Origin of the sequence: Sulfurimonas sp. HSL3-7, assembly GCF_039645985.1 — a bacterium.
Lineage (GTDB): Bacteria > Campylobacterota > Campylobacteria > Campylobacterales > Sulfurimonadaceae > Sulfonitrofixus > Sulfonitrofixus jiaomeiensis.
This window is the reverse complement of record NZ_CP147919.1, coordinates 2,748,817-2,806,224: the sequence shown is the minus strand read 5'-3', so window position 1 is coordinate 2,806,224 and position 57,408 is coordinate 2,748,817. Positions and strand designations below refer to the sequence as shown.

Below are 57,408 nucleotides of genomic sequence, written 5' to 3'. Positions count from 1 at the left end.
CGGCGAAGTTCCTGCACCGAATGTTGCGTCGGTTTGGACTTGTATTCACCGGCTGCCTTAATAAAAGGGATAAGCGTCACGTGGATAAAGAAGGTGCCTGCGACCTCCTCATCATGTTTCATCTGACGGATCGCTTCCATATACGGAAGCCCTTCGATATCGCCGACGGTACCGCCAAGCTCCACAACAAGAATGTCATGCCCTTCACCCGCTTTTTTAATACGGTCTACGATCTCGCCGACGATATGGGGGACAACCTGTATGGTCTGGCCTAGATAACCGCCTGAACGTTCTCTCTCAATGACGGAAGAGTAGACCTGCCCTGTCGTAAAGTTGCTGGTCTTTAGATAGGAGGTATCGAGAAAACGTTCATAGTTCCCGATGTCGAGGTCGGTTTCAGCACCGTCTTTTGTCACAAAGACTTCCCCGTGCTCGAGAGGGCTCATGGTGCCGGGATCGACATTGATATAGGGATCGATTTTGAGCATGCCTACATCTTTGCCCGCGTGTTTGAGGAGTGTACCGACACTGGCTGCCGTGATCCCCTTACCTAATGAACTAAGTACCCCACCGGTTACAAAGATATATTTTGTCATTATTTAGCCCCTTTATAGAATTCGCGATTATAGCAAAGGTGCCCTTATGTGCATCTCAAAATTGTGCACAACTAATCTCGGAATAAGTCAGTATAATATGAAAAAGCCGAAAGAAAAATATATGGATAATGTGCTTAATTATGTCATCGTGGCTCTGGCCATTTCGGTGGTTGCGAATCTGATTTTAAAACGCTTAGGGATTTCGCAGATCATCGGCTATATTATGACCGGAACGATTATCGTCTACCTCTTTGATCTTCACGATATGAAAGATTCACATACACTGGAGATGGTCGGTGAGTTCGGAATCGTCTTTTTGATGTTTACCATCGGATTGGAAATGTCGCTGGGAACGCTTCGGTCGATGAAGAAGCTTGTTTTTCTGAACGGGGCGCTTCAGGTTGGATTGAGTGCCCTGCTCTTCTATCTGGCGGCCTACTACATTTTCGGCATCGGGGTAAAGTCATCGCTCATTATCGGCTCCGCATTGGCGCTGTCATCGACGGCGGTCGTGTTGACTTATTTGAAGCAGAACAAAGGGATCTATGCACCTTACGGACGCCGCGCTACCGGTATCTTGATCTTTCAGGACATCGCGGTGATTCCGATTTTGATCATGATCGGTTTTCTTGCCAACGACGGGGATAATCTCAAAATGGTTCTTGCGCAGACAGTTGCCAGTGCTGTTGCTGTGATCGGGCTGCTTTTTTTTGTCGGGAAACGGGTGATGAACTGGCTGCTGCACTTTTCGGCGGACAGCAAACTTGAGGAACTTTTTTTGGGATCGGTGCTGGTCATCGTTGTAGGCGCATCGCTGTTTGCGCATTATGCCGGGTTCACCTATTCGCTCGGGGCCTTTGTCGCAGGGATGATCATTGCGGAGACGCGGTATCTGCATAAGGTGGAAGCCGACATCGCCCCCTTTAAGGACCTTTTGCTGGGCGTCTTTTTCGTCACCGTCGGGATGAAGATCGATCTGGCTTTTTTCGCAGCACATTTCATGGAGATATTCGGGCTGTTTGTCGCTATCCTATTCTTCAAAGGAGCCGTGATTCACGGTGTCATCCTGCTCGGCTCCAAATCGGTAACGGGTTTTAAGACAGCCGTGACGCTGGCGCAGGTGGGGGAGTTCTCCTTTGCAATCTTCGCCTTGGCCTCAGCCAACCATCTGCTGGATCCTGAACTTTCGCAACTGCTTGTACTGGTCGTCGTACTTTCGATGATCGCTACGCCGTTCATGCTGTCAAACCGCCGCAGGTTTCAGCAGATGCTCTATAAAGAGGGTGAAATTGATGAGGGTGATCTCAGCGCACTGCAGGGGCGAAAGAACCATATCATTGTCTGCGGTTACGGCAAGGTGGGTCAGAAAGTTGCCCGGCAGTTGCAGAAAAAGGGGATCGAGCATGTTGTGGTCGACTACAACTATTCGCGGGTACGAAAAGCGCATAAAGTGGGTGAGGAGATCTATTACGGGGACATGTCCAAGCCGGCTATTCTGCACTCTCTTAACATTGAAGAGGCCTCTGCTGTCATTGTGACACTGGATGACCCGGAGAAGAAACAGCTTATTTGTGAAGCGCTCTCTCCCTACGGAAAATCGGTCAATATCATTGTGAAAGTGGTCTCATCCGAAGAGAAGCGAATGTTACGGGGCATGCCGATCAGTGTCATGATCAACGGGAAAGAAGAGGTCGCCAGGATCCTGGTTGAAAAGACAATGTACTGCGCCCTCTGAGCGGGCGTGTTAAAAGCGTTGCTGCCTTTGACCCGGCAGTAATATAAGGTAGGGTTTATTTGCCCTCTTTGTTTTCAGAAACAAGCCATTGAAGATAGTTGATGCTCCATGTGAGGTCAGTGATGGCAAGATTGATGGCCGGCTGAGGCGTTTCCAGATGGACGGAGACCTCTTTCAGGCGCTGTTTCAAATAGTTGGCCATATTGTAATAGAGGTTAAGAGACTCATCGTCCTGGGCTTTCGTGACCTGCTCTTCAAGCGTTGCGACAAGCTCTTTTTCATTAGGGAAGATATTCCCCGCTTTACGGATGGTGCGCTGGACCTTTTGAAGGTGCGCCATATCAAGTTTAAAACTGCTTGTATTGATATTTTCCGTATCAATGGCATCAATCTGTTGTTCTAAATCGCTCATAATGAATTTCCTTTTCGTCTAAAAATATTCTGCATGTTTAATAGTTGATTTAAGCGCACCAAAGGTGCACAACTTGCTGTGAACGCAAGCCTGGCGTTGGCATCATCAAATGAGCACAAGCTCCTTTGGCGACGGTATGGATTAATTCCCGCGTGATCCGGGTTTGATCGCTTCACTTTTACCCTCTTTACAGAGCGGGCAATCTTCTGGATTGTACATCTCAAAAGTAAAGTCCTCAAGCGCAAAGAAAGGGCTGTTCTGAGGCAGTTTACAATTGCTTTTACGCGCCACATCACTGTTCTGACGATGGCAGAAACCGCGGTTTGCCAGGGCTGCAAAACCGACCACTTCACCGCCAAGTGCTTCGATGGCTGCTGCCGCTTCCATAGCCGATCCGCCGGTTGTGATGATATCTTCGCAGATGATCACTTTTTCGCCTTTGGCGACTTCAAAACCGCGACGGATCGTCATTTTGCCATCGACGCGCTCAGCAAAAATAGAACGTTTGTCGAGGGCAGTGGCAAGTGCAAAGCCGGCGATCAGGCCACCCAGTGCAGGCGCACAGACCGTGTCGACTTCCAGACCGCTCTCTTTGATCTGTTCGGCAACAGCTTCGGCTAACAGTTTGGCATTTTTAGGGTCCTCCAAGACCTTTGCAGATTGAAGATAAAACTGCGAGTGGTTGCCTGAAGAGAGTTTAAAGTGCCCCTCCAGCAGTGCGTTAGCGTCCATATATATTTTTTTAACGTCCATTTGTTTTCCTTTGGAAAAAGTGAAGTGAAAAGGGTGAAGGATGACAGAGAAGCATCTCGCTTGACTCCTGAACGATTCACTCTTTTCGTTTTTAGGCAGCGCCTTAAACTTTAAGGATTTCCGCTTCTTTCTCTTTTATAATTGTGTCGATCTGTGCGATGTATTTGTCCGTTACCTTCTGAATAGCATCTTGTCCTGCTTTTGACTCGTCTGCCGTGATCTCTTTGTCTTTTTCAAGCTTTTTGATCGCATCGTTGGCTTTTCTGCGGTCATTGCGGACAGAGACTTTGGCATCTTCGCCCATCCCTTTCATCTTCTTGACAGATTCCTGGCGCTGTTCGACCGTCATTGGTGGAAAGTTAAGGATGATCTTCTCACCATCGCTGTTTGGGTTGACACCGATGTTTGCTTTTGCGATCGCTGCTTCAATATCTGCTACAAGCGGTTTTTCCCATGGTGTGACGACAATCGTCGTCGCATCCGTTGCGATGACAGACCCTACCTGGTCAAGTGCTGTCGGCGTACCGTAGTAATCGACTTTGATACCGTCAAGTACCGATACCATTACCTTGCCTGTACGTAGTGTCTTAAAGCTATTGCGCATGTGCCCAATAGATCTTTCCATATTTGCTTCGCATTCTGTCTGAATTTCGTTTATCACTGTTTTCTCCTTATGGTTTTACTAAGATGATGCTGCTTTGGCGGTTGCCGTTTTTTAAAAAGATGCGCGTGCGCCGCATCTTTAACTTTTTGTCTATCCGGGCGGCCAGTTTGCCCTCTTGAACAGGGAGGGCCTCCCAACCGTAGCCAGAGACGTAGTACTCTATTTTCTTTACCTCTACAGGGAGCGTAGCTTCCAAAGTCGAAATTTTACCATCTTTTGGCCATGCTTTGGGAAATATCCACTCTGTCGGCAGTGTTCGGGTGCGAAGTTTGGCTTTGAGGGTGTTGGCACCGGTGAGTGCCGTCCGGTCAAGATCATGCGGATCACTTTGGCGGTCAACGGCGCCGGCGTTTTGGTTGATGATCAGATCAAAATCGAAGCGTTTCAGGTTTTGGCGTACACGATCATCATATTCCCCATAAGGGTAGGCATAGTATTTTGGTTTATACCCAAGCTTCTTCTGCATAATCGCAAGCCCTTTTTCGGTGTCCTGTCTGATCTCCTGATCGCTGAGAGAAACAAGGTGGGGGTGGCCATAGGAGTGAAATCCGATCTCCCCGTATTTGGCGCTCTCTTTGATCTCGTCCCAGGACATAAAATCACCGTAATGTCCCACCGTACCCTGAACATAGACAAAAAGTGTAAACGGATAGTTGTACTCTTTGAAAAGAGGAAGACCATTCTCATAAAAGCTTTTAAAACTGTCATCGACGGTCAGGACGACCCATCTGTCGCTGATCTCTTCGCCTTTTTGCAAGGCATTGTGGAGGCGTTTGAGCGTGATGACTTCGTAATTGTTCTGTTTCAGATACTCGAATTCAGCGCGAAGTGTCTCAATAGAGGTGTTTGTAGAGAGGTGTCTGTCATCGCCGAAACGGTGAAAGACAAAAAGGTGGGCGTCAGCCCAAAGATAGAGGGGTAAAAGCGTAAGTAAAAAAAGCTTACGCATTACTCTATTTTGAAGTGTTTGATTCTGCTGGGGCAGTGGCTTTCGGTGCCGCAGGTGCTGCAACGTCTGTCGTCTCAACAACGCTGTCTACAACCGAAGCAGTGCTCTCTTGCGCATAAAAGTAGCCAAGTGTTACCGTATTGACAACAAATAGGAAACCGAAGAAGAAAGTCATTTTAGCTAAAAAGCTGCCTGGCCCTTTTGCCCCGAAAACTGATTCATTTGAGCCGCTGTAAGCGCCAAGTCCGATGCTGGAACTTTTCTGTAGTAAAACTGCAATCGTAATAATCACAACTAAAACGATTTGAGATATAAGCAAAATGCCTGTCATGGATAGACCTTCTAAAAGAATAATTGGCGAATTATAGCGAAAAAAATTGAAAACAGTTTTTAGAGCGGCGCTATATCACAGGGTGCTAGGGTATAATTAGACATCAATAAAGCTCTTGAGGGCTTTTATATGGGAAAATATGTGAAAAAAGTTGCTTTTTTAGTGCTTGTTCTGTCGCTGTTTGTAGCGGTGCTTTTTTTGGTGCAAAAAGAGAAGAACCCGGCTTCACATCTGCCTAAGATCACTGTGAGTACTTTCGCCCTTTATGACATCGTAAAGCATATCGGCGGCAATAATATAAAGGTGGAGATGGTCATTCCTTTCGGTGTGGAAGTGCACAGTTTCGAGCCCACCCCTAAAACGATCATCGAAATCCAAAAAAGCAGGCTTTTCCTCTACAGCGGTGCGGATCTAGAACCATGGGTATCCAATCTGGCGCAAGGTGAAAACCTGCGTGATATGAGCCGTTATGTCCATCTGATAGAGCCTGAAGAAGCTTCGGATGACGAAGAACATCATCACCATCACCACAACGCGGTCGATCCCCATTATTGGCTGGATGTCGATAATATGATACTTCTTGCTAAAAAGGTCATGTCGGAGTTAATGGTGATCGATCCGCAAAACAGTGCCCTGTATCAAAAAAGAGCAGAGAGCTATATTCAGGGGTTGACAGATCTGGATGCAGCCTATACAAAGCGGCTTCAGCAGTGCAAGGTGCGTTCGGTGATCCTTCATCATAATATCCTTGGGTATGTCGCGGCAAGATACGGTTTTGCTGTCGAACCGCTTACGGGTCTTTCACCGGACGCTTTGGCGGATGCACAGACGATGGCAGATCTTTCCAAAAGCATTAAAGAGAAGGGGATCAAAGTGTTGTTTTTCGAAGCTTTTGTCAGCGACAGGATGATGCACAGTCTGGCCAGCGAAAACGGCATTGAGATCGACTACCTTGAGCCTCTGGCCAACATCACCGCATCGCAGGCAAAAGCGCAGATGAGCTATGTTGAAGGGATGCAGAGCAACCTTGAGAAGCTTGCCCGTGCAATGGAATGTGAATGAAGTTTACGCCGCCGGTCTTTGAGGTAAAAAACCTTTTTTATCAAGCGAATGGACAGAAGATCCTGCAAAATATTGCGTTAAGTGTGCTGCCCGGAGATTATTGTGCGATCATCGGACCAAACGGCGGCGGAAAAACGACCCTGATCCGTCTGCTACTCGGGCTGGAGACGCCTACGCAAGGTGAGATTAAACTGTTCGGACAAGACTTGGGGCGCTTTAAGCGTTGGGACAAAATAGGTTATGTCCCGCAGCGTGCTGCGCAACTGGACCAAAACTTTCCGGCAACGGTGTTGGAAGTGGTTAAGATGGGCTGTATTTCGAAGCAGGGTCTCTTTAAGCGTATGCGTCCGGAAGATAAAGTAGCGGTTCACGAGGCCATGGTCAAGATGGATGTCCTTGACATTCAAGACAAGCTCATCGGCGAGCTCTCCGGCGGTCAGCGACAAAGGGTTATGATCGCCAGAGCCCTTGCTTCAAAACCGGAAGTTCTGATCCTAGACGAACCGAACACCGGCGTTGACGTGGTGTCACAGCAGCGTTTCTATAAACTTCTTCGCGAGTTGAACCGGCAGGAAAACATGACGATCATATTCATCACGCACGATATCGGTGTTATCGTTGATGATATCGGACGTCTCTTTACCATCAATCAGACGCTGTTGACGTGTAATAATCCCAAAGAGGCGATCAGCTGTGAAGATATGAGCAAACTCTACGGTATCGATGCCCATCTGATCCATAACCACCATCATCACTAAAAAGAGTGCTGAACGCACGCTGTTCACAGAGTAAAATTGATAGGTAGGAAATGGAAGGAATGCAATGACTGAAATGATATCTCAAGAAGAGGGTGCTGAACGCACGCTGTTCGCAGAGTAAAATTGATAGGTAGAAAATGGAAGGAATGCAATGACTGAAATGATATCTCAAGAAGAGGGTGCTGAACGCACGCTGTTCGCAGAGTAAAATTGATAGGTAGAAAATGGAAGGAATGCAATGACTGAAATGATATCTCAAGAAGAGGGTGCTGAACGCACGCTGTTCGCAGAGTAAAATTGATAGGTAGAAAATGGAAGGAATGCAATGACTGAAATGCTCTCTTACGACTTTATGATCCGTGCATTTCTGGCGGGGATCATTATCGCTGTTCTTGCGGCTATCAGTGGATCGTTTATTGTATTGCGCCGATACTCGATGATTACCGAGACACTCGCCCATTCGGCGCTTGTCGGGGTGGCTGTCGGTGTGATCGCGGGGACAAGTCCGCTTTGGATCGCTGTTGCGGCAGCGTTATTGAGCGCATGGGCCATCGAGTACCTGCGAAGCCATTTTCATCTCTACTCCGACTCGGTTCTGGCCATCATGCTCTCGGGCTCTCTGGCCCTGGCTGTGATCATCGTCTCCCTGGCAGGGGCTTTTAACAGTTCCCTTTTTTCCTATCTTTTCGGTTCCATCCTCTCTGTTACGAAGGAGGATCTGATCATTATGGCCCTTTTCGGTGTCGCAGCGCTGACCTTGCTGGGCTTTTTTTATAAAGAGCTCTATTTTATCGCTTATGACGAAGAGGTGGCACGAACCAGCGGCATCAAAGTAGAACTGTTGAACTTCCTGCTGGTCTCTATTGTGGCGATCATCATCGCACTATCGATCCGGATTGTCGGCACATTGCTGATCGGTGCCATGATGGTTATTCCGACGGTGGCCGCGCTTCGTTTCAGGCAGGGATTTGCGCAGACAATGGCCTTGGCGCTGCTTTTTTCCCTGTTGGCTGTGATCGTAGGGATGAGCAGCTCCTACTTCTTTTCGCTCCCGAGCGGTGCGACCATCGTCCTGACGCTCCTCTTTATCTTTATCTTCTCCCTGGTCGTTAATCGCCGATGAAAGTGCAGAACGAGTTCTCCAGATATGCTGATCAGTATGGAAACTACAACATCATTCAGGAGAAGGTTGTCCGAAAACTTCTTGCTGATTTGAAAGAGAAGCCAAAAAAGATACTGGATCTCGGCTGCGGCAAAGGGGCGCTCTTCAATGCGATCGATTGGAAGGTGGAGCACTTTGTCGGCGTGGATTTTGCTCCGAGAATGCTTGAACTGCATCCGAAAGAGGGCGATAATGTCGGTCAGCTCGAGTGCATTTACGGCGATTTCAATGATGATGACCTGTTTGAACACCTCTCACATATCGATTTTGACCGTATCTTCTCCGCTTCGGCGCTGCAGTGGGCAGCGGATCTGGAGAGGGTCTTCAGGCATATCGCATCCCTGAAAAAACCTGTCTCCCTGGCGATCTTCAGCGGCAGTACCTTTAAAACGCTTTTTGAGGCAGCAGGTGTAGCCCCGCTGCTGCGAAGCAGTGAAGAGGTGGAGTCACTGGCTAAACGCTATTTTAACGGTGATATAGAGATCGTGCGTTACCAGCTTGCATTCGATTCGGTTCGCGAGATGTTCCGTTACATCAAACGCAGCGGCGTCAGCGGCAACAGAAACCTGCTTGGGTACAAAGAGATGAAAAAACTGATGGAGGAGTACCCGCTTGATTATCTGGAGTTTGAAGTGGTCTTCATTCAGACATAACGGGGTGGTCAGCTGTCGGACGTGGTAAGATTCTCTTTTTCGAGCTGGTAGAGGGCGTAGCGAAGTGATTTGAAGTTTTCGGAGAGCTCAGGCTCAATGATCTTGTACATCTCCTCCAGCACTCTTGACGACTCCTGTGCCCGTTTATAGTTGGCGATGATGATGCTCTCAAGAGAGTCTCGGTTCATTTCGCTCGAAACGGTCGGGCGCAGGACATCGTTGACGCTGTCGCGGGAGTTCAATAGATTCTGAAGATCATCGATCCGACTCCGGTGGCGAAGCTCTTTTAGTTTCGATGCCAGTTCTTTGTCATTATATACGTATCGGGCAATATCCTCAATGACACGGATCCCCTCTTTGAGGCGGTTGAGATTGGCGTCGATGACGCGGTAGAGTGAAGGATCAAAAGAGCCGGACATCTTATTTGTTTTTGCGTCTGGATTTTTTGGCCATTTTGGCTTTGGCTTTTGCCTTCGCTTTTTGTTTGGCATCGGCCTCTTTACGCTTGCCGGCCTCTTTCGATAGATTTAATTCGACGGCAGTGCCGAAATTGTTCTTTTTGGTACGGGCTTTAAACGCGATCTTGAGACCGTTGTCCATTTCGACGCTGGAGTTATTGGCACGGGACATATTGTTCCTTTAGAAGTTTGTATTGAAATTTTAACATAAACTGAACGGTTAAGGGGAAAGTGGTCGTAATGAGAGAAAGAGAGCGGAAAGCTCTCTTGAAAGAAGTTAGTCTTCGTTTCCAAAAATACCCAGCAGCTGTAGAAGCGCCGTGAAGATATTTAAAAAATCAAGATAAAGAGCGATAGCACCATCGATCGGTGTCTCATAAGCACCGTTCATAATGTTCTGCGTGTCATAAACGACCAAAATGCTGAACAGGAAAACGACGGCGGCAGAGATGATCACGCTCAGCATCGGATTGCCGAGGAAAATGTTGACGATAGAGAAGCCGATGACAACAAAAAGAGCGATCATCAGCGGTTTGCCGTAGCTTGTGACGTCCGCTTTCGTCTTGATGGCAAAAAAGCTCATCGCTGCAACAATGACAGAGGTCATTGCAAAAGCATTACCTACAATACTCGCACCACCGGAGAGGCCGAGTGTATAGGAAAGTAGCGGAGCAAGCATAAGGCCTGTCATGAAGACGAAACTGAACATAACGGCAAGGTTGATCCCTGGTTTGCGTTTAACGGCAAAAAGACCAAAGAGAAGTGCGAACTCAAGGATCATCAGTGGAATAAACCAGGAGTGGATAGCACCCGCCATAGGGATACCGACATAAGCACCAACAGCACCCGCCATTAGCGAGGCAGCAAAAAGTTTGTATGTCTCTTTAACAAAAGAGACGATCTTTGCTTCAGAACGCTGAGAATAACTGCTTAAGTCTTCTCTAGCATAATCACGATCATATAGACCCATTTAATTATCCTTATATATAGAACCTGTAATACAGGCCTTGATTTCATTCAGCACTATACAGCATTTTTTACAATAAATGGTAAATATAATGGCTTGGTGTTTCATAATAGATCTGATTATTTACAAGTAATGTATATAAGAGGATTTAACCGGCGCATTAATTCCAACATAAAGAAACACAGTATTACGATAAAACGCACATATTTTACAAATTTCAAGAAATTTGACAATTCGCGCGAAAAGCTCTTGACATAGGGTTTTGATTTGTCTATAATTCCCGTCCACAAACGATGAGTCGCTTGAAAGAGAGACGAGAAAGACTTCGAGTTGAAGCTTTTTAAAAGTTTGAGATCATTGAAAACTAAGTAAGTTTGACACTGACCTTTCGGGGTTGGAAGTTAACTTTATAAGACACAAAAACACAACCGTCTATTTCAGTTGAAGTTTAAATACTTAGATTGAAATTGACACTATTTTTTATAGCCAATGATTTTAAAATCTTGGGCATAAGATCAGTAATCTGCTTAGGCAGTCTTTACATAATTAATTATGGAGAGTTTGATCCTGGCTCAGAATGAACGCTGGCGGCGTGCTTAACACATGCAAGTCGAACGGTAACAGGAGAAGCTTGCTTCTTGCTGACGAGTGGCGCACGGGTGAGTAATATATAGGTAATGTGCCCCTTAGTCTGGGATAGCCACTGGAAACGGTGATTAATACCGGATACTCCTTCTTGTTTAATGCAAGTCGGGAAAGGTTTTTCGCTAAGGGATCGGCCTATATTGTATCAGCTAGTTGGTGAGGTAATGGCTCACCAAGGCGATGACACATAGCGGGTTTGAGAGGATGATCCGCCACACTGGTACTGAGACACGGACCAGACTCCTACGGGAGGCAGCAGTGAGGAATATTGCACAATGGGGGAAACCCTGATGCAGCAACGCCGCGTGGAGGATGACGCATTTCGGTGTGTAAACTCCTTTTATCAGAGAAGAAAATGACGGTATCTGATGAATAAGCTCCGGCTAACTCCGTGCCAGCAGCCGCGGTAATACGGAGGGAGCAAGCGTTATTCGGAATCACTGGGCGTAAAGGACGCGTAGGCGGGTTTTTAAGTCAGGTGTGAAATCCTATGGCTCAACCATAGAACTGCACTTGAAACTGGGAACCTAGAGTATGGAAGGGGCAGGTGGAATTAGTGGTGTAGGGGTAAAATCCTAGTAGATATCACTAGGAATACCGAAAGCGAAGGCGACCTGCTGGGACATTACTGACGCTGAGGCGTGAAAGCGTGGGGAGCAAACAGGATTAGATACCCTGGTAGTCCACGCCCTAAACGATGAATGCTAGTCGTCGGGGAGCTTGTCTCTTCGGTGATGCACTTAACAGATTAAGCATTCCGCCTGGGGAGTACGGTCGCAAGATTAAAACTCAAAGGAATAGACGGGGACCCGCACAAGTGGTGGAGCATGTGGTTTAATTCGAAGATACGCGAAGAACCTTACCTAGCCTTGACATTGATAGAATCTTTCAGAGATGAGAGAGTGCCCTTCGGGGAGCTTGAAAACAGGTGCTGCACGGCTGTCGTCAGCTCGTGTCGTGAGATGTTGGGTTAAGTCCCGCAACGAGCGCAACCCTCGTCGTTAGTTGCTAACAGTTCGGCTGAGCACTCTAGCGAGACTGCCTTCGCAAGGAGGAGGAAGGTGAGGACGACGTCAAGTCATCATGGCCCTTATGGCTAGGGCTACACACGTGCTACAATGGGGCGTACAGAGAGTTGCGATACCGCGAGGTGGAGCCAATCTCACAAAGCGTCTCTCAGTTCGGATTGTTCTCTGCAACTCGAGAACATGAAGCTGGAATCACTAGTAATCGTAGATCAGCAATGCTACGGTGAATACGTTCCCGGGTCTTGTACTCACCGCCCGTCACACCATGGGAGTTGATTTCGCCCGAAGCGGGGATGCTAAAGTAGCTACCCTCTACGGCGGAATTAGCGACTGGGGTGAAGTCGTAACAAGGTAACCGTAGGAGAACCTGCGGTTGGATCACCTCCTTTCTAGAGTAACGAGTTCGCATTCGATTGACGAACTCAAGAGAAAATCTCACGTCTTAGAAGAGTTAACGTGTCTACTTACTTAGTTTTCAGTGATCTATGTTATTTGAACATATTAATTAGGGCCTATAGCTCAGCTGGTTAGAGTGCACCCCTGATAAGGGTGAGGTCGGAGGTTCAAGTCCTCCTAGGCCCACCATGTAAAGATCACGAAGACCGGATGGGGAATTAGCTCAGCTGGGAGAGCGCCTGCCTTGCACGCAGGAGGTCAGCGGTTCGATCCCGCTATTCTCCACCATTAGAGGTTAGAAGTTTAATTCAAGTACTAAACGAAGTATTTGAATTAGACTTTTAGAAGTCTAGATGTTATTTAACTTATTATTGTCAAAGTCAACAAAATTGTAACTACAATTAATTCATTGACTGCTTTATTTGATGTATATTGAATAAGGTAGTGAATACGCAAATTAGAATAAAGATATTAAGGGCCATAGGTGGATGCCTTGGCTGGTAGAGGCGATGAAGGACGTACTAGGCTGCGAAAAGCCTCGGGGAGCTGCCAAGAAGCTTTGATCCGGGGATTTCCGAATGGGGCAACCCAGCATGGAGCGATTCATGTTACCCTACGGGGGGCGAACTCAGGGAAGTGAAACATCTCAGTACCTGAAGGAAGAGAAATCAAACGAGATTCCCATAGTAGCGGCGAGCGAAATGGGATTAGGACAAACCAGGCACTTGTGCTTGGGGTTGCGGACTGCGATATGTAGTTTGGATGATAGACGAACCGTCTGGAAAGTCGGGCCATAGCGAGTGATAGCCTCGTAGTCGAAATCAGAAGAACGCTAGCAGGATCCAGAGTAGGTCGGGACACGTGTTATCTTGACTGAAGCCGGGGGGACCACCCTCCAATCCTAAATACTACTACCAGACCGATAGTGAACCAGTACCGTGAGGGAAAGGTGAAAAGAACTGCGGTGAGCAGAGTGAAATAGAACCTGAAACCTATGGCTTACAATCATTCGGAGCACGATTATATATACGTGTGACGGACTGCCTTTTGCATAATGAGCCTGCGAGTTGTGGTATCTGGCAAGGTTAATCAAACGAGAAGCCGTAGCGAAAGCGAGTCTTAATAGGGCGAATTAGTCAGATGCTGCAGACCCGAAACTAAGTGATCTATCCATGAGCAGGTTGAAGCCGGTGTAAGAGCCGGTGGAGGACCGAACCGGTAGGCGTTGAAAAGTCTTCGGATGACTTGTGGATAGGGGTGAAAGGCCAATCAAACTTAGTGATAGCTGGTTCTCTCCGAAATATATTTAGGTATAGCCTCGAGCAGTAGCATGAAGGGGTAGAGCACTGACAGGGCTAGGGCTGCATACAGCGGTACCAAACCCTATCAAACTCCGAATACTTCATGTGTAACCTCGGGAGTCAGGCGTAGGGTGATAAAATCCTATGTCGAGAGGGGAACAACCCAGACTAGCAGCTAAGGTCCCTAAGTACTGTCTAAGTGGAAAAGGATGTGGAGTTGCTGTGACAACCAGGAGGTTGGCTTAGAAGCAGCCATCCTTTAAAGAAAGCGTAACAGCTCACTGGTCTAGCGATTCTGCGCCGAAAATATAACGGGGCTAAGACAGTCACCGAAGCTCTAGATTCGTACTTGTACGAGTGGTAGGAGAGCGTTCCAAACAGCGTTGAAGGTATACCGGTAAGGAGTGCTGGAGCGTTTGGAAGTGAGCATGCAGGCATGAGTAGCGATAAAAGAGGTGAGAATCCTCTTCGCCGTAAACCCAAGGTTTCCTACGCGATGCTCGTCATCGTAGGGTTAGTCGGGACCTAAGTCGAGTCCGAAAGGGGTAGACGATGGCAAATCGGTTAATATTCCGATACCGACGGTTGTTTGTTTGAATGATGGGGGGACGCATAGGGCTAATCGAGCTCACTGATGGAATAGTGGGTCGAAGGACGTAGGTTGTACAGTAGGAAAATCCGCTGTACATTAGACCGAGATCTTACAGGCTCTTCAATAGCTTCGGCTAGCGAGGAGAATCGATGATGCCGTCGTGCCGAGAAAAGCCTCTAAATGAGAACAACCGTTGCCCGTACCGTAAACCGACACAGGTGGGTGAGATGAGTATTCTAAGGCGCGTGGAAGAATTACTGTTAAGGAACTCTGCAAACTAGCACCGTAACTTCGGAATAAGGTGTGCCATAAATGTTTAGGGACTTGCTCCCGAAAGCATTACATGGTCGCAGCAAAGAGTCCCTCCCGACTGTTTACCAAAAACACAGCACTCTGCTAACTCGTAAGAGGATGTATAGGGTGTGACGCCTGCCCGGTGCTTGAATGTTAAAAGGATCCGTTAGCTTTGCGAAGCGGTGAATTGAAGCACAAGTAAACGGCGGCCGTAACTATAACGGTCCTAAGGTAGCGAAATTCCTTGTCGGTTAAATACCGACCTGCATGAATGGCGTAACGAGATGGGAGCTGTCTCAACAGTAAATCCAGTGAAATTGTAGTGGAGGTGAAAATTCCTCCTACCCGCGGAAAGACGGAAAGACCCCGTGCACCTTTACTATAGCTTGACACTGCTATTGGGATATTCATGTGCAGGATAGGTGGGAGCCTTTGATTCATGGACGCCAGTTCATGATGAGGCATCCTTGAGATACCACCCTTGAATATTCTGATAGCTAACTTGGTACGATTATCTCGTGCGAGGACAATGTCTGGTGGGTAGTTTGACTGGGGCGGTCGCCTCCTAAAAAGTAACGGAGGCTTACAAAGGTTAGCTCAGATGGGTTGGAAATCCATCGTAGAGTATAATGGCATAAGCTAGCCTGACTGTGAGACATACACGTCGAGCAGAGACGAAAGTCGGTCATAGTGATCCGGTGGTTCTGTGTGGAAGGGCCATCGCTCAAAGGATAAAAGGTACGCCGGGGATAACCAGGCTGATCTCCCAAGAGCTCACATCGACGGGAGGTTTGCACCTCGATGTCGGCTCATCGCATCCTGGGGCTGGAGCAGGTCCCAAGGGTATGGCTGTTCGCCATTTAAAGCGGTACGCGAGCTGGGTTCAGAACGTCGTGAGACAGTTCGGTCCCTATCTTCCGTGGGCGTAGGAAAGTTGAGGAGAGTTGCCCCTAGTACGAGAGGACCGGGGTGAACGTGCCACTGGTGCACCAGTTGTTCTGCCAAGAGCATCGCTGGGTAGCTACGCACGGATGTGATAACCGCTGAAAGCATCTAAGCGGGAAGCCAACTCCAAGATGAACTTTCCCTGAAGGACGCTTGAAGACTACAAGCTTGATAGGCTGGGTGTGTACGCATAGCAATATGTTTAGCTGACCAGTACTAATAGTCCGTTCGTCTTTTTCTTTCATAATTGCGTAATCACTGCCTTATTCAGTATATATCGAATGAGCAGCATGAATCGATTATAGTTACAAAACCTGTTGACTGACAATAATTAACTACTCCAATATATCCAAGCAGTTGGAAGTAAGATCATCTCGATGCTTTTACTTCCGATTGTCTAGGTGGCTATAGAGAGAGGGAAACGCCTGGCTCCATTCCGAACCCAGAAGCTAAGCCTCCCTTCGCTGATGATACTGCACCTTTCAGGTGTGGAAACGTAGGTCGCCGCCTAGTTCTCGGATTTACTTCAATTTTTAAACTTCAATCATTTACAATTATTATAAACTTTTTCACATCCATATCGGCGGCTATTGTCTGCGTATTCACTTCGTTCATTTGCTCCATCTTATGCGACTTTACTCAGATAAAACCTGACATTTAGTCAGCTTTTCTATGAGATATCCTAGTTCTCGGATTATACAAACTCCCATAAACTACATTTACTCTTAACAATCATAACTTTTATCATATACAAATCGCCGGCTATTGATCGTTACACTCTCTATTTATTGCTACTTTACTCATACAAAACATGCCTTTGGGCATCTTTTCTATGAGATATCCCAGTTCTCGGATTTTTATTCTTCATACTATATCCGCACATAACATGCCTCTGGGACCATATCTGTTTATATTGCAGGCCGTAGCGGGTCTTGTCCTATTATATTGTTTCACTTCGACTTCGCTCTTTATTACATCAATTCTTAATCTACGAGATAGCCTGTTTATTTGAACACGTGCATGAATTATTGGATGTTGTGGGAATAAGCTTATACCTGCTTTACGGTGTGTTTAAGACTTGATGCATACTCGGTGATGGGACGGAATGAAAGAGATGATTAAGAAGCTTTATAGAGTATATTCTGCTTAATGAAAGAAGTGCAAAGATAAAACCTCTTTGCACACGGATGATCTAGAGATCGAAAGTGATATTTTTGAGCATATTATCGACGATGTGCTGATAATACTCTTTTTGCGCGTCGGAGCCCAAAGCTACAGGGGGCTTGCCCATGTCGGAACCTTCTCGTATCTCCATATCCAAAGGAATCTGTCCTAGAAGCGGCACGCCGTACTTTTCTGCAACCTTTTGGCCACCGCCCTTGCCGAAGATGTCATAGCGTTTACCGGTGTCAGGTGCTACGAAGAAACTCATATTCTCGACGATACCGGCCATCGGGACGTTGATGTCTTTGAACATCATAATGGCACGGCTGACGTCATCTGTCGAGATCAGTTGCGGTGTTGTGACAAGGACACTGGCTTTGATCGGTAATTCCTGCGCCATAGTAAGCTGGATATCACCCGTTCCAGGCGGCATGTCGATCACCATAAAGTCAAGTTCGCCCCACGCGACATCTTCCAAGAACTGCATCAGTGCAGAGACAGCGACAGACGAACGCCAGACCAGAGGCGTATCCATTGTCGGTGTCGTGTGTGCGACACTCATGATCTTCAGACCGTAGTTCTCTGACGGAATGATCTTGTCATCGTCATTCCACTTAATTCGCTCCAGATCGGTACCTGTCAGACGAGCAATATTCGGCCCGTATACATCAGCATCCAAAAGACCGACTTTGTACCCTTTTTGCGCAAGTGCAATAGCTATGTTGACCGATACAGTACTTTTTCCGACACCACCTTTTCCACTGGTTACCGCTATCACATTTTTAGCGTAAGGTGCACGGTTGTTCGGCGCAGCCGTATCACCGTAGTTCATATCTTTTTGCGTTTGAAGCTTTTTACGGATGTCCAGGGTTTTGAATTTCCCTGCAAGGGTCTGTTCAATTGCTTTTTTTACATTATTGTAGGATTCATCTGTCACTGTGGCTAATTCAATTTTTGCATTGGCGTCTTTTACCGTTGCAGAACTTATCAGTTTGAGTTCGCCAAGCGTACGCTCAAGCCCTGGATACTGGAGATTGATCAGTGTTTCGAGTAGCTCTTTACTATTCATAGGGATTCCCTCTTGATTCTCTTGCCAGCAGGTTTTTAGTCCCGGTTGCTTTTTGAGCCAGTTTGGCCAATATACCTCTGGCATGAGGATAATCCATACTGAGACGGTGGTAGGCCTGAATACGTTCATCGATAAGATTGTTCAACATGCCTATCGCTTGTGTGAGCACGTCTTTGTCATAGGCGGTATTGAGAAGCTCTTTGATCTGGAGTTCCCTGGTATTCATCTGCATCTCTATGCCTAATTGCTTTGCTATATGCATAAAGTCTCCCTGTGAGAGGTAAAGACCGGAAAAAAAGGTGTTTAGGAAATGGTTCTCCAAAGCGGTGAACTTTGATCGTGCCTCATTCCCGTGTTTGCGTGGTCCCTTTATCATGCTTCGGCCTTCATCTCTTTCAGTTTGATATCAGCCGCTTTAGAGACATTCGGATCACTGTCTTCTAAGAGGTCTGTCAATATCTCTTTTGTCGCGCTAGGGTTTTCAGCAAGTCGCATACGAACCATCTTGTCTACATCGTTAACAAAGATTTTGAGCAGTTTGATCGGTGTCGAGGGGTTGCCGGAAAGACCGTCTTTTACTATTTTTTCATCGCTGAAGAACTTTTCCAGCACTTTCGGCGGGGTTGATGGATTGGTAGCAACAAGGGCACGGACCAGGTTGATCTCATCATTAGCCAGAAAAGCAAGGACTTCACTTGGGGTGTGGGGGTTCTTTGCTACAGCCCAACGCGCTCCCATATCGACTTTATTCTTGGCAATATCGATCAGTAACTCAACCATTGTGTCGCTGTACTCTTTATCACGATCATAAACAGAAGTACGAAGGCTCAGGTTCATGGCTGTCTGGCCCACAATCTCCTTATCGTCACGATTGGCATAGTAGATTGCTTTAACATCTTCGATTGGGCAATCTTTTTCTTCAAGAAGATCAATCAATGCCTCTTTGTTGTTTGCATCAATCGCCGTCTGTGTTTCAGGTGTAATCATTAAGTTCTACCCTTCATATAATGTTTGGAAAATAGTATCAAAACATTGTTAATTGATGCTGACTAAATCTATCTATATAAAAGAAATTAATTCTTTTGTAGAATGGTAACAGCATTGAAATGACACTTGTTTTTTAAAAAAACGAATAAGAACGCCTACCATTTATCACAAAGTCATCACAAGTGATTAGTGTTACAAATGGTAATTAATCCGACAGGTAAAGCCCGTAATTTACCCTCATTAAAGAGTGAAGCGCCTATAATAAAGCGTTTATTCCCCAAAAGTCCATTTGCCTGCTAAAGGTATGCACGTTTCGTGTTAATTTTTAGCAGGCATTGGCGATGCAAAAAAAGCTAGACTGAAAGGAGCAAGAATGAAGAGAATGCTTAAAACATTATGTGTTACAGCAGCCCTTACTCTTGTACCAGCAATGGCCGCTGGTAAAGGTTATAAGAACAACGACATTCTGATCTCTGCTAAAGATGCGATCAAGCTGATTGGCAATGAGAAAGTTATGTTTGTTTCTGGTGATAGTGAGGATGTATACAAGTTAGGACACATCAAAGGTTCTGTCTCTATGTATGCCCACCATTTACACCATTCAGATATTACAGGTGATATGCATTGTGCACCACTATATCGCTGTATCGATGATGCTCAAGAATATATCGGCAGCAAAGGTATCAGCAATGACATGATGATCATTGCATATGATGACTTTAAAGGTCCGAATGCGACAGGTGTTTACTCATTCTTTACAAGTTACGGTCATAAGAATGTAAAAGTTCTTAACGGCGGACGTAATGCAATCATGGAACTTGACCCTGCTCAAAAAAAGTTTGACAAGATTAACGACACGCTGAAAGCTGAGAAAAAAGTAGAGAAAAAAGCGAAAAAAGCACTTAAAAATGCGAAAAAAGCTGGTAAAACACTACCGAACGAAGCTGAGCTGAACAAAGTTATCGCTGATTCAAAGAAAAAGCAAAAAACACTGAAAGCTGAGCTGGCAAAAATCGAAAAAAATCTTCTTGTTGTTAAAGGCGATGAAGAGGTAGAAGCGAAACATTACGTTATTGACAAAAACAAACTTGACTTTACACACATTGCCGGTAAAGAGGAAGTGCGTCATGCGATGGACGATATCCTTGAAAAAGGCGACAAGTCGAAATATGTCATCATCGACTCACGCGGTATGATCGAGATCATCGGCGAGCGTAAGATGGACAATGTCGCGCGCGGCGGTCACATTCCGGGTTCAACCTTTATGGAGTGGAAAAAGACATCTGATCTTGACAACAAGAGATCGTTCAAATCTGCTGCAGAGCTGAAAAAAGTGTTTGACCACTATGGTATTACTCCGGACAAGACAATCTATGCATATTGTATGGTTGGTGCTGGTCGTGGTTCACAGCAGATCACTGCGCTTCAACTTCTTGGTTACAAAAATGTAAAAGTATTTACTGGTAGCTGGGATGTTTGGGGTAACGACATGAACTTGCCAATCAAGAAATAAGGGGGAAGCGTTAATATGACTAAAGTTATGAATAATCAACGTAGAGATTTCCTGAAAGTTTCAGGGATGACAGCTGCGTTAGTGGCTTCTCAAGGTAGCCTTTTCGCAAAAACTGAAGTAATGTCTGTAGAGAACGGTAAAAACGATTACCCGAATACAAACTATACTGAAGAGATGTACCGTAATGAGTTCTCTTTCACGTACGGTAAAAAAGAAGAGCACGGTTTCGCTTACCACTGTGTAAACTGTCAAGGTAACTGTGCTTGGGAAGTATGGTCTCACAATGGTGTTATCACACGTGAAAACCAATCTGCTCGTTACCCTGTAATCAATGCCAAGATCCCTGACTTCAACCCGCGTGGTTGTAACAAAGGGGTACAGCACTCACAGGTAATGTACCAAAAAGATCGTATCCTTTATCCGATGATTCGTGTTGGCGAACGTGGGGAAGGTAAATGGAGACGCGCATCTTGGGACGAAGCAGCAGAGAAGATCTGTCAAGAGATTTTCAACACATTGACTGATCCAGAGCGCGGTCCGGACAAATTGATGGTACACGCGGGTACAGGTCTTCTTACTGAAGGTCGCCGTGGTGCACCACTTCGTTTCTCTACACAGCTGGGTGCTAACCGTATCTACCCGTCTTCTTACCTGGGAGATATGTTCTCCGGTGCGGCGATCGCATACGGTGAAGGTAACGTCGGTTGTACATGGGACTTCATGTACAATGTTGATACGGCTGTTATGTGGGGTGGTAACCCTTCTGTATCACGTATTCCTGATGCTCACTTCGTGTGGGAAGGTAAATACAACGGTGCCAAGATCATCGTTATTACACCTGAATTCAACGCAACTGCAAAATCTGCAGATCTTTGGATCCCGATCAAAGCCGGTTCAGACAACATTCTTGCAATGTCAGTGATCCAGGTCATCCTTGATCAAAAGCTTTACAAACCGGAATTCATGAAGTCATACACTGACCTTCCATTCCTGGTTGATGTTGAGACACAGAAAATGATCCGCCGTTCTGATATGGAACATGCGGCATCCCCTGAAGATCACCATAAATATGAAGAAGAGTTCTACTGCTGGAATGCTAGAACACACGGTCCGGCACTAATGCCTGGTACTGAAGGTTCTGAGCATAAATCCCTTCGGTTGGAAGAGCATGGTATTGCTCCTGTTCTTGAAGGTGAGTTCAAAATCACTGATATCCACGGTAAAGAGCGTACGGTTACTACAGCATTTGAAATGTTGAAAAAATCAGCTGCTAAATTTGCTCCGGAGCAGACAAAAGATATCACAGGTGTTCACCCGGATACTGTTGTCCAACTGGCTAAAGATATCGCATTGCCACAAGTTGTCGAGATCACTACAGGTTTCTCATTGAACAAATACTTTAACGGTGTTATGTCAATCTGGAACATCTCTTCTATCTGTGGTCTTACAGGTCGTATGGGGCCGTACGGTGGTCTGAACACTGAAAATGAGTTCTCACTTTCAGGTCTTGGCGCACTCTCGGGCTTCAGCGGTAAATACAAACCGCGTTTCGGTTCTGGTTTCGTCGGTGAATTCGTATTCGGTGACGGTATGAAAACATTTGATCAGTACTTCTCTGACGAAGATGTAAAACGTGCACAAAACGGTATGTCTAAAGAAGAGTACATGGCTGTTGTCAACCAGATCATCAAAGATGGTGAAAACGGCGGTCTGAACAACACTTCTGAGCACGGTAACGTTGTTAAACCTTGGTGGCAACCGGATACTGCACTTATCGTTGCAGACTCCAAGTTCCGCCGTAATAAAGGTAACGAATACCGTAAAGCGTTCTTGAGCAAGATGAAACACTACTTCTATGTGGATTACCGTATGTCTGAAGCAGCGCAGTACGCTGACGTTCTTCTTCCTGCGAAATCACACTATGAGGTATATGACCTTCGTACATCTCCGGGTTATCACCGTTTTACGAACCTGGCGCAGCCGGTTGCAAACATCAAAAACGTTGGTGAAGCTAAAGACGAGTGGACAATGTTTGCTTTCTTGGCGAAGAAACTTGAAGAGATCGCAAACCGTCCTGAGAACATCGACAAAGCGAAAGTTAAAGACGACAAGCGTTATGCGAAACCAGGTTTCCACGACCTTACGATCTTCCACAAAGAGTATACGAATACAGATGAAGAGTCTGAGGGTGAAGGTGAAGTCTACCTCGGTACAGACAAAATGGCTGTTGAAGCGGCTCTTGAGAAGTGTGACCAGTACAACCCATGGACAATGGAAAAAATGTATAAAGTCGGTGGTTTCCTGCTTATCAATGAAAAAGCAGCAAAATCGTCTCCACTTTATTCTGATCGCCCATACTCGTCTATGGAGAACCACCTCTACAAATTTGAGCGTCTTGACACGGTTTCCGGTCGTCAGACATTCTATGTAGACCACGACCGTTTCATCCAGATGGGTGCAGCGACAAATACGGGTATGGAGGGTATCAACCCTGCGGACAACAAAGGGTCGACAACACCATACAAACTGATGACACCGCACGCGCGCTGGTCAATTCACTCGAACTACAAAACGTCTCGTACGCTTCTACGCCTTCAGCGTGGTGTACCGGCGATGATGGTCAACAGAGAAGTGGCAAAAGCTAAAGGCATCGAAGACGGCGATACTATCCGTATCTTTAATGCACTTGGTGAGTTCTATGCGAACGCGAAAGTGTCTTCATCTTGTCCACCGGACGGTCTCGTAATCGAGCACGGTTGGGAACCATACATGTATAAATTCAACAAAGGTCACAATGAAGTTGTACCGACAGCGTTGAATCTACTTGAGATGGCTGACGGTTGGGGTCACCTGAAATTCGGTGGTCTTTGGGATGGTAACCAGTACGCTTACGATGGCGCGGTTAACTTCGAAAAAGCAAACGTTTAATAAAGGGGACATGAATGTCAAAAAGACAATTAGCAATGGTAATGGACCTGAACAAATGTATCGGGTGCCAAACATGTACTGTAGCATGTAAGACTCAATGGACCAACCGTAACGGTCGTGAGTATATGTACTGGAATAACGTTGAGACGTATCCTGGTGCGGGTTATCCTAAAAACTGGATGGAGCTTGGCGGTGGTTTTGATGCTGCCGGCGACCTTCAGCCGGGCGTTATCCCGAATCTAGAAGCAGATTACGGGGTGCCTTGGGATTATAACTATGATGAACTCCAAAACGGTGCATCATTCGAGCCGAATGTAGAACCTACATGGGGACCAAACTGGGACGAAGATCAGGGTGCGGGTGCATTCCCACAAGACAACTACTTCTTCTACCTGCCACGTATTTGTAACCACTGTACAAACCCTGGTTGTTTGTCAGCGTGTCCTCGTGACGCGATCTTCAAACGTGAGCAAGACGGTGTTGTATTGGTTGACCTTGATCGTTGTCAGGGGTACCGCTACTGTATCGCGGGATGTCCTTACAAAAAGATCTATTTCAATCCGAAGATCTCAAAATCTGAGAAATGTATTCTATGTTTCCCACGTGTTGAGCAGGGTCTTCCACCGGCGTGTGCACAGCAGTGTGTCGGTCGTATCCGCTTTGTCGGTTTCCTTGATGATGAGGAAGGACAGGTTTCTAAACTTGTCAACAAGTATAAAGTTGCACTTGGTCTGCGTCCTGAATACGGTACGCAGCCAAATGTATACTATGTGCCACCGACCGAATCTCCTGCGAAATTTGACGCAGAAGGTAAGATCATCGAAGGTTCAACACGTCTTCCGGTAGAAGAACTTGAAAAACTGTTCGGCCCGGATGTTCATCAGGCTATCGCTACATTGAAAGCTGAGATGAAAAAACGTAAAGAGACTGGTGAGAGCGAATTGATGGATATCCTTATCGCATACCAACACTCTGACATGTTCCGTCTGGATAACAACTACTACCAAGAGGTTGCTAAAGCAGCTGGTCAAACACCATTGGCGCCGGTAGATAACCGTTATGTGGCTGGTAAGCATACAAGCACCAAGCATGTGATGAACTTCACACACGGTGGTCATGCAGCAGGAGGACACCACTAATGAAAAAGATAGCAACATCAATGATCGCAGCAGGTATTGCTGCCTCATCACTTATGGCTGCAGAAGCAGCGATTACAGCTGTAAAAGTTAGTGGCGATCTAAACAACGTATCGTATTCCGATGCCGTATGGTCAAAAGCGAAATTCTCCGAAGTTTCACTTTACCCACAAACAACGATCAAAATGAATGACGCAAAAGCAAACGAGCTTAACGCTGCCAACACGGCAGTAAAAGCGCAGATTGCTGCTGTATACAACGGCGAAAATATTGCTTTTATGGTCAAATGGCCGGATGCATCAATGAACATCCAGCGCGGCTGCAAAACAACGTCGTACGGTGACGGTTTTGCAGTCCAGTTCGCTGAAGATGCAAGTAACCCGGAAGCGCTTCCATACATTGGTATGGGTTCAGCTGACCGTGAAGTCGTGATCCACCTACAAAAGGCGGTTCGTCCATCGTATGAGCCAAACGGTAAGGGTGACGTTGCAATGCAGGTCAACCGTAACCAGACAGACCTATTCGGTGCTGACTTGGCTAAATTCGACAAAGACGTAGCTGCACTTGGTAACTTTGACTATGAGCGTTCATTCGTTAGTCAGGGATTCCGTTCTATGACTGAGATCAAAGACGGTTCTAACAAATCGTCTGCACGCCTTGGCTACAACACGAACAACGATGGTTGGGAAGGTACACTAACCCGCCCGATGAAAGACGACTACGTCGACCTTAACCAAGGTGCAATCCCGGTCGCTTTCGCTGTTTGGGACGGTGCTAAAATGGGCCGTGACGGTCTTAAAAACCTTTCACAGTGGGTCTCAGTTAAACTAGAGGGTAATGAGGGCGGTGATGCACTTATCGCTGCTCTTGATGCAAGTGCTGTTAATGGCGATGTAGCTGCAGGTAAACAGGCAGTTGCTGATAACGGTTGTGTGGGCTGTCACCAGGTGGAAGCGACAGATGCGGCTAATCTGATGGCGCCATCACTTACGAATGTAGGTGGATATGCGACAGCTGGTTACCTAAAAGAGTCACTTGTTGCTCCATCTGCTGTAGTCGTACCTGGCTATAACCGTAACGCGCACTCTAACTACATGTGGTACATGGAAGAGAACGGTAAACGTACTTCAACCATGACAGACTACAGTTTCTTGGATGCTGCGACGATCGACAATATCGTTGCGTATCTGAAAACTCTGAAAGCGGAGGCTAAATAATGAAAAAGATTGCATTATTACTATCTGCTCTTGCGTTTGCTGCTTTGGCAAACGAGGGTGAATTTGAAAAAAACGGCTTTTTAACAACTGAGAAGTGTGCAAAAGCCGGTGAATTTGCTGACTGCTACCTTGAAAATTTTTCATGTGGAAGCGACGGCTGTTTTGAGACAGAAGAAGCAGGTGTCCATAAAGGCGCACCTCTTGTTCTTTATTCTCATGATGACGGTGTGATCTATAAACTTGACGTTAGCAAGATCCCTGCTTCTGAGCTTGATGAAGGTGTTAGCCGTAACATGGTTACATTTATCGGCGAGTACGATAAAAAGACAAACACAATTCATGCAACTGAGTTTAAAGCACCACCGCCACCTACGAAGTCATTCTTCAAAGGTTGTCTATAATCTTTGCGGATCGGGGGTTTTCCTGATCCGTTCTCTTCTACTTTCAGTACACTATTAACATAAAATACTTTGTCTGATGTAAGGCATATTCACCTATAATACCGCATTTAAATAGGGAATTTTATAAAGATCCAAACATTGAATTTTTATAGATTTTCCAAGAGGAACCGATTTATGGATAATGATACAAGACTTTATATTTACGCTTTTTTGTCCCGCGTTATGAGTGATATTCCCGACGCACGCTTTATTAAAGACCTCAAGGCAAATGAGAGCCTTATGTCGACGATAGGTGAAAATTCTATGCAGTGGCTGTTAGGTCTGGATGATATGTTTATTCTGGATGAGCTGAACAGTGACTTTACATCGCTCTTTGTATTGAATACGCAGCCGATAGAATCTTTTGTACTCGATGCGAAAAACGAGGCGCAGGTGGGGTTGCAAAATCCGGCGATGAGCTACTATTTTCAAAACAATTTTGAAGTCAATATGGATCAGACCTCTATCATGGCTCCGGACCATCTCTCCATCGAGTTTGCTTTTATGCAGACCCTGGTCTATAGAGATGAGAAAAAGCCTCAGCGTGAGTTCTTGGAACAGCACATGATCCCCTGGGTCGTGCCGTATATGATGGGGATGAAAAGTATGAGTACAACACCGTTCTATCAAGACATTTGTGATTTTATCGTTGAGTTCCTGGTTGCTGATCTTGATGGCCTGATGGCAGGAGAAGAAAATGGCAGTAAATAGCTTTTTACAAAAAGCAAACCTGTTTTCGTACAGCGGTACGAACTGTGTAAGAAACGACTACTATCATCACGACTGTCATATTTGTGTCGACATTTGTCCGGAGAACGCTTTCCACATTATCCGTAACAAACTGACATTGTTTGAAAATGAATGTACGGGATGTTCGGCATGTATCGGTTCATGTCCGACAGAGGCACTTACGATAGAGAGTTTTGATCCCAATGCTTTCAGTGTCGTTTTTCACAAAGAGGAAAAACCCGAACTTTCTTGTAAAAAGAATACGCCGTGTTTGGGCGTATTTGATGCGCATCATCTTATTACGATGGCGCTAGACGGCACAAACGCACCTGTCTGCGACATGCGCCATTGTGAAGGTTGTCCGATAAACGCAGAGAACAAGCTGGAGAGATCTATTCGTGAAAAGATTGCGGTTGCCAACACTTTTTTAGAGAATGTAGGCCTTGAGAAGCGCATAACGACGATAGATGAAAAAGAGGAAGAAGAGGTCAATCCGAAGCGCATGCTTTTTAGAAAGGCAGTTGATAAAGCCAAAGTTGCCATAGAAGCGCAACAGCTTGAACTCGGTATGACCTTGGCGCATCAAAAGAGCAATGAGCATACGGGCTTGCCTCTTAAGAACATCATCCTGAAAGAGGCGATCCGTAAAAATTCCAGCAAGTTTGAGAAGACAGCCTTTAAAGAGCAGAACCCACTCTTTTTTAACAAGAAGATCATCTTCGAGAAGTGTACCAACTGTGGTGACTGTGCGCAGTTCTGTCCGACCGAAGCGCTGACGCTTACAGCAGACAAACAGGGTATAAATTTTGTATCTGGCAACTGTATCGGTTGCGGTATCTGTGATGATATCTGTAAGACCGACGCAATCTATACCGATGACAGTTTTGATCTGATCTCGATAGCTTATGACCGTATGGAGACATTGGTGCATTATGAGATGGTCATGTGTCATGAGTGCCGCTGTCCCTACCCTTACAGAGGCGGCGACCCGATCTGTGACCGTTGTGTCGACTTCAAAAAAGATTTTAGCGGGATGTTCACTTTAGCGAAAGATCAATAGTCAGTCTGCCGGCGAATGCTTTAAGCGTTGCCTATACGTCGTTAAGGGATGTTCTGATTCTATATAGGATAGGCGTTTTCTCAAACGGCTTTTCTCATTATTGAGAAAAGCAATTTTCATTAAACTCTATTTTTTCTCTATTTTATCTTTAGCAGTGCGGATTGCACTGTCTAGAGCAGTTTTAGCAGCTCCCCAGGCCTGAATACCCATACGTTTGGCTTCCTGGGCCTTTTCGGACTGAAGGGCACGTGAACCACGTTCCATCGCCTCTTTGGTTACGCTGCTGAGACGCTCTTTCAGAACATCGACCGTCTCTTTGGAGATAATGATCAGCTCGTCCATGTCGAGGTGAATGTCTTTACTTACTTTCATCAGCAACGCTTCAGTGCCTTTGTCAGTGGTCTTGGAGAGCGACTGAATGGTCTGCGTAAAGACAAGATTGGTCTGTTTAAGTTCGTCAATATCAGCGTAATCGCGAAGCACATCGGCTTTGATCTCATCGGGCATATATTGCAGCTGCTGTTTGAACTCATGGATCGATTTTACCAGACCGGTGCGGATACCGCGAAGCGTTCCGCGCAAAATCTCTTCAGCCCAGTTGGGTGTCGCCTCAGAGATACTGATGGCGCTTTGCAAGATGGTGTAGATGATCTTTCGGATGCGAATAGTGCTCATCGTACCTTCATTGAGCGTCTCATGGGTGATATCTTTTGTGATCTCTTTGATCGTCTCTTCGACATCGTGTCCCTTTTCAAGGGTGGTCAGGATGGCAGACTCGACCATCTCTTCAAGCATATCAAAAAGATCGATGGACTGAAGTTTGATCTGGTGGAGGTCGCGCTGCAGAGATGGCGCGTCTGTACCAAGCTTCTCTTCGAGTGCATTAAAAATGGCGTATTTGGCATTTTGCAGTTCTAGAGATTTACGCTCGAGTTGACGTTCGATCTGCTCTTTTTGCGCCAGCAGATCCTGCACCTGGTCATGCAGGCTTTTGGTTTCCAGTTCCATGACAGACTCGGCAAGGACTTTTAGTTCCTGAAAGTTGAGACGCTCTTTTGGAACATTCCACTCTTCTTCAATATGGGCAACAATCGAAGAGACTTTTTCGTCTAATGATGAGCCGCTGTTTTTTTTGTAAAAATTGCGAATGTTACGTTCATATTTTTCGATATCCATCGTTTATCCTTTGCCTTATAGTACCATTTTGATGTCTTGGTGCGCTTTAAGCGCTTCATAGATAAAGGTGCGCTCATCTTCGTTCTGGACGATCAGATCAAGGTTGAGACTGACATATTTGCCTGTTTTGCTTGCTTTGGAGTGCTTGAGTGTGTGTGCGCGCTCCAAAATGACCGAATGAATAGCCTCTTCAAGTTTCCGGCGTTCTTCACCAATGACCTTGTATTTCCAGCTACAGGGATATTCAAGCTCAAGCTTCTGATTCGCATCTTCGCCTATGACTCTCAATTTGGGTGTGTCTGCTGCCATTAGCCTTCTCCTTCACGTCTGAAATCACCGCTTTTGCCGCCTGATTTTTGTTCAAGCTGAACATTACGGATGATCATCCCCTTGTCGATCGCTTTAACCATGTCATAAATGGTCAATAGACCGATACTCGTACCTGTGAGCGCTTCCATCTCTACTCCGGTCTGGCCTGTCAGTTTTGCCGTAACCGTAAGTTTGAAACCGGGCAGTTCAGGGAGCTCTTCGACATCGCAGTTGATACCGCTGAGGTTGAGCGGGTGGCACATCGGTATCAGATCACTGGTCTTTTTTGTCCCCATGATCGCTGCGATGACCGCAGTCTGGAGTACGGGCCCTTTCTTCGTCTTTTCGCTTACGATGGCATCATAGGCCTCTAGCGACATCTCTATAATACCGCTGGCGACGGCTACACGTGTCGTCTGCTCTTTGTCGGAGACATCAACCATTTTCGGTCTGTCTTTTTCATCTAAATGGGTTAATTGCATTTTTTCTCTATATTTGGAATTCTTTTCTTTTATCATTATACCAAAGAAGGGTATATCTATGATGCTGTAAATAATATCCAGATAGGTGATTAAAAAATAAACAGTCGGGTGTTCATGAAAAGTCCGTATTAGGGCTATACTTTTACAGTGATTGACATTGATGGTATAAAAAGCTACTGATCGATTGGCTTTTTCTAGCTATTGCGTTCGTTACTGACGGAAACTTGAAAACAAAGTTGAAGATCGGGTAGGGCATTGAGAACAGTTGTGTGACTGTGTGGTTCTCCGGCATATCTCGAGTGTCAGCATTGTTGAATAAGGGCATACCGTTCTTTATATAAAAATTAGCGAAGGAGGGTGAGCTGTTACAGCTTTAGGCGCTGCCCCAGATTAGGTAGGTAAGTCCTAATAATACAGCTCACTCTGTAAGCGTATTCTCCTTTTCCCTGTCTTTTCCCATTGGATGGGGGAGTTATGTAAACAATTCAAATCACACTTCTATAGCCGTTAACGGACAGCTCTAAGAATCCATTGAGAGGGTTTTTAAAGATGCCCATTAGAGAAAGGAATTCCAGTGCAGAGTCTGGTAAAGATTTATGAACAAAATCAAGCAATAATTCAAAAATTTATTGTCTCCTCTTTGCGAAGACTACATCTTAAAGAGATCAATGACAGAACGTTTGAAATACTAAAAGAGTCTTTTCCAAGCCTTGAACTGCTTTATGAGTGCGATCCAAATATGGTTCAGATCTCGGCAAATTACGGCGAAGGCATTTATGATATCGAGCAGATCGGGAAAAGAAGGGACTATCTTGTCGATATGGAGGCGATGCATGGCGGCTATTATGTGACTGAACCCTATATATCAAGTGTTTCCGGGGACCTGTGTATTACGGTTGTCCATAAGTGCCAGGGAAATTTTTTCTTTTTGGACTTTAGGCTGCGCAAACTGCTGGAGCGTTTTCATCTTATAGTGAGCAATACAAAGTTCCACCGCCTCAGCCGTTTTTCCTACGGCATAATAGGCGGCGGGCTGCTTCTTTTTGGTCTATTCGTCGTGCTTTACGGTATAACGAGTTTTGTGATGTACCTCTTCTCTGATGCAGCGATGAGCCTGGAGGTTGTCTTCAAGCCGGTTATCGCATTGACGTTGGGGCTGGCCGTATTTGACCTTGGCAAGACCATATTCGAGCAGGAAGTCTTGCCGAGTACGCAAAATATTTCCGAGGTCTTTAACCCGAAAAGCCTGATCACTTTTATGGTCTCGATTATCATTGCTCTGCTGATAGAGGCGTTGTTGGTTGTTTTTAAGATCTCCATCAATGATTACAAAGACCTTCCTTACGCAGCGGCGCTTATCGTGGCCGTCTCTTTTCTGTTGTATGTTTTTAGCCGATTTGTTGCACTGCAAAAAGTTGGCAGTTTAAAAAAGGGAGAGTAGCTAGGGCATCTCTTGCAGGTGATGAGAAGGGGTAAGTGCTTTTAAAGCGATTTGAACGCCTCTTCGTATTCATGCGGATGGTTGAGGTTGGCAAAGGGTGTCTCGTCCTTAAAATCGATATAGACTGTTTTTGACTTTTTAAGCAGTTGCCCCAGACGGTGATTATCTTCTTGGAGCATCTGCTCGAAAGAGGGCAAAAGCGAACGGTGGTAGATACCGCACATAGGATGTGTTCCGGAGCCTGTTTTGGCGATAACGGCGTCAAGTTCTTCACTATCATTTTCCAGTAATGTCCGGATCTCCTCCTCGCCGACGAAAGGGGTATCGACACTCAGGACAAAGATACGTTCGTCTTTCAGTTTTTTGAACATCGCGTTGAACCCGGCGGTCGGTGCAAAAACTTTTTCTCCCGGTGAATCTTCGATAATATCGGCAGTAAAATTGAACTTGTTCTCTTTGGCCGAGATATAGACCTTTTCAAACAGCGATGAGAGACGACGGTACTGGAATTCGGCCAAGGAGTTGTACCCGCCAAAGGGAAGCAGTGCTTTGTCTCTGCCCATACGCGAACTCTTGCCGCCGGCAAAGATGACGCAGGGGATATCGAACGGTACCGGTTTGTGAGACACTGCTTACCTCTCCATGAGATCTTGTTTAGTGTCAGAAGTATAGTACGCTTCAGATAAAACTGCTGTAAAGGGCGGGCAAGAGCATTATGCGCTAAGAATTTTCTGATCTAAAAAAGAAGATTAATCGGTTATCGGCGAGTTCATGGTTCCACGGAATGATACCTGGGATTGATATTATGACGGCCCGCGTGGCTAACAGATGTGTTAGTTTCCCGTTGATAGCAATGCTGACGAGGGCTTTCAGATAAAGTCTATGACAATGGATCAGAACGGTATTCAGGGAGATCATGCCGGCAGAAAGCAGGATGACAGAGCGTGTCACAGGAATAACAAAGCTGTTTTATATTGGAATCAGTAGTAGATTCTGACAGTGGCAATAAGGCGTGACGGTTCACTGAGTCATGTTACAGGCGTAGCAGTTGTTCTTGCAGTTTTATATGCTTAAAACGCCAAATATATAGAGGTCTTGAAGAGAGAGGATGGTACCGGAACATAACGTCCGGTATAAGTACTATTGTACGGAAGCAGGATCGGCGATGTAGCCGGCAACCGCTGAGGCAGCAGCTACCGCAGAGTTGGCAAGGTAGATGCCGGAACTGCGTGCGCCCATACGGCCGACAAAGTTGCGGTTGGTCGTCGCGATGGCCACTTCGCCGTCACCGAGGATCCCCATGTAGCCGCCGAGACAGGCACCGCAGGTCGGATTTGAGATCACGCCGCCGGCATCGATGATGATATCGACATAACCCAGTTTCTCGGCCTCTTTAAAGATCTTCTGTGTTGCCGGTGTCACGATCAGACGCGTGTGGCGGGCGACACGTTTGCCTTTGAGGATCTCTGCTGCCATCTTGAGGTCAGAGAGGCGGCCGTTTGTACATGAACCGATGAAGACCTGGTCGACTTTGATCTTGTCGGCAACAGCCGTGCTCAGCGGTTTGCCGTTGGACGGCAGTGACGGGTAGGCGATGACCGGCTCAAGTTTAGAGACATCGATCTCGACGACACGGACATATTTCGCATCCGGGTCAGAATAGTGGTATTTCGGCTCGCGCGCAAGCTTTTTGTCGGCCAAAAACTCTTTGGTGACATCGTCCACCGCGATGATACCGTTTTTTGCACCCGCTTCGATCGCCATGTTACAGAGGCTGAAACGGTCATCCATGCTCAGGCTGGCGATGGTGTCACCTGTAAATTCAAGGGCCTGGTAGAGGGCGCCGTCGACGCCGATAATGCGGATAAGCTCCAGGATGAGGTCTTTGCCGTAGACATTCGGCTGAAGCTTGCCTGTAAAGACGACTTTGATCGACTCAGGGACTTTGAACCAGTTGCCGCCGGTGATCATTCCGAAGGCAAGGTCGGTTGAGCCCATTCCGGTAGAGAATGCACCCAGTGCGCCGTGCGTACAGGTGTGGGAGTCGGCACCGATGATAACATCACCCGGTACGACCAGCCCTTTTTCAGGAAGAAGCGCATGCTCGATCCCCATGTCTTTTTCGTCAAAATAGTTTTTGAGATTGTGTTTGTAGGCAAAGTCACGGCTGATTTTTGCCTGGTTCGCCGAAGCGATATCTTTCGCCGGGATGAAGTGGTCAAGAACCAGTGCAAAACCGTCCGGATTGGCCAGTTTTTCTGCGCCGCTCTCTTCAAATGCTTTGATCGAGATCGGTGTCGTGATGTCGTTACCGATGATCATATCGATATTACAGCGAACGATCTCGCCTGCATACACTTTTCTGCCAACGTGTTCGGAGAAGATCTTTTCCGTTATAGTCTGTCCCATAGTAAACCTTTGAAAAATGGTAAATAGTGATATTGTATTAACGTCACCAAAAAATTGGCGCGATTATAGCATCTTGGTGCTGTGGAGTTTTTTAGCTATGAAAGTTAGCTGTACGCTCTTTTTGCCGCAGTGCAATCTTTCCTGAATCTGCAGCGGTAAAAGCGAAAAGTCGAACAAACGCTTTTCAGAAGAAAGCTGTGCCGGCCATCCTGATCCGGAAGTCGAACGTGGTCAGATCAAGCCGACCAAGGCTACCAGCAGCACCGGCGGGGTGATCACCAAACCGACTTTCATATAGTCGCCCCAGCCGATCCTGACACCCTTTTGTGCCAGAACATGCAGCCAGAGCAGGGTGGCGAGAGAGCCGATCGGCGTCATCTTCGGTCCGAGGTTGGAACCCAGGATGTTGGCGTAGGCAAGCGTCTCGCTGCCGACATAACCGACCTGGTCGATGGCGATATCCATGATCATGATGGTCGGCATGTTGTTCATCACCGAGCTCAGCCCTGCCGCCAGGAAGCCGGTGCCGATAACCGCGACAGCTTCTCCCTGCGACTGGAGAGAGGCTATCCATGAGGCGACGATGTCGGTCAATCCGGCGTTTTTCAGCCCGTAGACCACGACATAGAGGCCGATACTGAACCAGACCACCTGCCATGGGGCCGCTTTGATCGTCATGATCGGTTTGGTCGCCCTGTAGTGGTTGGCCAGCAGCAGAAAAAGGAGCGCGCCGCCGAGGGCAAAGAGCGAGACCGGCAGATGGTAGTAGTCGCCGATAAAGTAACCGGCCATCAGGAGGGCCAGAAAGTACCAGCTCAGTTTGAACATGGTTTTGTTTTTAATGACGGAGGCCGGGGATGCCAGTTCGGAAACATCAATCGTTCTCGGGATATCTTTACGGAAGTAGATAAAGAGCACGATAATCGAAGCAATGATACTGAGGGCATTGGGCAGGAACATCGCCTTGGCATACTCCCAGAAGCCGATGTCGAAATAGCCGGCTGTTACGATGTTGGTCAAGTTGGAGATGACGAAGGGGTTGGAAGCCGAATCGCCGATGAAGCCGCCCGCCATCAAAAAAGCAAAGACGGCGACAGGGTTCATCTTGAGGTGTTTCATCTTCGCCAGCAGGATCGGGGTGAGGATGAGCGCGGCGCCGTCATTGGCAAAAAATGCGGCCACGATCGCACCGAGCAGCAGGATGTAGATGAACATCAGGTAGCCGTTTCCCCGGCTGAAGTGGGCCATCTTCAGTGCGGCCCACTCGAAAAATCCGATCTCGTCCAGCACCATCGAAAGCAGGATGATGCCGATAAAGGCAAGGGTGGCATCCCAGACGATGGCGGTGACGGTGAGGACATCGTCAAATGTGACAACACCGACAAGCAGGGCGACAACAGCGCCGGCTACGGCAGAGGTGCCTATCTGAAGTCCTTTCGGCTGCCAGATGACAAAAAGAAGGGTAATGAGAAAAAGAGAAAATGCTAAAACCATGGGAACCTCAAAAAATTGTAGCAGCAGTATAGCGACTAATCATCATTATATCAATACATCTTGATGTATTTACTATGCCTTGCTATACTTTCAGCTTCAAAAGGATCAGGATATGGAAGATTTTTTACAAACGATCGGCGCTTTGAATGACGAGACACGGGTACTGATCTTGCGCTTTCTCGATGAGCACGGTGCCCTCTGCGTCTGTGATCTGCAGAATTCGCTCGGGATGATCCAGTCAAGACTGTCGCGCCACCTCAAGATACTGAAAGAGGCGGGATTCCTGCGGGTTGAGCGTAAAGGGACCTGGGCCTATTACAGTATCCGCTCGCCGCTTGACCGTTTCCGTCTGCAAGCCATCGACGAGATCAAATACCTCGATATCAAACTGCCGCCTCTTAAAAAAGAGTGCGGGCTAAACTAGGAAGACAATGCGATTTTTACTTATATTGTTATTGGCTCTAAGCTCACTGAATGCCGCATCGATAGGCTGGCAACGTAACTATGAGACGGCGCTTGCCAAGGCGAAAAGTGCAGAGAAGGCGTTGATGGTCTACCTCTACCTTCCGAACTGTAATACCTGCAACTATATGAACAAGAATGTATTTAACGACAAAAAGGTCATAGACTATATCAATAAGCACTATATTGCAGTCAAGCTTTACCCCAACGATAAAAGTCTGCCTGAAAAGCTGCAGTCAGAGGTCTCCCCCGTTTTCTATCTGATAAACCCGCAAAACGCCGAGATGATCGAATCGGTCATGGGCGGCAAAAACGCGGAGAAATTTTTGGAACTGCTCGAAGAGAGTTTTGATACCTACAAAACGCAGACCGAACCACAGTAGACCGTTGGGGACAATGACTACCGGACAGAGGCAGCTAATCGGAAGAAGCGTTATAATAGGGAAAATAAAGGCTGAAAATGTATTTGAGTAAACAAGCAGTGTACCCCGTTTTTGCAGAGGGTGCCATAAAACCGTTTAAGTACTAAATCATGCTGCAAATTTCAACGCATGTAAATATCCCGGATAGCGAGATCGAGATCAAGGCTATCCGCTCACAGGGCGCAGGCGGGCAGAACGTCAACAAGGTCTCTACCGCCATCCATCTGCGTTTCGATATCGCTGCCTCGTCGCTGCCCGAACACTACAAAGAGCGCCTGCTCGCCCTGAGTGACCACCGTATTACCAAAGAGGGGATCATCAACATCAAGTCGCAGGGGTCCCGGAGCCAGGAGGAGAACAGAGAGGAGGCTCTCGCACGGCTGAAAATGCTGATCCAGAGTGTCAAGACGACACAGAAAAAAAGAAAAGCTACGAAACCGACGAAGAGTTCACAGAAGAAGCGCCTCGACAGCAAGACAAAACGGGGCAAGATCAAAAAGATGCGGGGGAGATTCAAAGGGAGCGAGGGGTGAGCCTTCTTCGTTTCTGTCGTAGAAGCGAAGAGAGCATCACCACGCTGCTAATGGCCGCGTGCTCCGTATTGGTACCGTGTCCCTTCATTAGCATCTGTCGTCTGCACCGGTTCCGGTTCTTCGGAGGCGGTACAGCCCAGCTCCTCAAATTTCTCCTCTGTCATGCTTGACAACTGGCTTTCGAAGATCCTCAGTTTTTGTTTGATCTGGTCTGAGAGGACGACCATCTCGTCATAAAGGCGCTGTGCCAGCTCCTTTTCGGCATCACTGGCTTTTTTTTTCATGCCGAGCAACCCGCCGAAGCCGCCGGACCGGTTGTTAAAGTAGATCTGATATATCTTGGTAAAATGGTCATTGAACGTTAGCAGTAGACTTTCCATCTCATCGAGCTGCATGCGGCTGTTCCCGATGGAGAAGAGCATCGCCTCTTCATAAAACCATTTTCCGAATGCCGTATCGGTAAAGTTGGGCTTGAATTGGCTTTCGTCGACATTGAGGCCGGAAACCAGAAGTTTGAGCGAGTTGAGCATGCGGATATGCGATGTTCGGGCTTGGTGTAAGCGATGGATGCATTTTTCTTTGAGCATGATATTTGTACCTCTTGCTAATATGGGTGAAATTATCAACATTATACCTCCGGAAATGATACCTGAAGCGAAAAGACTGGTTAAATAATAATCAAAACTGTGCTTAAAGAAGCTCTACCAGCTCATAAAGGGTCTTGATTCGGTGGGTAGCACCGCTGAAGTCGTGTGAAAGGGTGAAGGCGTTGTGGACAACAACGCAGTCTATTCCCGCATTGACCGCCGAGCGCAGTCCGCGCTGCGAGTCCTCGACGACGACCGCTTCGTGCTTTTTGCCCCCGAAGAGTTCGAGCCCTTTCAGATAGGGGTCGGGGTGCGGCTTGGAGCGCCCATACTCGCCGCTGCAGAGAACGAACTCCATAGGATCGGCGATGCCGCGGCCGGCATGAATCAGTTCGAAGTCCTCGCGCCGTGCCGAGGTGACGATGCCCATGCGGTAGCGATCCTTCAGTGCATCGAGCACCTCTTTGACCCCCTCTATCGTTATGTCTTCACTTTTGAGGTAGTGCTGATAGAGGACGTTGCGCCTGTCGCGGGCGGCTTCGATGCCGGCACTGTCATAGCCCGCCTCCTCGGCCAGCAGAAAGGCGCTCTGGCCGTTGACCATGATCTCGCGGTAACGCTCTTCATCGAGAGTGATGCCCATTGTTCCAAGGATCTCGACGTTGGCCCTGAAGTACCACTTTTCGGTTTCCACCAGTACACCGTCGTTGTCAAAGAGTATGTACTTTTTCATGGGGGAATTATACCTTTTTTCGGAAGCCGATACGCCTTATTTCTCTTCTGTTCAAGCCATGTCAGGAAACCCGTTAGGGCTGAAGCCCACTGATCGTTTTTCCACTTTATTTTGTGAAAAGCACTTTTTAATTCTCAATCAAATATAATAATTATTAACTGTAGTACAAATCCCGCTTTCCATGTCACCGCAGTTCAACACATTATGATTGGAAGAGAAGCTATGCCAGATGCCGATAGTTACAACTTTTTTGCACTTATCGAGGGAATGGAGAGCACCTTCTTTTTCTATATACGCAATAGAGAGGGGAAATACCGTTACATCAGCCCTTCCCAGCACTCTATTTTAGGGTACAGAGAAAAAGAGTTTGCGGAAGTATTCAACGCCTTTTTGAAAGATGCCGAGGCCGTTGCGGGAGGTGTGGGGAAGCGCGGCAAAGTCGATGCGACAAAGCTGTCTTATGAGGGGGAACTTGCTCACAAAAACGGTTCGCAGCGGAGTTTGAAGATCTATGAGTACCCTTCTTACGATGCAGAGGGGGAGATCATCGCACTGCAAGGCCTTGCTGAAGATATTACGCCGCGTAGAGAGCTCGAAGCGTCCTTGCGCCGCAATGAGACCTTTTTCAAACAGGTACAGCAGATGGCGCAGATCGGTTCATGGTTTCTGGATATCAGAGCAAACCGGCTGCAGTGGTCGGAGCAGGTCTATCGGATCTTTGAACGTGACCACGAGGACTTTGAAGCATCCTACGAGGCTTTTCTGACGAATATCCATCCCGACGATTTCGAGAGTGTCAACAATGCCTATATCCGCTCCTTGGAAGAGAAGAGCCCTTACAGCAGCGAACATCGGTTGCTTATGCCGGATGGTCGTATCAAATATGTGCACGAGGAGTGCGAGACATTTTTTGACGAGAGAGGTGAACCGATCAGCTCATTCGGAACGGTTCAGGATATTACTGTGATGAAAGAGCTTCAGATCGAACACGAGATCAATCAGGAGCTGATGTTTCAACAGTCCAAGATGGCGCAGATGGGGGAGATGATCAACAGTATTGCCCATCAGTGGAAACAACCGCTTCACCAGATCAATTCGGTTTTGCCTGCGATCGAAGAAGATTTTGGAAGCGGGACCCTCAGCAGTGCGTCATTGGCAGCGAAACTTGATGAAATAGAGATGCTTACCGGCCATATGTCCCAGACGATAGAGAGTTTTCAAAACTTTTTTCATCCGAATAAGCACAAAACGGTCTTCAGTGCAGCTGATGCCTTGGCGAAAGTATTTACGCTTTTTGGAAGTGAATTTGAACGTGTCAAGATCAGGCGTGAACTCAGTACGCACAGTGACTTTTTGATCGGCGGCTCAGAGAAAGAGTTTGTGCAGGCCATACTGAGCATAGTGCAGAACTCAAAAGAGTGTTTTATTCACCGGAATATCCACGAGCCAAAGATAATGATCCGAATCGACACCATTGATAACAGGGGTATTGTGACCTTGACGGATAATGCCGGCGGCATTCCTGATGAGTACGCCGACAAGATCTTTGACCCCTATTTTACAACCAAACGCAAAGGGCATGGAACGGGACTGGGGCTGTATATAGCCAAGAAGCTTATTGAAACGGCTTTGTGCGGTACACTTTCCGTTAAAAACGGAATCGAAGGTGCCGAGTTTATTATAGCGTTGCCGCTGAAGGGGTAAGGGTATGAACTACTGTTATACCAATGTTTCTATCCTCTATGCAGATGATGCGACGAGTGCGCGAAATCATTATGCAGAATTCCTGGGGCGCCTTTTTTACGACGTTTACGAAGCCTGTGACGGTGAAGAAGCCTGGCAACTGTATGAAAAACACCGTCCGGATATTGTACTGCTCGATGTCGAGATGCCAAAGATGAACGGACTGGAAGTCGCTGAAAAGATCAGGAAGAGCGATGGCGAGACACGCATTATCATCGCAACAGCCTATGTCAATGAAAAACGGCTGCTCCAAGCGGTCGAACTGGGGTTGACCCGTTTTTTGCCCAAGCCGTTTGGACGCAAGATGATCAAAGACACACTGGAAAAAGCAGTGCTCGAGCTCGATAACAGACACTACATCGACCTAGGTAGCGGCTACAGATGGAACAGTTCCATGCATGAACTGGTCTATGGAGGAGAATGTGTCAGACTGACATCCGGCGAGCGCACACTGCTTACGCTTTTATGCTCCAGGCCGGGGCTTGTCTTTTCAAACTATACCATCGAACTTCATTTATGGCCGATTCAAAATGATGACGATACCGGCCCCAGAATCAAGGCGCTGATCAAACGTATTCGTAAAAAGCTTCCAGACGGTTGTATTGAGAATATTTATGGAGAGGGGTATCGCATCAACATCGCCGGCTGAGGTATATATAACTTCTTATAATAAAATTACCTCTCATTTCTGTCACTTTTTTGTCACTTTTTTCTTTTATCATATTTGAAAAATTAATATAGAAAGAGGAATATGAGATGGAAAGACCTACGCCGATCAATGAAGCCGTCAAGCTGGACAAATACAAGTACATCATGAGCCGCACCGATACAAAAGGGACGATAGAATTCGGAAATGACTACTTTTTCGAGATATCGGGCTACACGCCTAACGAGCTGATCGGACAACCGCATAATGCGATACGTCATCCTGATATGCCGAAGGTGATCTTCAAGCTGATGTGGGACCGTCTTAAACAGGGGAAAAACATCTTTGCCGTCGTCAAAAACATGGCTAAAGACGGACGCTACTACTGGGTCACGACCAAGTTCGAGATCAAGAAAGATTCGTTAGATGGCTCGATAAAAAGCTATATGGCGTACCGCCAGGCGGCCAAACCGCAAGCGATCAGCGCCATCAGCAAGCTCTACAATGAACTTCTGGATATTGAAAAAAACGGCGGTGTGGAAGCATCTGAAAAGTACCTCTCGGGCTATCTGGACTCCAAACGCCAAACATACGATGAGTTTATCGACGACCTTATCGGCAACAAAGGCGCCTTCAAGCTCTTTTTTAACGCTATGGCCAAAATGTTTGGCGGAAAGTAAGAGGGGGTGCCGGTGCAACGATACAGCTGTGTACTGGCAAAAAGGAGCGTCTTCCAGCTAAAGGGTAGTTGTGTCTCCAATGCCTAGCGGTAAGCAGAAGCTGGATGCGACCTGCTTTGAGTCTGTCTTTAATCTGATGCCGAGCCCCTGCATCATCACGGACGGCAGTCGAATGCTCCGGGCTAACCGGGCATTGCTGGAGTTTATCGGTTTTGATTCCAATGAAGCTTTTTTTGAACGTTATCAGTGCGTTTGCGAACTTTTCAAAGAGGCGCTCAGCTATCTCTCTTTTTGCAAAGGTGAACGGTTATGGGTGGAGGAGATTCTCACCGAAACAAAGCAAGATTACAAGATCATGATCCAGCATGGAAGCGAGACGCGCATATTCCTTCCTAAAGTACAGGCCTATACTTACGCTGATACAAAGCAGTATATTGTCGTTTTGGAAGATGTTACCTCTGAGGACAGGCTGCAGAACAGACTGCTGCAAGAGTATAAAGAGGCGGTGGACAGAAGTGCGATCGTCTCCAAGACAGATCCCCATGGGGTGATCACCTTTGTCAATAAAAAGTTCTGCGAAATCTCGGGTTACAGTGAAGGGGAACTTATTGGCCAGCCGCACAATATTATCAGGCATCCCGATATGCCTGCCGCTGTTTTCAATGAGATGTGGCGCACGATCTCCGAGAAAAAACCTTGGTCGGGCATTGTCAAAAACCGTACGAAAAGCGGCGGAACCTATTATGTCGATACGGTGATCAACCCTATTATCGACTGCAAAGGCAATATTGTCGAATATATCGGCATACGTCATGATATCACAGCGATCGAAACGGTAAAAAGCAATCTTTACGTCGAGATAGAAGAGACTCAGAAAACACTCTTATATAGTCTGGGGGAAATTGGTGAGCTCCGCTCCCGCGATACGGCAAACCATGTAAAACGGGTTGCAGAGTACTCCAGACTGCTTGCCATCAGGTCCGGACTCGACGAAAGCGAAGCCTCCATACTTCAGCTTGCCTCACCGATGCACGATATCGGGAAAATAGCGGTACCGGATGATATTCTCAACAAAGAGGGATATCTTACGGATACCGAGCGCAAGATCATGCAGACACACTGCGAGTACGGCTACCACATCTTGAAAAACTCCGACCGTCCCATTCTTAAAGCCGCTGCCATCGTGGCTCACCAGCATCATGAGAAATGGAACGGAAGCGGTTATCCGAAAGGGTTGAAAGCCGAAGAGATCCATATTTACGGACGTATCACTGCCGTTGCTGATGTCTTTGATGCACTCAGCACGGCCCGCTCCTATAAAGAGCCCTGGCCGGACAGTGAAATCTTTGCCTACTTCAAGGATAACCGCGGGACCTATTTTGACCCTCGGTTGATCGATCTTTTTTTTGAAAATCTTGATGAGTTTCTTTCGATCAGAGAGCTGTACCGCGAATAGCCGGTGTCACCGCTTTTTAGAACAGGGTGCTGCTCTAATGTACAAAGGTATAGTTGGATCTTCCCGCTTTAGGCGGGAGGATGTATAAGAATTATAAAATCGACTGCAGCAGCCAGCTCCGCATACTCAGGCTTCCGTGCTCCATCCCCTCATAGACAAAACGGTTCTCATCGTCGTCAAACGACGCGCCCGCCACATAGAGCAGCGGGATGTAGTGTTCGAGCGTCGGGTGGGCGAGTCTGGTGTAGCGGTTTCTGTTCTCCACATCGATCAGTGCCTCGAAGTCACGTTCGATGATAGCCTTTTTGACATAATCGTCGAAGTCGACGGCCCACTTGACGGCAGGGGCCTCTTTTGGCATGCGGGCCTCCTGCAGGTTGTGCGTGATATTGCCGCTGCCGATGATCATTACCCCCTGCTCGCGCAGGGCTTTCAACCTCTTTCCGACCTCAAAATGTTCGCGCAAAGAGAGGCCGCGATGGATACCCAGCTGCATGACAGGGATATCCGCATCGGGGAAAAGGTGCACGAGAACGCTCCACGCCCCGTGGTCAAGTCCGCGATCCTTCACCTGCAGAGGGGTGAAGAGTTTGTTGAGTGTTGGCAGCAGAAAGGCGGCGTTCCCAGCCGGGTATTGCACCTCCTCCAGCGCCTTTGGAAAGCCAAAAAAGTCATATTTCAGATCACTGTTTTGATGGACCGAAACGCCGAAATAGGGCGGCGTCCAGTGCGCGGAGACCACCAGGATGGCTTTGGGCTTTTCCAGACTTTTGCCCAGTTCACGCAACGAATGGGTGAAAGCGTTGGTCTCGATGGCATTCATCGGACTGCCGTGGCCCGCAAAAAGGGCGGGCGCTCTATGTACGGGATGGGATGTGGCGGGTAAAGGCATGGCAAGGCCTCCTAGGACGAAGGTGAGCAGTCTCAAAAACTCTTTTCGTGTCATGGCACCCTCCTTCTTAGTGTAATTACACTAATTATAGCACTTTATCGGAAACAGGGGAAACAGGCCGCTTGCTATCGGCTCTCCTCCTGCGGTTCCCAGCCGCCGCCGAGGGCTTTGTAGAGGGTGATCTGATTGGCGATCAATGCGTCGTTCTGGGCGATCAGGTTGATCCGTGAGCTCAGCAGGGCGCGTTTGCTCGCGACCACTTCCAGGTAGGTGCCGTAGCCGCTGTCAAAACGCTGCTGAGAGTGCATAAGGACCTTTTCAAGGGCCTCGGTCTCTTCGTTGAGTGCGAGCAGTTTTTCACGGGTGCTCTCGATCTTTATAAGCGCGTCATAGACCTCTTTGAAGGCGTTTTTGACCGTCTTGGCGTAGGTGATGACCGCGGCATCCTTTTTGGCTTCGGCGATCTTGATGCTGTTTTCGATGCGACCGAAATCGAAGATCGGAACGTTCAGGGAGGGACCGAACCCCCACATGCCGGCAGACGATTTGAGCAGGTCGCCCAGCTCCGTGCTGCTGAAGCCGGCCGTGCCCGTCAAAGAGATCGAAGGGAAATAGGCGGCTTTGGCGACGCCGATCGTCGCATTGGCCGCACGCATACGCTCCTCTGCCGCCCGGATGTCCGGGCGCTGTTGCAGCAGGTTGGAGCTTAGCTGCTCGGGAATTTCAAGCGGCATTGCGAGGGCAGTTGCCGTCGCCACGTCCTGGTTGAACATCGCATCCGGTGAGCGGCCGATCAGAACGGCGAGAGCGCTCTGCGCGACGCGCTTCTCCTCTTTGTAGGTCGCCAGCTGCAGCTTGGCATTGGCATAGATAGAGTGGGCCTGTTCGAGGACCAGTGCATCGATGACACCGTGGTCGTATTGGCGGCGGCGGTAGTCGTAACTCTCTTTATAGGCCTCGACCGTTTCGGCCGTCACCTTGATCTGGCGATCGAAGGTGATCAGGGCAAAATAGAGCTCGGCGACACTGCTGATGAGCGAGATGCGGACGGTCTCCATGTCCGCCTCGCTGGCGAGCATCTCGGCACGGGCCGAGGCTTCCATATTGCTGTATTTGCCCCAGAAGTCGAACTCGTAGGCGGCCGAGAGGGAGAGGTCGAAACTGTTGTAAATGAAACCCGAAAAAGGCGAGAGGCTCTCACCGCTCGTCTTCTGACGGTAGGCCGATGCCGAGCCGTCGATGGTCGGGTAGCGTTCCGCGTTGCTCAGGCCGAGCGTGGCCCTGGCGAGCGTTACGTTGCTCAGGGCCAGTTTCAGATCGTCGTTGTTGGCAAGCGCTTCGGTGATGAGGGTATTGAGCCGTTCATCGCCGAACTGCTCCCACCACTTAAGGTCGACGGGTGAAGAGGCGTTGATATCCGAGAGTGTTGCCGGCATCGCCTGTTTGCTTATCTCAAGCTTCGGCGCCATAGAACAGCCGCTCATCAGCAGAATGGCCGTAACGGAGAGCAGGATACTACTTCTCATCTTGGGCTCCTTTTTTGGCAAACTTATCTTTCGATCGCATGATCAGATAGTAGAATAGCGGGATAAAAAAGATCGCGATCACGGTGAGTACCACCATCCCGCTGACAACGGTCGTACCGATGATATGGCGGCTGTTTGCGCCGGCGCCGGTACTGATCGCCAAGGGCAGCGTCCCGCCGATAAAGGCGAGCGAGGTCATGACGATCGGACGGAAACGGATACGTGCCCCTGCGACAGTAGCGTCATAGAGTGAAAGCCCTTCGCGCAGTTTCTGCTGGGCAAATTCGACGATCAGGATCGCGTTTTTGGCGGCAAGCCCGACGAGGGTGACCAGACCGACCTGGAAGTAGATATCGTTCTCAAGCCCGCGCAGCATGACGCCGAGTGCGGCGCCGAGCAGGGCGAACGGAACGGTCATCAGGACCGCAAAAGGGATACTCCAGCTTTCATAGAGCGCGGCAAGGACCAGGAAGGTGAAGATGATCGCAAAGATAAAGGTGTTGTTCCCCTTTTCCGCCACCTTCTGCTCCTGGTAGGCCGTACCTGCCCATGCCGTGGTGTAGCCCTCAGGAAGCACCTCTGCGGCAACCTCCTGGATAACGCGCATGGCATCGCCGGAGCTGTAGCCCGGTGCCGGCTGTCCGGAGATCTGTCCGGCGGTGAACATGTTGAAGCGCTGGATCACGCTCGGGCCGACGACCCGTTCGGTCTTGACGAGGGAGCTGATCGGGACCATCCCGCCGTTTTCGGAGCGAACGAAGATGTAACGGTAATCTTCGACACTGTCGCGGAACTCCGGGTCGACCTGGACGTTGACGTGATAGACCCGCCCGTAGAGGTTGAAGTCGTTGACGTAACCGGTGCCGAAGGTCGAGCCGAGGGTGCTGTAGATGGTGTCGATGTTGACGCCGTAGGCCTTGGCCTTGTCCCGGTCGATGGTCAGGCGGTACTGCGGTACGCCGGTTTTGAGGGTGGTGCGTACCATGGTGAGTTCCGGTCTTGCATTGGCCTTCTGGACGATCTCGTTGATGTAGGCGTCAAGCTGAACGATCTCGCCGCCGGTACGGTCCTGAACATAGAGTTCAAACCCGCCGGTGGCGCTCATACCCCTGATCGGAGGCGGGTTGACCGCCAGGACAAAGGCCTCTTTGTTCTGGGAGAGTTTCCCCATCAGGGCCCCTGATATCGCCTGGGCACTCTGGTTCGGCTCCGGACGTTCCGACCAGTCTTTGAGGTGGGTGAAGCCGATGCCCGAATCGGATTTGAATGCGAAGGTGACGAGGTCGATACCCGCCATACCGCCGAAATCCGAGGTGTCGGGGTGTGCAAGGATCGTGTCGGTCACCGCTTTCTGCACCTCGGTTGTTCTCGAAAGCGACGCGCCCGGCATCAGGTAGGAGAGAACCATCAGCACCCCTTTGTCCTCGTTGGGCACCAGGCTGCTCGGCAGCTTCTGCACCGCCCAGACCGCCGCAGCGATCATCAGACCGAAGATCAGGATGTTGAGCACGGCATATTTGAGCACCTTCTTGACACCGGCCGTAAAGCCCCTTGTCAGGTAGTCGAAAAAGGCGTGGAACTTGCGGACGAGCCAGAAGGGTTCAGGCTCATGTTCGCGCAGGAAGACGGCGCAGAGTGCCGGTGTCAGGGTCAACGCCACAATACCGGAGATGACGACGGAGATAACGATGGTGATGGCGAACTGCTGGTACATCAGACCGCTGAATCCGCCGACAAGTGCGGTCGGGATAAAGACGGCGGAGAGGACAAGAACGATGGCGATGACGGGACCGGTGATCTCGCGCATCGCTTCGACGGTGGCATCCTTGACGCTGATGCCCTCTTTGTCACGCAGGATCCTTTCGACGTTCTCGATGACGACGATGGCGTCATCCACCACCAGACCGATGGCGAGGATGAGGGCAAAAAGCGTCAGCAGGTTGATGGAATAGCCTGCCATATAGAGTCCGGCAAAAGCGCCGAGCAGCGAGACCGGGATCGCCAGTACCGGGATGATGGTCGCGCGGAGGTTGCCGAGGAAGAAGTAGATGATGACAATGACGAGAAGGATCGCCTCGGCCAGGGTCTTGAGCACCTCTTCGATCGAGGCCTTGACAAACTTGGTGGTGTCGTAGAGGGTATGCTCACGGACATCTTCAGGGTATTTTGTCGCGGCCTCTTCAAGGGTTTTGTCCAGCGCGGCCGAGACCTCCAGGGCATTGGCACCCGGTGCCAGGAAGATACCGGCGACGGCCATCGGTTTTTTGTTGTAGAGGGCATTGAGCATGTAACGTTCCGCACCGAGCTCCACACCGGCAATGTCTTTGAGGCGAAGTGCCGAACCGTCTGGGTTGGATCGGACGATGATGTTGCCGAACTCCTTGGCGGTTTTGAGACGCCCTTCCGTCAGCACCGTATAGGTATAGACCTGTTTGGAGGCTGTCGGTTCGTCACCGATCTGCCCGGCACCGATCTGGACGTTCTGGCTGGCGATGATATTGACGATCTCGTCGACAGTCAGGTCGTAGGCTGCAAGTTTGTCGGGACGGATCCAGACGCGGATAGCGTACTCCTTGCTGCCGAACAAAAAGGCGTCGCCGACGCCGTTGATGCGCTTGATATCGTCGAGGACGTTGATCATGGCGTAGTTGTTGAGCCAGAGTGCGTCATGTTTTTCACCCTCGGAGGTGAAGGCGATGACGCGCAGCATGTCCGGGGAGCGTTCGCGGATGCTGACACCCTGCCGGCGCACCGCTTCGGGTAGCTTGTTCAAAGCGACTTGCACGCGGTTGTTGACGTCGACATTGGCATCAGCGGGTTTTGTCCCGGTCGCAAAGGTGACGGTCATCCGCAGGATACCGCTCGGAGAGGCTGTCGAGGTCATATAGATCATGTTCTTCGCGCCGTTGATCGCATCTTCAAGCGGCGAGGCGACGGTCTTGGAGAGCGTCTCGGCGTCAGCACCGGGGTAGACGGCCTGGATCGAGATCTGCGGCGGCACGATACTCGGGTATTCCTGTACCGGCAGCCCCTTGATGGCGATCAGCCCCGCGAGGACGAGTATGATCGAGAGGACCGATGCGAAAATCGGGCGGTCGATGAAAAACTTGGAGAACATCTCTATTCCCCCTCTCCGTTGATTGTCTTATCGATCGCAACGGCAGCGCCGGGACGGACACGGAAGAAGTTGTTGACGATGACCGTATCGCCGGCGTTGAGCCCTTTTTTGACGATGAAGTTTTCGCCGGAAGCGTCACCGAGGATGACCGGACGTACGGCTGCTTTCCCCTCTTCGACAATGAAGACGATTGTCCCGAGCGGGTTCTGAAGGATCGCCTTCTGTGGAACCGTCAGGGCGCCGTTACGTACGATCCCCTCGACCTTGACCCGTCCGAACGACCCCGGAACGAGGCTGCCCTTTTTGTTCTCAAAGAGGGCACGTGCCTGGACGCTGCCGGTCTTTTCGCTGATGACGGGCGCGACATAGTCGATGCGGCCGGTCGCGTTCACCCCCTTGACGCTGAGCGTCGCGGTCAGCTTCTTCTGAAGAGATGTGTCCCAGCTGCCGTCAGCGTGTGCCTCCTGGGCTTTGATGAAATCGGTATCGGGAATGGAAAACTCGGCATGGATCGGGTCGGTCTGGGTGATAGTGACCAGCGGGGTCCCAGAGGAGACGACGTTGCCGAGGTCGGTCGCTTTGATGCCGGCGATACCGCTGATCGGCGCCCTGACATCGGTGTAGTTCAGGTCGACTCTGGCCGAAGCGAGTTTCGCCTTGGCTGCATTGACCTCGGCGACGGCTGTTTCGTACGAGGAGAGGGCGGCGTCATACTCTTTGAGACTGATCGCCTTGTCTTTGTAGAGTGACTGGGCGCGATCCCAGTCACGCTTTGTCTTGGTCAGTACCGACTCCTGCAGGGCGAGGTCGGCCTGGCGTTCGCGTACCAGTGCGGCGTAGATATCCGGTTCGATGCGGTAGAGCAGCGTCCCTTTCTTGACGTAGGAACCCTCGGTGAACATCTTTTTCTGCAGGACGCCCGAGACCCGAGAGACGACGGTCGCGCTGCGGATGCTTTTGAGGCGGGCAGGGTACTCCAGCGTGATGGGCATCTGCGCCGCAGGCGGGACGACATAGACGTCGACATGGGTAGCGGCAGGGGCTTTCGCCTCCTGAGCCGAGAGCGGGCTGAGCGCGGCGACGGCCAGCAAAAGTGTTGAGATAATCTTATATTTCATGGTGTTTGTCTCCTGTTAAAGTGCATTGTTCGACGGTGTTGCTGATGGTTTCGAGGATGCGGAAAAACGTTTCGATCTCCTGCGGCGTAAGCTGTTCGTAGATGGCATCGTTAAAGCTCTTCGCGATCGGGATGACCTCGTCGAGCACCTTACGCCCCGCATCGGTCAGCCGGACATATTTGATGCGCCGGTCGGCCGTATCCTCGTCGCGGGTGATAAGCCCCTTTTTCTCGAGTGCATCGAGCGTTCGACTCACTGTCGGTTTGGCCTTGGCGAGCATCTCCGCGATCTTGGACTGGGTCACGGCCCCGTCTTCGCTGATCATTTTCATTGCGGCGAACTGTTCGGGAGCGATGCCGTAAGGCTCGATCGCCTTGGAAAACATGGCATGGATCCTGTTGCCGATGGTGTTAAAACGAAACCCGATCGAGTTTCTAAGCTTGTACTCCATAGAGTACTCCTTTGAGGGCATATTAGTTAGCTATGCAACTATTACATAAGTAATATTTCGTTAGACTTAAATTTTCAGATTAATAGAGTAATAGCACTAAAAAATTTGGGTTAAGCATCTAGCCGCCGTGCTCCGTTATATGAAACGGATGCAGAAGGTGTGGATGCCATGTTCATAGCGGTAGTCGAGGGTGAAACCGTGGGCGCTCACGACGGTGTCGACGATGTAGAGCCCCAGCCCCGTTCCGCCGTCGCTGTGGTGTTCGCTGATAAACGGCTGCAGGTACGCCTCGATAGGCTGCGGCAGTGTGTCGGCCCGGTTGCTGATGCAGATCTGCGTCGGCTCTATAGTGACCTTGACCGTCTTGTCGGCGGTGTATTTCAGGGCGTTGTCGAGAAGGTTGGAAAGGGCGCTGACAAAGAGCTCGCTGTCGACGTCGATCTGCACCTCTCTTTGGGCATTGATCTCGATACGGCTCTTCTGGGCGTTGTCGAGGTAGAGGTTGGTGATGGCTTCTTGAATCAGGGCGTAGATCTTCCGCCTCTCTTTTTGGCGGTTGCCGCTCTGAAGTTTTTCGATGCGGGCAAACTGGTTGATCAGGGAATCCATGCGGTTGAGCAGGGTGTCAAGGTAGCGTACCTCCTCGCCGGGTTCCATCATCGCCAGGGTCAGTTTGCCTTTGGTGAGCGGGGTCTTTAGCTCGTGCATGATGTTGCGCAGGAAGAGCTGACGGGAGGATTGGAGCTGAACGATCGTCTTGACGGCGTCGTTGAACTCGTTGGCGATCGTACCGATCTCGTCGCGTCGGGTGCTGGCGGTGTCGACTCCGTTGTCACCCCTGGCAAAACGGCGGATCTCCTGCGTGAGGCCCTTCAGGGGCAGAAGGCTCCGTCTTAGGGTGACGTAGAGTGCCGTCAATCCGGCAAGCAGCAGCAGAAAGATAAGGTGCAGTCCGGCGAAGGTATCGGCTTTGCGGCTGTCTTTGACCAGGAAGTCGTCATGCGGGATCAGGGACTTGAAATAGTAGGTATCGTCATCGATGTAGAGGGCAAAAGGGGCACGGTGCCGGGGCTCTTTTCTTGGTGCCGGCAGCAGCTTGGCGGCGGTGGGCAGGCTGCCGGCCGGCAGCAGCTCGAACTGCGCCTCTTCGAGCTGTTCGGCGCGTTGGGAGGCGGAGGCGGCCTTGGTATGGTGAAGCAGGCGCATCAGCTCCATGCCGCGCTGGCTCTCGAGGCGGTGTTCATGCAGGGCAGTGTTGAACCTGAAAAAGCCGAAAAGCAGCAGTAGCATCAGCAGGGCAAGGCCAAAGAGGAGGTTGAGTTTGAAGAAGATGGAGTGGCGGTTCATGCTTACTCCGTAAACTTGTAGCCGACGCCGCGGATGGAGCGGATGAAGAGTGGTTTTTTCGGGTTCTCTTCGATCTTATGGCGGATGCGGCTCATCAGCACGTCGATGCTGCGCTCGGAGCTCTCCCACGAGATGGCGTTGACGTTGTTGGCGATGAAGTCGCGGGAGATCACTTTCTGGGCGTTCTTGATGAGGAGTGAAAGCAGTTCGTATTCTGCCAGCGTCAGCTCAATCGGAACACCGTCTTTGGTGATGCGCATCCGTTCGCTGTCGATGGCAAAACGCGAAGGCTTTTTGGCCAGGCTGCCGGCGTAGCGGCGGATATGACTCTGAATACGGGCGACAAGTTCGCGCGGTTCGTAGGGTTTTGGCAGGTAGTCGTCTGCGCCGTAGTCGAGTGCCACGACCTTGTCGGCAAGATCATGGCGTGCCGATGAGATGATGATGGGGATGTCGCTCTTTTTGCGGATTTGCCGGCACACCTCAAGCCCGTCGAGCTGCGGCAGGGTAAGATCGAGCAGTACGATGTCGTAGGACTCGATGCCGAAGGAGTCGATCGCGCTCAAAGGGTTCTCGTAGGCGATTACCTCCATGCCGTAGCGCTCGAGAAAGCTTTTGAGCAGCGTGGTGATCTCTGTATCATCTTCTATCAGCAGTACTTTTGTCATCTTTTATCGCATTGGTGGTTTCATTTTACCCATTGTACCACGATCGCAGCCGTTGTCCCTGCGTGACTGGCGCATCTCTTTGCGAAGGGCTATGAACTGTCTCTTCTGTTCATCGTTTAGAACCGACATCATCTGTTTTCGGGTCTCATCGCGGAGCTCATCCATCTGATCCATCAGCTTGATACGCTCGTTTCTGGACTCTTTGCGGATCGTCTTGATCTCTTTCTCCTGGGCCGGTGTGAGGTTGAGTTCGTCGAGCATCATCCTGTCGGGTCCGGGATGGCCCATATAGGCAAAAGCGCTGACCGAGGTCAAAAGCAGTCCGATCAATAGTGTACGTTTCATGTTGTATCCTTTTTACGGTGTATGATAAAGAGTCCTCTTTATCTTTCATAATGATAGAGCGGGTTTGTAAGCGGTTGCTCAACGGCGTGTTAACGTATGTAAACAAGAAGGATGTTGACAGGGAAGGTTCTCTATCTTGCAGGAAAACCCTGTTGTCGGGGGATTTATGAGGGGATGCCCTTATCTCCCGCAGCACAGCAGATCAAATGTTGACCGGTGTATCGGTGCAGGCCCTGCTCTTATCGTGCAGCAGATCGCCAAACGCTTTGCCTGGGAGCGGCGGACTGCAGTAGTAACCCTGAAAACAGCTGCAGCGGTGCTCGTGCAAAAAGGCGTACTGTTCGGCGGTCTCGACCCCTTCTGCGATCACGTTGAGATGAAAACTGTGTGCGATGGTGATGATGGTCCTGATCAGTTCGGCATCGTCGGCATTGGTCTGAATATCCTGGGTAAAGGACTTGTCGATCTTGAGTGTCGAGAAGGGGAGCTTTTTGAGGTAGGAGAGCGACGAATAACCCGTCCCGAAATCGTCAATGGAGATGCCGATATTATGCGCGCGAAGCTGCCGCATCTTTTCGGAGACCTTTTCAAGGTTGTCGATGATGATCGACTCGGTTAGCTCAAGTTCGAGCTGGGCGGATTTGATCCCGCTTCGGCTGATGGCATGCAGCACTTTGTCGAAAAAGGTCGTCTCATTAAACTGCTTGCTGCTTACATTTACCGCTATCTTGCGTAGATGTGTGGCCGCTCCCAGCTCTTTTTGCCACTGGGCAAACTGCTCGCAGGCCCGGTTTAGAACCCATTCCCCGATTTCAATGATGACGCCGCTCTCTTCGGCGATGGGGATGAACTCATCGGGGGTGATTCTCCCCAGTTTCGGGTTTTCCCACCGCAGCAGGGCTTCGGCCCCGATGACGTTGCCGGTCGCAAACTCGATAATAGGCTGAAAATAGAGCTCAAGCTCGTTGGCGGAAACGGTAGAACGCAGGGCATGGTCGATTCTAAGGCGTCTTTTTATCATTCTGTCCATCTCCGGACGGTAGAAGCTTGTACTGCCCCGCCACTCTTTTTTGGCCTGGTACATCGCCATATCGGCATGCTTGATCAGATCTTCGGTCGTGCTGTTGTCATCATCCGTTATCACCATGCCGATACTCGCTGATGTGGAAAGCTCATGCCCCTGCAGAATAAACGGCTCTTCCAGTGCCCGGTGGACTTTCTCGGCAACGTGTTCCGCTTTGCCGAGAGCCGGTATCGGCTCGGATCCGAGGTCGGGTAGAAGGATGACGAACTCGTCACCGCCGAGACGTGAGAGGGTGTCCTCGTCTCTTAGTATGCTTTTTAGCCGCTTGGCTGTCTCGATCAGCAGCTGGTCACCGACCTGATGCCCCAGGGAGTCGTTGATGTTCTTGAAATGGTCGAGGTCGAGAAAGAGCATTCCGGCAATAATATGATGGCGTTTGAAGCGGCCGATCTCGTGATGGATCCGCTCTATCAGAAGGGTGCGGTTGGGTATATTGGTGAGGGCATCGTAGTAGGCCTGATGCTGGATCTTCTTTTGATCATTCATCCGTTCGGTGATGTCGGAAATGATGGCGATGCCGCCGATCACATGGCGGTTTGCATCAAGAACCGGAGAGGTGCGCATGCTGATCCACGTCTCTTTTCGCTTGTATTTGGTGCGGTACTCTCCTTCGTAATAACCGCCGCTATCGTCCATAACGGCCTGAATTGCAGGTAAAATACGCTGGTCCGGGAGCTGTTTCATGTCCAGTCCGATAAGGGAATCCGGCGGCGTATCAAGAAAATCAGAAAACTCCTGGTTGATCTCCAGTATTTTCAGGTCGCTATCGTAAAGAAAGATGCCCGCGGGTGCTTCACGAAAAACGGTTTCAAAACGTTCCGCCGTCAGGTCGCGCTCCTCTTTTGCTTTTTCATACATAAGATGCGATTTGATCACTTTGAGATGGTTTTCGTTAAAACGTTTGGAAATAGTCAGAACAAGCGCTATAAACATGACGATGAGCAGAGCGGTCCAATAGTGCAGTTCGGTGCCTTGCAGCAAAAGCTGGATGAGAAGGGGAACCAGCAGCAAAACAAGAAAGATACGTATCGCCGTCAATACCGATGCAAGGCTGCTTACCGCGCCTGCACTTATGCCGGCGAGTACAATGATGAGCATTGCCTGATGCATAATGCTTTCCGGCGTAAAAAGCACAAAAGAGGCACTTGCCCAGAAGATCGCCGACACAGTGACACCGGCAAGAAAAAGCTGTTCCCAGTATTTGACCGTGTACTTTTCTCTGTGGTGTCTGAAACGCAGGGACGAGTAGTAACGAAACAGGCTCACGCTTAATACGGCGATAACCCATATCAATATCGTTGCATGATCAATGACGCTCCAAAGCGCCATGCTCAGCACAAAGGCGTTGACAATAACGGCAAAAGAAGAGAATCCCAAATGGTCGTAGGCAACGGTGATCATCTCGGCTTTGATCTGTGTCTCGTCTGTGCTCTCTGCTGGTGTGAACATCTGTGCTCTTTCAATAGTTGTTTGTTTTTTTATCTAAAATACTCTAAATGCATTGACGTCTGTATTAACAGGAAAAGTTGACTGGATATTCGGCTTGCTTATATAGACAATAGGGGGAATGATACTCTGAAAATAGTTCAGATACGTTGATTTTGCAGCCTCTATCAGTGAGTCGTAAAGGGACTGCTACATTCCGCGTCATTGTTGGCATGGACGGCAAGATCGCAATGCTGGGTCAGTTTACGGTTATCATCGGCCAGCCAAAATCAGGCGCTGCTCTTTACACGCTCGAGGTGCATCTTCGTGACGTCAAGCATCGGAATGACGCCAGAGGCTCTGATGTTCAAACCCGTTGCTAGCTGCTTGCCGACTTCCTGCACCCCTGTCGTTTGGGTGCCTCGTGATGTCGAGAAGGGCATAGCCTTTTTAGGGGGTGACGACGATGTAGACGATTCGTTCACCCTGTATCGCCTGCATAAAATAGATCCCGTTGTAACGGTAGTACTGCACGCCGTCGATCGTTACGGTGTAGGTGCCGTCGGGCAGAGTGTCGACAATGTCACCGGGCTGGTAGCGCTCATAGGCTTCGGGTGCTTCCACTACGCGGTAGGCCCGGTGATGGATATCCCAAACGTAGTAGACATCGGCATAGTAGTAGTAGGTGCTGCCATGGAGACTGAAAACGGTGTACCCCGGCGGCAGTACCGGCACGATGAGCCCTATCGGCGGCACAATGACGACAAAGCCGCTGTCATGATGGCGGTAGTAGATGCCGTCCGAGTAGTAGAAGAGCAGGCCGCCCAGGGTGAGGGTCATGGCCACTTTCGGTATGGTACGGATGACATAGCCCGGACGACGGTGGGGCGGCAGCGGTTTGGTCTTGGGAGGTATCCAGTGGTGAGGGCGTTCTATCCTCTTGAGTTCTTTTTGAACAGGGGGCCGTTTGCGCTTGACCTCTGCTTCCTGCTTTACGATGCGGTGGACCGTCTCCGGTGGTCTATTGATCTTATAGCGTACCTCAGGTGTCCGCTCCTTCGGTGTTTTCGAAAGGCGTTGATGTGCATCTTTGTCACGGTCAGTCCGTTTGAGACCTGCACTTCGTTTCACCTCCGTGTGTTTACCGTAACTCTCTTTTCCTCCAGTATGCCCGGACTCTGCAGAGAGCATCCCTCCCGAGAGTATCACTGACAATGCGACCGTCGCCATTTTGTTATAACGCATCTTATTCCCCCTTGATACAGTGTCTTTTAGTATATCTTAAACCGTTACATATGATACCGTGCTTTTGTGATAAGAAAAAAAAGATGCTTCTCTTTTTCGGACCAATTCTATCATCGCAGTGCGGGTACCACTGCTGTTTTTTTTGTTCTGTATTCAGAAATTGGCTACAATGAATAAAACCAATTGAGGGTTTGTTTCATGCTAAATAGTTTACATAACGAATTGAGTAAATTGGAACTTCAGTACCATGAACTCAGGGGTGTTAATAACGGGACAATTATTCTAGAAGCTAAATCGCTCGCCGGTGAAGGTGTGATGGAAGTCATGTATATTAAAGAGTTGGCAGACAAGTTCAACCTGACCACCAAGTGGGATGGTAAAGACATTGCGATCACACGGTAAGCACTCTGTTACAGTGCGCCCATCACCAGAGCATAGATAATATAAATCGCTATCACAATAGCAAAGGCGATAATAATGATCTTGGTCTTGTTCTTACCCAGCGGTTTTTTATAGTCGCTCATATCTTCCAAATTCGGTTCCATGCTTTTCTCCATTCAGGGTGATTTGTAACAATGGTACTCTTAAAATGTTACAAGTTAGTTAATGTTGAATACTTTTTCATGTGACGCCAACACTATTGCAATACGTTCTTGCGTCATAAGCCGCTTCTAAGGGGTGGGGGGTGCTGCTTTTGTCGCGCATTTATACAATTGCCCTCAGCCATTTTCAGCTTGATTGAGACTTATTTTCTTTATACTCTAATATCAGACATATTTATAAGATATTTATTTCGTTGCATAATAGTCAGGTTTAATAATATAGTACGAAAGGTTATTGTGACAAAAGTGGTCTCTTTTTTAGCAAGGTTGGGGTTTTGGCCGTTCGTCATGCTCTTTACGATTTTGGCCACGATCCTTGCAGAGACGGCCGTCATGGCAGTGAGCTATTGGCTGACAGGCAGTTTTTTTGACAAGATGCTCCTGACCGCCGGATTTATCGTCCCGATCTTTGTCGGCCTCTTCATGTTCTCCCTTGTCGCATACCTGATCCGCTACCTGGTTACGGTCCAGGAGAACTTGAAATCCGCGGAAAAAGGGTTGAAAAATTCAAATATGCTGCTTAAAGAGGCGCAGGATATTGCCCATTTGGGTTTTTGGGAGTTCGATCTGGAAAAGGATAGACTTTTTTGGAGCGATGAGGTTTATCGGATCTTCGGATTGCAACCTCAGGAATTTGAAGCGACCTTTGAAGGCTTTTTAAACTATGTTCATCCCGAGGACCGTGATGCCTTGGCTAATGAGTACAGGCAATCCGTTCAAGAGAAACGAAGTTACCATCTTGTCCACCGTATCATCCCGAAAAACGGATCAGTTCGCTATGTCGAAGAACACTGTGAACACTCCTACAACAAGGAAGGCAAGCCTGTACGCTCCATTGGTACTGTCTACGACATTACAGAGCGTATCGCCGATCAGAACAAGCTTCAGCGCCTTTTCGACCTGCAGAAGAACATCATCATTCAAACGGATGGCCAAGTTATAAAAAAGGCCAACTACTCTTTCTTGCACTTTTTTGGTTATGCAACCCTCGAGGATTTTTTGAAAGAGCACGGCTGCATCTGCGACCTTTTCGTCGAAGATGAGCGGTTTTTCCACCGTGGGAAATTGCC

At 48.7% G+C, this 57,408-nt stretch carries 53 protein-coding genes, 2 tRNA genes and 3 rRNA genes (2 of these 58 cut by a window edge); 27 read left to right on the top strand and 31 right to left on the bottom strand.

The window, feature by feature from the left end; all coding sequences use genetic code 11:
* Positions 1–596, bottom strand: the beginning of a protein-coding gene (locus WCY20_RS13960; RefSeq protein ID WP_345975989.1) for a CTP synthase. It extends 1,033 nt beyond the left edge of the window; 596 of the gene's 1,629 nt are visible here — the first part of the coding sequence; it begins with the start codon at positions 594–596; its stop codon lies beyond the left edge, outside the window.
* 121 nt (positions 597–717) lie between these two features.
* Between WCY20_RS13960 and WCY20_RS13955 the strand changes: the two genes are divergently transcribed.
* Positions 718–2,331, top strand: coding sequence for a cation:proton antiporter (locus tag WCY20_RS13955; protein WP_345975988.1), 1,614 nt, complete (start codon positions 718–720; stop codon positions 2,329–2,331).
* A 55-nt stretch (positions 2,332–2,386) separates the two neighbouring features.
* Here the strand turns inward: WCY20_RS13955 and WCY20_RS13950 are convergent, their stop codons facing one another.
* The 5 genes from WCY20_RS13950 to secG form a co-directional block, all read right to left on the bottom strand.
* A complete protein-coding gene (locus WCY20_RS13950; RefSeq protein ID WP_345975987.1) occupies positions 2,387–2,743 on the bottom strand; it encodes a hypothetical protein in 357 nt (118 codons plus the stop codon).
* A 141-nt stretch (positions 2,744–2,884) separates the two neighbouring features.
* Entirely contained in the window at positions 2,885–3,496 is a 612-nt protein-coding gene (gene pyrE, locus WCY20_RS13945; protein WP_345975986.1) for an orotate phosphoribosyltransferase, read from the bottom strand.
* Positions 3,497–3,599: 103 nt separating this feature from the next.
* Positions 3,600–4,121, bottom strand: a complete 522-nt coding sequence (frr, locus tag WCY20_RS13940; protein ID WP_345975985.1) for a ribosome recycling factor — start codon at positions 4,119–4,121, stop codon at positions 3,600–3,602.
* Between the two features lie 46 nt (positions 4,122–4,167).
* Entirely contained in the window at positions 4,168–5,109 is a 942-nt protein-coding gene (locus tag WCY20_RS13935) for a polysaccharide deacetylase family protein (RefSeq protein ID WP_345975984.1), read from the bottom strand.
* A gap of 4 nt (positions 5,110–5,113) precedes the next feature.
* Entirely contained in the window at positions 5,114–5,440 is a 327-nt protein-coding gene (gene secG, locus WCY20_RS13930) for a preprotein translocase subunit SecG (protein ID WP_345975983.1), read from the bottom strand.
* Positions 5,441–5,569: 129 nt separating this feature from the next.
* Between secG and WCY20_RS13925 the strand changes: the two genes are divergently transcribed.
* From WCY20_RS13925 to WCY20_RS13910, 4 genes are all read left to right on the top strand, one after another.
* A complete protein-coding gene (locus WCY20_RS13925) occupies positions 5,570–6,502 on the top strand; it encodes a metal ABC transporter substrate-binding protein (RefSeq protein WP_345975982.1) in 933 nt (310 codons plus the stop codon).
* Entirely contained in the window at positions 6,499–7,260 is a 762-nt protein-coding gene (locus tag WCY20_RS13920) for a metal ABC transporter ATP-binding protein (protein WP_345975981.1), read from the top strand. The genes WCY20_RS13925 and WCY20_RS13920 overlap by 4 nt, the downstream gene beginning before the upstream one ends.
* 325 nt (positions 7,261–7,585) lie before the next feature.
* Positions 7,586–8,383: a metal ABC transporter permease gene (locus tag WCY20_RS13915; protein WP_345975980.1), complete on the top strand. Its 798-nt coding sequence runs from the start codon at positions 7,586–7,588 to the stop codon at positions 8,381–8,383.
* Positions 8,380–9,075 (top strand): methyltransferase domain-containing protein, encoded by a 696-nt coding sequence (locus WCY20_RS13910; RefSeq protein WP_345975979.1) that lies wholly within the window; start codon positions 8,380–8,382, stop codon positions 9,073–9,075. Before WCY20_RS13915 ends, WCY20_RS13910 begins: the two co-directional genes overlap by 4 nt.
* 8 nt (positions 9,076–9,083) lie before the next feature.
* On the opposite strand, the gene WCY20_RS13905 is transcribed toward WCY20_RS13910, so the two are convergent.
* The 3 genes from WCY20_RS13905 to WCY20_RS13895 all read right to left on the bottom strand — a co-directional run bounded on the left by WCY20_RS13905 (position 9,084) and on the right by WCY20_RS13895 (position 10,503).
* Complete coding sequence (locus tag WCY20_RS13905) at positions 9,084–9,494, bottom strand: thiamine-phosphate pyrophosphorylase (RefSeq protein WP_345975978.1); 411 nt, start codon at positions 9,492–9,494, stop codon at positions 9,084–9,086.
* Between the two features lies 1 nt (position 9,495).
* Positions 9,496–9,705, bottom strand: a complete 210-nt coding sequence (locus WCY20_RS13900) for a hypothetical protein (protein WP_345975977.1) — start codon at positions 9,703–9,705, stop codon at positions 9,496–9,498.
* 105 nt (positions 9,706–9,810) lie between these two features.
* Positions 9,811–10,503: a Bax inhibitor-1/YccA family protein gene (locus WCY20_RS13895; protein WP_345975976.1), complete on the bottom strand. Its 693-nt coding sequence runs from the start codon at positions 10,501–10,503 to the stop codon at positions 9,811–9,813.
* Between the two features lie 546 nt (positions 10,504–11,049).
* On the opposite strand from WCY20_RS13895, the gene WCY20_RS13890 reads away from it, so the two are divergent.
* The 5 genes from WCY20_RS13890 (at position 11,050) to rrf (ending at position 16,214) form a co-directional block, all read left to right on the top strand.
* Positions 11,050–12,562 (top strand): 16S ribosomal RNA (locus WCY20_RS13890).
* A gap of 119 nt (positions 12,563–12,681) precedes the next feature.
* Positions 12,682–12,758: transfer RNA gene (locus tag WCY20_RS13885), tRNA-Ile, on the top strand.
* Positions 12,759–12,781: 23 nt separating this feature from the next.
* Positions 12,782–12,857 (top strand) — tRNA-Ala (locus tag WCY20_RS13880).
* A gap of 173 nt (positions 12,858–13,030) precedes the next feature.
* Positions 13,031–15,942, top strand: a 23S ribosomal RNA gene (locus tag WCY20_RS13875).
* Positions 15,943–16,098: 156 nt separating this feature from the next.
* Positions 16,099–16,214 (top strand): 5S ribosomal RNA (gene rrf, locus WCY20_RS13870).
* The 16S, 23S and 5S rRNA genes sit together here with 2 tRNA genes alongside, the layout of an rRNA operon.
* A gap of 679 nt (positions 16,215–16,893) precedes the next feature.
* Here rrf and WCY20_RS13865 read toward each other — a convergent pair.
* From WCY20_RS13865 to WCY20_RS13855, 3 genes are all read right to left on the bottom strand, one after another.
* Positions 16,894–17,697 (bottom strand): Mrp/NBP35 family ATP-binding protein, encoded by an 804-nt coding sequence (locus tag WCY20_RS13865; RefSeq protein WP_345978280.1) that lies wholly within the window; start codon positions 17,695–17,697, stop codon positions 16,894–16,896.
* Positions 17,698–17,926: 229 nt separating this feature from the next.
* Positions 17,927–18,196: a hypothetical protein gene (locus tag WCY20_RS13860; RefSeq protein ID WP_345975975.1), complete on the bottom strand. Its 270-nt coding sequence runs from the start codon at positions 18,194–18,196 to the stop codon at positions 17,927–17,929.
* A 110-nt stretch (positions 18,197–18,306) separates the two neighbouring features.
* The gene (locus tag WCY20_RS13855; protein WP_345975974.1) at positions 18,307–18,921 is read right to left on the bottom strand and encodes a hypothetical protein; all 615 of its coding nucleotides are present in this window, start codon (positions 18,919–18,921) and stop codon (positions 18,307–18,309) included.
* 373 nt (positions 18,922–19,294) lie between these two features.
* Between WCY20_RS13855 and WCY20_RS13850 the strand changes: the two genes are divergently transcribed.
* From WCY20_RS13850 to WCY20_RS13820, 7 genes are all read left to right on the top strand, one after another.
* Positions 19,295–20,434 (top strand): rhodanese-like domain-containing protein, encoded by a 1,140-nt coding sequence (locus tag WCY20_RS13850; RefSeq protein ID WP_345975973.1) that lies wholly within the window; start codon positions 19,295–19,297, stop codon positions 20,432–20,434.
* A 120-nt stretch (positions 20,435–20,554) separates the two neighbouring features.
* Positions 20,555–23,362: a molybdopterin-dependent oxidoreductase gene (locus WCY20_RS13845; RefSeq protein WP_345975972.1), complete on the top strand. Its 2,808-nt coding sequence runs from the start codon at positions 20,555–20,557 to the stop codon at positions 23,360–23,362.
* A gap of 14 nt (positions 23,363–23,376) precedes the next feature.
* Positions 23,377–24,501, top strand: a complete 1,125-nt coding sequence (locus WCY20_RS13840) for a 4Fe-4S dicluster domain-containing protein (RefSeq protein WP_345975971.1) — start codon at positions 23,377–23,379, stop codon at positions 24,499–24,501.
* Positions 24,501–25,715: an ethylbenzene dehydrogenase-related protein gene (locus WCY20_RS13835; RefSeq protein ID WP_345975970.1), complete on the top strand. Its 1,215-nt coding sequence runs from the start codon at positions 24,501–24,503 to the stop codon at positions 25,713–25,715. Before WCY20_RS13840 ends, WCY20_RS13835 begins: the two co-directional genes overlap by 1 nt.
* Positions 25,715–26,116, top strand: a complete 402-nt coding sequence (locus tag WCY20_RS13830) for a hypothetical protein (protein ID WP_345975969.1) — start codon at positions 25,715–25,717, stop codon at positions 26,114–26,116. Before WCY20_RS13835 ends, WCY20_RS13830 begins: the two co-directional genes overlap by 1 nt.
* Before the next feature lie 174 nt (positions 26,117–26,290).
* Positions 26,291–26,866, top strand: a complete 576-nt coding sequence (locus WCY20_RS13825; RefSeq protein ID WP_345975968.1) for a molecular chaperone TorD family protein — start codon at positions 26,291–26,293, stop codon at positions 26,864–26,866.
* Positions 26,853–27,944 carry a 4Fe-4S binding protein gene (locus WCY20_RS13820; protein ID WP_345975967.1) on the top strand — a complete coding sequence of 364 codons (1,092 nt, stop codon included), beginning with the start codon at positions 26,853–26,855 and terminating at the stop codon, positions 27,942–27,944. The genes WCY20_RS13825 and WCY20_RS13820 overlap by 14 nt, the downstream gene beginning before the upstream one ends.
* Before the next feature lie 126 nt (positions 27,945–28,070).
* Here the strand turns inward: WCY20_RS13820 and WCY20_RS13815 are convergent, their stop codons facing one another.
* The 3 genes from WCY20_RS13815 to moaC are packed head-to-tail and all read right to left on the bottom strand — an operon-like array spanning position 28,071 to position 29,911.
* A complete protein-coding gene (locus WCY20_RS13815; protein ID WP_345975966.1) occupies positions 28,071–29,120 on the bottom strand; it encodes a DUF6781 family protein in 1,050 nt (349 codons plus the stop codon).
* Between the two features lie 15 nt (positions 29,121–29,135).
* Positions 29,136–29,429 (bottom strand): DUF493 domain-containing protein, encoded by a 294-nt coding sequence (locus tag WCY20_RS13810; protein WP_345975965.1) that lies wholly within the window; start codon positions 29,427–29,429, stop codon positions 29,136–29,138.
* Positions 29,429–29,911: a cyclic pyranopterin monophosphate synthase MoaC gene (moaC, locus tag WCY20_RS13805; RefSeq protein ID WP_345975964.1), complete on the bottom strand. Its 483-nt coding sequence runs from the start codon at positions 29,909–29,911 to the stop codon at positions 29,429–29,431. Before moaC ends, WCY20_RS13810 begins: the two co-directional genes overlap by 1 nt.
* Positions 29,912–30,551: 640 nt before the next feature.
* On the opposite strand from moaC, the gene WCY20_RS13800 reads away from it, so the two are divergent.
* Complete coding sequence (locus WCY20_RS13800) at positions 30,552–31,352, top strand: PDC sensor domain-containing protein (RefSeq protein WP_345975963.1); 801 nt, start codon at positions 30,552–30,554, stop codon at positions 31,350–31,352.
* Positions 31,353–31,393: 41 nt separating this feature from the next.
* Here WCY20_RS13800 and mobA read toward each other — a convergent pair whose 3' ends face one another.
* From mobA to WCY20_RS13785, 3 genes are all read right to left on the bottom strand, one after another.
* The gene (gene mobA, locus WCY20_RS13795; protein WP_345975962.1) at positions 31,394–31,981 is read right to left on the bottom strand and encodes a molybdenum cofactor guanylyltransferase MobA; all 588 of its coding nucleotides are present in this window, start codon (positions 31,979–31,981) and stop codon (positions 31,394–31,396) included.
* A 511-nt stretch (positions 31,982–32,492) separates the two neighbouring features.
* Positions 32,493–33,761, bottom strand: a complete 1,269-nt coding sequence (gene leuC, locus WCY20_RS13790; protein ID WP_345975961.1) for a 3-isopropylmalate dehydratase large subunit — start codon at positions 33,759–33,761, stop codon at positions 32,493–32,495.
* 231 nt (positions 33,762–33,992) lie between these two features.
* Complete coding sequence (locus tag WCY20_RS13785; protein ID WP_345975960.1) at positions 33,993–35,255, bottom strand: arsenic transporter; 1,263 nt, start codon at positions 35,253–35,255, stop codon at positions 33,993–33,995.
* 112 nt (positions 35,256–35,367) lie between these two features.
* Here WCY20_RS13785 and WCY20_RS13780 point away from each other — a divergent pair, with 112 nt between their 5' ends.
* The 3 genes from WCY20_RS13780 to arfB all read left to right on the top strand — a co-directional run bounded on the left by WCY20_RS13780 (position 35,368) and on the right by arfB (position 36,672).
* Positions 35,368–35,679 carry a metalloregulator ArsR/SmtB family transcription factor gene (locus WCY20_RS13780; protein ID WP_345975959.1) on the top strand — a complete coding sequence of 104 codons (312 nt, stop codon included), beginning with the start codon at positions 35,368–35,370 and terminating at the stop codon, positions 35,677–35,679.
* Between the two features lie 7 nt (positions 35,680–35,686).
* The gene (locus WCY20_RS13775; RefSeq protein ID WP_345975958.1) at positions 35,687–36,100 is read left to right on the top strand and encodes a thioredoxin family protein; all 414 of its coding nucleotides are present in this window, start codon (positions 35,687–35,689) and stop codon (positions 36,098–36,100) included.
* 149 nt (positions 36,101–36,249) lie between these two features.
* On the top strand, positions 36,250–36,672 hold the full coding sequence (gene arfB / locus WCY20_RS13770) for an alternative ribosome rescue aminoacyl-tRNA hydrolase ArfB (protein ID WP_345975957.1): 423 nt from the start codon (positions 36,250–36,252) through the stop codon (positions 36,670–36,672).
* A gap of 47 nt (positions 36,673–36,719) precedes the next feature.
* On the opposite strand, the gene WCY20_RS13765 is transcribed toward arfB, so the two are convergent.
* The gene (locus WCY20_RS13765) at positions 36,720–37,259 is read right to left on the bottom strand and encodes a hypothetical protein (RefSeq protein ID WP_345975956.1); all 540 of its coding nucleotides are present in this window, start codon (positions 37,257–37,259) and stop codon (positions 36,720–36,722) included.
* A gap of 103 nt (positions 37,260–37,362) precedes the next feature.
* A complete protein-coding gene (locus tag WCY20_RS13760) occupies positions 37,363–37,992 on the bottom strand; it encodes an HAD family phosphatase (protein ID WP_345975955.1) in 630 nt (209 codons plus the stop codon).
* Positions 37,993–38,214: 222 nt separating this feature from the next.
* Between WCY20_RS13760 and WCY20_RS13755 the strand changes: the two genes are divergently transcribed.
* The 4 genes from WCY20_RS13755 to WCY20_RS13740 all read left to right on the top strand — a co-directional run bounded on the left by WCY20_RS13755 (position 38,215) and on the right by WCY20_RS13740 (position 42,517).
* On the top strand, positions 38,215–39,696 hold the full coding sequence (locus tag WCY20_RS13755) for a PAS domain-containing sensor histidine kinase (protein WP_345975954.1): 1,482 nt from the start codon (positions 38,215–38,217) through the stop codon (positions 39,694–39,696).
* Positions 39,697–39,700: 4 nt separating this feature from the next.
* Complete coding sequence (locus WCY20_RS13750) at positions 39,701–40,384, top strand: response regulator transcription factor (protein WP_345975953.1); 684 nt, start codon at positions 39,701–39,703, stop codon at positions 40,382–40,384.
* A 107-nt stretch (positions 40,385–40,491) separates the two neighbouring features.
* A complete protein-coding gene (locus WCY20_RS13745) occupies positions 40,492–41,061 on the top strand; it encodes a PAS domain-containing protein (protein ID WP_345975952.1) in 570 nt (189 codons plus the stop codon).
* A gap of 79 nt (positions 41,062–41,140) precedes the next feature.
* Positions 41,141–42,517, top strand: coding sequence for an HD domain-containing phosphohydrolase (locus WCY20_RS13740; protein WP_345978278.1), 1,377 nt, complete (start codon positions 41,141–41,143; stop codon positions 42,515–42,517).
* A 91-nt stretch (positions 42,518–42,608) separates the two neighbouring features.
* Here the strand turns inward: WCY20_RS13740 and ygiD are convergent, their stop codons facing one another.
* The 9 genes from ygiD to WCY20_RS13695 form a co-directional block, all read right to left on the bottom strand.
* Positions 42,609–43,463 (bottom strand): 4,5-DOPA dioxygenase extradiol, encoded by an 855-nt coding sequence (gene ygiD, locus WCY20_RS13735; RefSeq protein ID WP_345975951.1) that lies wholly within the window; start codon positions 43,461–43,463, stop codon positions 42,609–42,611.
* A gap of 71 nt (positions 43,464–43,534) precedes the next feature.
* Positions 43,535–44,935: an efflux transporter outer membrane subunit gene (locus WCY20_RS13730; RefSeq protein ID WP_345975950.1), complete on the bottom strand. Its 1,401-nt coding sequence runs from the start codon at positions 44,933–44,935 to the stop codon at positions 43,535–43,537.
* Positions 44,925–48,053, bottom strand: a complete 3,129-nt coding sequence (locus WCY20_RS13725) for a multidrug efflux RND transporter permease subunit (RefSeq protein ID WP_345975949.1) — start codon at positions 48,051–48,053, stop codon at positions 44,925–44,927. Before WCY20_RS13725 ends, WCY20_RS13730 begins: the two co-directional genes overlap by 11 nt.
* A 2-nt stretch (positions 48,054–48,055) precedes the next feature.
* Positions 48,056–49,171: an efflux RND transporter periplasmic adaptor subunit gene (locus WCY20_RS13720; protein WP_345975948.1), complete on the bottom strand. Its 1,116-nt coding sequence runs from the start codon at positions 49,169–49,171 to the stop codon at positions 48,056–48,058.
* On the bottom strand, positions 49,161–49,622 hold the full coding sequence (locus tag WCY20_RS13715; protein ID WP_345975947.1) for a MarR family transcriptional regulator: 462 nt from the start codon (positions 49,620–49,622) through the stop codon (positions 49,161–49,163). The genes WCY20_RS13720 and WCY20_RS13715 overlap by 11 nt, the downstream gene beginning before the upstream one ends.
* A 135-nt stretch (positions 49,623–49,757) precedes the next feature.
* The gene (locus WCY20_RS13710) at positions 49,758–50,969 is read right to left on the bottom strand and encodes an ArsS family sensor histidine kinase (RefSeq protein WP_345975946.1); all 1,212 of its coding nucleotides are present in this window, start codon (positions 50,967–50,969) and stop codon (positions 49,758–49,760) included.
* A gap of 2 nt (positions 50,970–50,971) precedes the next feature.
* Complete coding sequence (locus tag WCY20_RS13705) at positions 50,972–51,637, bottom strand: response regulator transcription factor (RefSeq protein ID WP_345975945.1); 666 nt, start codon at positions 51,635–51,637, stop codon at positions 50,972–50,974.
* 3 nt (positions 51,638–51,640) lie between these two features.
* Positions 51,641–51,982 (bottom strand): Spy/CpxP family protein refolding chaperone, encoded by a 342-nt coding sequence (locus tag WCY20_RS13700; protein WP_345975944.1) that lies wholly within the window; start codon positions 51,980–51,982, stop codon positions 51,641–51,643.
* A gap of 202 nt (positions 51,983–52,184) precedes the next feature.
* On the bottom strand, positions 52,185–54,515 hold the full coding sequence (locus WCY20_RS13695; protein ID WP_345975943.1) for an EAL domain-containing protein: 2,331 nt from the start codon (positions 54,513–54,515) through the stop codon (positions 52,185–52,187).
* A 152-nt stretch (positions 54,516–54,667) separates the two neighbouring features.
* Between WCY20_RS13695 and WCY20_RS13690 the strand changes: the two genes are divergently transcribed.
* Complete coding sequence (locus WCY20_RS13690; protein WP_345975942.1) at positions 54,668–54,874, top strand: hypothetical protein; 207 nt, start codon at positions 54,668–54,670, stop codon at positions 54,872–54,874.
* Between the two features lie 67 nt (positions 54,875–54,941).
* Here WCY20_RS13690 and WCY20_RS13685 read toward each other — a convergent pair whose 3' ends face one another.
* Complete coding sequence (locus WCY20_RS13685) at positions 54,942–55,736, bottom strand: DUF6515 family protein (protein WP_345975941.1); 795 nt, start codon at positions 55,734–55,736, stop codon at positions 54,942–54,944.
* A 410-nt stretch (positions 55,737–56,146) separates the two neighbouring features.
* Positions 56,147–56,281 (bottom strand): hypothetical protein, encoded by a 135-nt coding sequence (locus WCY20_RS13680; RefSeq protein ID WP_345975940.1) that lies wholly within the window; start codon positions 56,279–56,281, stop codon positions 56,147–56,149.
* 294 nt (positions 56,282–56,575) lie between these two features.
* Between WCY20_RS13680 and WCY20_RS13675 the strand changes: the two genes are divergently transcribed.
* Positions 56,576–57,408 carry the 5' portion of a diguanylate cyclase gene (locus WCY20_RS13675; RefSeq protein WP_345975939.1) on the top strand. Its footprint extends 697 nt past the window's final position, so only the first 833 of its 1,530 coding nucleotides appear in the window; its start codon is at positions 56,576–56,578; its stop codon lies beyond the right edge, outside the window.

Bases quoted from the DNA above. Each gene is read 5' to 3' on its own strand.
- WCY20_RS13955 (WP_345975988.1), top strand. From the start codon at position 718: ATGGATAATGTGCTTAATTATGTCATCGTGGCTCTGGCCATTTCGGTG.
- WCY20_RS13950 (WP_345975987.1), bottom strand. From the start codon at position 2,743: ATGAGCGATTTAGAACAACAGATTGATGCCATTGATACGGAAAATATC.
- pyrE (WP_345975986.1), bottom strand. From the start codon at position 3,496: ATGGACGTTAAAAAAATATATATGGACGCTAACGCACTGCTGGAGGGG.
- frr (WP_345975985.1), bottom strand. From the start codon at position 4,121: ATGGAAAGATCTATTGGGCACATGCGCAATAGCTTTAAGACACTACGT.
- WCY20_RS13935 (WP_345975984.1), bottom strand. From the start codon at position 5,109: ATGCGTAAGCTTTTTTTACTTACGCTTTTACCCCTCTATCTTTGGGCT.
- secG (WP_345975983.1), bottom strand. From the start codon at position 5,440: ATGACAGGCATTTTGCTTATATCTCAAATCGTTTTAGTTGTGATTATT.
- WCY20_RS13925 (WP_345975982.1), top strand. From the start codon at position 5,570: ATGGGAAAATATGTGAAAAAAGTTGCTTTTTTAGTGCTTGTTCTGTCG.
- WCY20_RS13920 (WP_345975981.1), top strand. From the start codon at position 6,499: ATGAAGTTTACGCCGCCGGTCTTTGAGGTAAAAAACCTTTTTTATCAA.
- WCY20_RS13915 (WP_345975980.1), top strand. From the start codon at position 7,586: ATGACTGAAATGCTCTCTTACGACTTTATGATCCGTGCATTTCTGGCG.
- WCY20_RS13910 (WP_345975979.1), top strand. From the start codon at position 8,380: ATGAAAGTGCAGAACGAGTTCTCCAGATATGCTGATCAGTATGGAAAC.
- WCY20_RS13905 (WP_345975978.1), bottom strand. From the start codon at position 9,494: ATGTCCGGCTCTTTTGATCCTTCACTCTACCGCGTCATCGACGCCAAT.
- WCY20_RS13900 (WP_345975977.1), bottom strand. From the start codon at position 9,705: ATGTCCCGTGCCAATAACTCCAGCGTCGAAATGGACAACGGTCTCAAG.
- WCY20_RS13895 (WP_345975976.1), bottom strand. From the start codon at position 10,503: ATGGGTCTATATGATCGTGATTATGCTAGAGAAGACTTAAGCAGTTAT.
- WCY20_RS13865 (WP_345978280.1), bottom strand. From the start codon at position 17,697: ATGAACTACGGTGATACGGCTGCGCCGAACAACCGTGCACCTTACGCT.
- WCY20_RS13860 (WP_345975975.1), bottom strand. From the start codon at position 18,196: ATGCATATAGCAAAGCAATTAGGCATAGAGATGCAGATGAATACCAGG.
- WCY20_RS13855 (WP_345975974.1), bottom strand. From the start codon at position 18,921: ATGATTACACCTGAAACACAGACGGCGATTGATGCAAACAACAAAGAG.
- WCY20_RS13850 (WP_345975973.1), top strand. From the start codon at position 19,295: ATGAAGAGAATGCTTAAAACATTATGTGTTACAGCAGCCCTTACTCTT.
- WCY20_RS13845 (WP_345975972.1), top strand. From the start codon at position 20,555: ATGTCTGTAGAGAACGGTAAAAACGATTACCCGAATACAAACTATACT.
- WCY20_RS13840 (WP_345975971.1), top strand. From the start codon at position 23,377: ATGTCAAAAAGACAATTAGCAATGGTAATGGACCTGAACAAATGTATC.
- WCY20_RS13835 (WP_345975970.1), top strand. From the start codon at position 24,501: ATGAAAAAGATAGCAACATCAATGATCGCAGCAGGTATTGCTGCCTCA.
- WCY20_RS13830 (WP_345975969.1), top strand. From the start codon at position 25,715: ATGAAAAAGATTGCATTATTACTATCTGCTCTTGCGTTTGCTGCTTTG.
- WCY20_RS13825 (WP_345975968.1), top strand. From the start codon at position 26,291: ATGGATAATGATACAAGACTTTATATTTACGCTTTTTTGTCCCGCGTT.
- WCY20_RS13820 (WP_345975967.1), top strand. From the start codon at position 26,853: ATGGCAGTAAATAGCTTTTTACAAAAAGCAAACCTGTTTTCGTACAGC.
- WCY20_RS13815 (WP_345975966.1), bottom strand. From the start codon at position 29,120: ATGGATATCGAAAAATATGAACGTAACATTCGCAATTTTTACAAAAAA.
- WCY20_RS13810 (WP_345975965.1), bottom strand. From the start codon at position 29,429: ATGGCAGCAGACACACCCAAATTGAGAGTCATAGGCGAAGATGCGAAT.
- moaC (WP_345975964.1), bottom strand. From the start codon at position 29,911: ATGCAATTAACCCATTTAGATGAAAAAGACAGACCGAAAATGGTTGAT.
- leuC (WP_345975961.1), bottom strand. From the start codon at position 33,761: ATGGGACAGACTATAACGGAAAAGATCTTCTCCGAACACGTTGGCAGA.
- WCY20_RS13785 (WP_345975960.1), bottom strand. From the start codon at position 35,255: ATGGTTTTAGCATTTTCTCTTTTTCTCATTACCCTTCTTTTTGTCATC.
- WCY20_RS13780 (WP_345975959.1), top strand. From the start codon at position 35,368: ATGGAAGATTTTTTACAAACGATCGGCGCTTTGAATGACGAGACACGG.
- WCY20_RS13775 (WP_345975958.1), top strand. From the start codon at position 35,687: ATGCGATTTTTACTTATATTGTTATTGGCTCTAAGCTCACTGAATGCC.
- arfB (WP_345975957.1), top strand. From the start codon at position 36,250: ATGCTGCAAATTTCAACGCATGTAAATATCCCGGATAGCGAGATCGAG.
- WCY20_RS13765 (WP_345975956.1), bottom strand. From the start codon at position 37,259: ATGCTCAAAGAAAAATGCATCCATCGCTTACACCAAGCCCGAACATCG.
- WCY20_RS13760 (WP_345975955.1), bottom strand. From the start codon at position 37,992: ATGAAAAAGTACATACTCTTTGACAACGACGGTGTACTGGTGGAAACC.
- WCY20_RS13755 (WP_345975954.1), top strand. From the start codon at position 38,215: ATGCCAGATGCCGATAGTTACAACTTTTTTGCACTTATCGAGGGAATG.
- WCY20_RS13750 (WP_345975953.1), top strand. From the start codon at position 39,701: ATGAACTACTGTTATACCAATGTTTCTATCCTCTATGCAGATGATGCG.
- WCY20_RS13745 (WP_345975952.1), top strand. From the start codon at position 40,492: ATGGAAAGACCTACGCCGATCAATGAAGCCGTCAAGCTGGACAAATAC.
- WCY20_RS13740 (WP_345978278.1), top strand. From the start codon at position 41,141: ATGCCTAGCGGTAAGCAGAAGCTGGATGCGACCTGCTTTGAGTCTGTC.
- ygiD (WP_345975951.1), bottom strand. From the start codon at position 43,463: ATGACACGAAAAGAGTTTTTGAGACTGCTCACCTTCGTCCTAGGAGGC.
- WCY20_RS13730 (WP_345975950.1), bottom strand. From the start codon at position 44,935: ATGAGAAGTAGTATCCTGCTCTCCGTTACGGCCATTCTGCTGATGAGC.
- WCY20_RS13725 (WP_345975949.1), bottom strand. From the start codon at position 48,053: ATGTTCTCCAAGTTTTTCATCGACCGCCCGATTTTCGCATCGGTCCTC.
- WCY20_RS13720 (WP_345975948.1), bottom strand. From the start codon at position 49,171: ATGAAATATAAGATTATCTCAACACTTTTGCTGGCCGTCGCCGCGCTC.
- WCY20_RS13715 (WP_345975947.1), bottom strand. From the start codon at position 49,622: ATGGAGTACAAGCTTAGAAACTCGATCGGGTTTCGTTTTAACACCATC.
- WCY20_RS13710 (WP_345975946.1), bottom strand. From the start codon at position 50,969: ATGAACCGCCACTCCATCTTCTTCAAACTCAACCTCCTCTTTGGCCTT.
- WCY20_RS13705 (WP_345975945.1), bottom strand. From the start codon at position 51,637: ATGACAAAAGTACTGCTGATAGAAGATGATACAGAGATCACCACGCTG.
- WCY20_RS13700 (WP_345975944.1), bottom strand. From the start codon at position 51,982: ATGAAACGTACACTATTGATCGGACTGCTTTTGACCTCGGTCAGCGCT.
- WCY20_RS13695 (WP_345975943.1), bottom strand. From the start codon at position 54,515: ATGTTCACACCAGCAGAGAGCACAGACGAGACACAGATCAAAGCCGAG.
- WCY20_RS13685 (WP_345975941.1), bottom strand. From the start codon at position 55,736: ATGCGTTATAACAAAATGGCGACGGTCGCATTGTCAGTGATACTCTCG.
- WCY20_RS13680 (WP_345975940.1), bottom strand. From the start codon at position 56,281: ATGGAACCGAATTTGGAAGATATGAGCGACTATAAAAAACCGCTGGGT.